Annotated in this window: 42 protein-coding genes; 22 read left to right on the top strand and 20 right to left on the bottom strand. The window is 44.9% G+C overall.

Going from position 1 to position 40,629, the window contains the following annotated elements:
• Window positions 1-449: 449 nt before the first annotated feature.
• From AB4209_RS18140 to AB4209_RS18210, 15 genes are all read right to left on the bottom strand, one after another.
• On the bottom strand, window positions 450-1,583 hold the full coding sequence (locus tag AB4209_RS18140; protein WP_372056788.1) for a flagellin: 1,134 nt from the start codon (window positions 1,581-1,583) through the stop codon (window positions 450-452).
• 648 nt (window positions 1,584-2,231) lie between these two features.
• Entirely contained in the window at window positions 2,232-3,368 is a 1,137-nt protein-coding gene (locus tag AB4209_RS18145) for a flagellin (protein WP_048611339.1), read from the bottom strand.
• Between the two features lie 417 nt (window positions 3,369-3,785).
• Window positions 3,786-4,979 carry a flagellar hook-associated protein FlgL gene (gene flgL / locus AB4209_RS18150; protein ID WP_372056790.1) on the bottom strand — a complete coding sequence of 398 codons (1,194 nt, stop codon included), beginning with the start codon at window positions 4,977-4,979 and terminating at the stop codon, window positions 3,786-3,788.
• Between the two features lie 10 nt (window positions 4,980-4,989).
• On the bottom strand, window positions 4,990-6,870 hold the full coding sequence (gene flgK, locus AB4209_RS18155) for a flagellar hook-associated protein FlgK (RefSeq protein WP_372056792.1): 1,881 nt from the start codon (window positions 6,868-6,870) through the stop codon (window positions 4,990-4,992).
• 220 nt (window positions 6,871-7,090) lie between these two features.
• Window positions 7,091-8,008 (bottom strand): flagellar assembly peptidoglycan hydrolase FlgJ, encoded by a 918-nt coding sequence (flgJ, locus tag AB4209_RS18160; RefSeq protein ID WP_017064131.1) that lies wholly within the window; start codon window positions 8,006-8,008, stop codon window positions 7,091-7,093.
• 10 nt (window positions 8,009-8,018) lie between these two features.
• Window positions 8,019-9,110, bottom strand: a complete 1,092-nt coding sequence (locus AB4209_RS18165) for a flagellar basal body P-ring protein FlgI (RefSeq protein ID WP_372056794.1) — start codon at window positions 9,108-9,110, stop codon at window positions 8,019-8,021.
• 94 nt (window positions 9,111-9,204) lie between these two features.
• Complete coding sequence (gene flgH / locus AB4209_RS18170; protein WP_017071817.1) at window positions 9,205-9,981, bottom strand: flagellar basal body L-ring protein FlgH; 777 nt, start codon at window positions 9,979-9,981, stop codon at window positions 9,205-9,207.
• 88 nt (window positions 9,982-10,069) lie between these two features.
• Window positions 10,070-10,858 carry a flagellar basal-body rod protein FlgG gene (flgG, locus tag AB4209_RS18175; protein ID WP_017062259.1) on the bottom strand — a complete coding sequence of 263 codons (789 nt, stop codon included), beginning with the start codon at window positions 10,856-10,858 and terminating at the stop codon, window positions 10,070-10,072.
• 21 nt (window positions 10,859-10,879) lie between these two features.
• The gene (gene flgF, locus AB4209_RS18180) at window positions 10,880-11,629 is read right to left on the bottom strand and encodes a flagellar basal-body rod protein FlgF (RefSeq protein WP_017056855.1); all 750 of its coding nucleotides are present in this window, start codon (window positions 11,627-11,629) and stop codon (window positions 10,880-10,882) included.
• Between the two features lie 252 nt (window positions 11,630-11,881).
• Entirely contained in the window at window positions 11,882-13,186 is a 1,305-nt protein-coding gene (gene flgE, locus AB4209_RS18185; protein ID WP_372056797.1) for a flagellar hook protein FlgE, read from the bottom strand.
• Between the two features lie 49 nt (window positions 13,187-13,235).
• Window positions 13,236-13,949 carry a flagellar hook assembly protein FlgD gene (gene flgD, locus AB4209_RS18190; protein ID WP_372056799.1) on the bottom strand — a complete coding sequence of 238 codons (714 nt, stop codon included), beginning with the start codon at window positions 13,947-13,949 and terminating at the stop codon, window positions 13,236-13,238.
• A 17-nt stretch (window positions 13,950-13,966) separates the two neighbouring features.
• A complete protein-coding gene (gene flgC / locus AB4209_RS18195) occupies window positions 13,967-14,380 on the bottom strand; it encodes a flagellar basal body rod protein FlgC (protein WP_017631739.1) in 414 nt (137 codons plus the stop codon).
• A gap of 4 nt (window positions 14,381-14,384) precedes the next feature.
• Window positions 14,385-14,780 (bottom strand): flagellar basal body rod protein FlgB, encoded by a 396-nt coding sequence (gene flgB / locus AB4209_RS18200; protein ID WP_004736175.1) that lies wholly within the window; start codon window positions 14,778-14,780, stop codon window positions 14,385-14,387.
• Window positions 14,781-15,035: 255 nt separating this feature from the next.
• Window positions 15,036-15,863, bottom strand: a complete 828-nt coding sequence (locus AB4209_RS18205) for a protein-glutamate O-methyltransferase (RefSeq protein WP_004736174.1) — start codon at window positions 15,861-15,863, stop codon at window positions 15,036-15,038.
• A gap of 11 nt (window positions 15,864-15,874) precedes the next feature.
• Entirely contained in the window at window positions 15,875-16,801 is a 927-nt protein-coding gene (locus AB4209_RS18210) for a chemotaxis protein CheV (protein ID WP_017066180.1), read from the bottom strand.
• Window positions 16,802-16,878: 77 nt separating this feature from the next.
• On the opposite strand from AB4209_RS18210, the gene flgA reads away from it, so the two are divergent.
• The 3 genes from flgA to AB4209_RS18225 all read left to right on the top strand — a co-directional run bounded on the left by flgA (window position 16,879) and on the right by AB4209_RS18225 (window position 18,613).
• Entirely contained in the window at window positions 16,879-17,625 is a 747-nt protein-coding gene (flgA, locus tag AB4209_RS18215; RefSeq protein ID WP_372056801.1) for a flagellar basal body P-ring formation chaperone FlgA, read from the top strand.
• Between the two features lie 178 nt (window positions 17,626-17,803).
• A complete protein-coding gene (flgM, locus tag AB4209_RS18220) occupies window positions 17,804-18,121 on the top strand; it encodes a flagellar biosynthesis anti-sigma factor FlgM (RefSeq protein WP_017062263.1) in 318 nt (105 codons plus the stop codon).
• 66 nt (window positions 18,122-18,187) lie between these two features.
• Complete coding sequence (locus AB4209_RS18225; protein ID WP_017064136.1) at window positions 18,188-18,613, top strand: flagella synthesis protein FlgN; 426 nt, start codon at window positions 18,188-18,190, stop codon at window positions 18,611-18,613.
• A 257-nt stretch (window positions 18,614-18,870) separates the two neighbouring features.
• Here the strand turns inward: AB4209_RS18225 and flgP are convergent, their stop codons facing one another.
• Together flgP and AB4209_RS18235 are read right to left on the bottom strand one after the other, a co-directional pair.
• Window positions 18,871-19,302 carry a flagellar assembly lipoprotein FlgP gene (flgP, locus tag AB4209_RS18230; RefSeq protein ID WP_017062265.1) on the bottom strand — a complete coding sequence of 144 codons (432 nt, stop codon included), beginning with the start codon at window positions 19,300-19,302 and terminating at the stop codon, window positions 18,871-18,873.
• Between the two features lie 9 nt (window positions 19,303-19,311).
• Complete coding sequence (locus tag AB4209_RS18235) at window positions 19,312-19,947, bottom strand: FlgO family outer membrane protein (protein ID WP_017064137.1); 636 nt, start codon at window positions 19,945-19,947, stop codon at window positions 19,312-19,314.
• Window positions 19,948-20,139: 192 nt separating this feature from the next.
• Between AB4209_RS18235 and AB4209_RS18240 the strand changes: the two genes are divergently transcribed.
• Together AB4209_RS18240 and AB4209_RS18245 are read left to right on the top strand one after the other, a co-directional pair.
• Complete coding sequence (locus AB4209_RS18240) at window positions 20,140-21,273, top strand: flagellar assembly protein FlgT (RefSeq protein WP_017064138.1); 1,134 nt, start codon at window positions 20,140-20,142, stop codon at window positions 21,271-21,273.
• 140 nt (window positions 21,274-21,413) lie between these two features.
• The gene (locus AB4209_RS18245) at window positions 21,414-21,920 is read left to right on the top strand and encodes a hypothetical protein (protein ID WP_017062268.1); all 507 of its coding nucleotides are present in this window, start codon (window positions 21,414-21,416) and stop codon (window positions 21,918-21,920) included.
• A gap of 128 nt (window positions 21,921-22,048) precedes the next feature.
• On the opposite strand, the gene AB4209_RS18250 is transcribed toward AB4209_RS18245, so the two are convergent.
• From AB4209_RS18250 to AB4209_RS18260, 3 genes are read right to left on the bottom strand one after another with little or no spacing between them, the layout of a single operon-like run.
• On the bottom strand, window positions 22,049-23,290 hold the full coding sequence (locus AB4209_RS18250; protein WP_372056803.1) for an NAD(P)/FAD-dependent oxidoreductase: 1,242 nt from the start codon (window positions 23,288-23,290) through the stop codon (window positions 22,049-22,051).
• Window positions 23,291-23,313: 23 nt separating this feature from the next.
• Window positions 23,314-24,387: a methyltransferase gene (locus tag AB4209_RS18255; RefSeq protein WP_065584069.1), complete on the bottom strand. Its 1,074-nt coding sequence runs from the start codon at window positions 24,385-24,387 to the stop codon at window positions 23,314-23,316.
• Between the two features lie 28 nt (window positions 24,388-24,415).
• Window positions 24,416-24,805: a hypothetical protein gene (locus AB4209_RS18260; RefSeq protein WP_017062271.1), complete on the bottom strand. Its 390-nt coding sequence runs from the start codon at window positions 24,803-24,805 to the stop codon at window positions 24,416-24,418.
• Window positions 24,806-24,877: 72 nt separating this feature from the next.
• Between AB4209_RS18260 and AB4209_RS18265 the strand changes: the two genes are divergently transcribed.
• From AB4209_RS18265 to AB4209_RS18345, 17 genes are all read left to right on the top strand, one after another.
• Window positions 24,878-25,627 carry a beta-ketoacyl synthase chain length factor gene (locus tag AB4209_RS18265; RefSeq protein WP_170962821.1) on the top strand — a complete coding sequence of 250 codons (750 nt, stop codon included), beginning with the start codon at window positions 24,878-24,880 and terminating at the stop codon, window positions 25,625-25,627.
• Entirely contained in the window at window positions 25,624-26,394 is a 771-nt protein-coding gene (locus AB4209_RS18270; protein WP_372056805.1) for a lysophospholipid acyltransferase family protein, read from the top strand. The genes AB4209_RS18265 and AB4209_RS18270 overlap by 4 nt, the downstream gene beginning before the upstream one ends.
• Window positions 26,395-26,499: 105 nt before the next feature.
• Window positions 26,500-26,760, top strand: coding sequence for a phosphopantetheine-binding protein (locus AB4209_RS18275; protein WP_004736154.1), 261 nt, complete (start codon window positions 26,500-26,502; stop codon window positions 26,758-26,760).
• 10 nt (window positions 26,761-26,770) lie between these two features.
• On the top strand, window positions 26,771-27,028 hold the full coding sequence (locus tag AB4209_RS18280) for an acyl carrier protein (protein WP_004739745.1): 258 nt from the start codon (window positions 26,771-26,773) through the stop codon (window positions 27,026-27,028).
• Window positions 27,028-27,585, top strand: coding sequence for a septation protein IspZ (locus AB4209_RS18285; protein ID WP_017062274.1), 558 nt, complete (start codon window positions 27,028-27,030; stop codon window positions 27,583-27,585). Before AB4209_RS18280 ends, AB4209_RS18285 begins: the two co-directional genes overlap by 1 nt.
• Before the next feature lie 6 nt (window positions 27,586-27,591).
• Entirely contained in the window at window positions 27,592-28,980 is a 1,389-nt protein-coding gene (locus AB4209_RS18290) for an AMP-binding protein (protein ID WP_372056807.1), read from the top strand.
• 89 nt (window positions 28,981-29,069) lie between these two features.
• Entirely contained in the window at window positions 29,070-29,432 is a 363-nt protein-coding gene (locus tag AB4209_RS18295; RefSeq protein ID WP_372056809.1) for a 3-hydroxyacyl-ACP dehydratase, read from the top strand.
• Window positions 29,425-31,224, top strand: a complete 1,800-nt coding sequence (locus tag AB4209_RS18300; RefSeq protein WP_372056811.1) for a glycosyltransferase — start codon at window positions 29,425-29,427, stop codon at window positions 31,222-31,224. The genes AB4209_RS18295 and AB4209_RS18300 overlap by 8 nt, the downstream gene beginning before the upstream one ends.
• Complete coding sequence (gene hutH / locus AB4209_RS18305; RefSeq protein ID WP_017062278.1) at window positions 31,202-32,749, top strand: histidine ammonia-lyase; 1,548 nt, start codon at window positions 31,202-31,204, stop codon at window positions 32,747-32,749. Before AB4209_RS18300 ends, hutH begins: the two co-directional genes overlap by 23 nt.
• Window positions 32,750-32,788: 39 nt before the next feature.
• A complete protein-coding gene (locus tag AB4209_RS18310; protein WP_017062279.1) occupies window positions 32,789-33,292 on the top strand; it encodes a thioesterase family protein in 504 nt (167 codons plus the stop codon).
• On the top strand, window positions 33,279-33,959 hold the full coding sequence (locus tag AB4209_RS18315) for an outer membrane lipoprotein carrier protein LolA (protein WP_372056813.1): 681 nt from the start codon (window positions 33,279-33,281) through the stop codon (window positions 33,957-33,959). The genes AB4209_RS18310 and AB4209_RS18315 overlap by 14 nt, the downstream gene beginning before the upstream one ends.
• Entirely contained in the window at window positions 33,931-36,303 is a 2,373-nt protein-coding gene (locus AB4209_RS18320; protein ID WP_048659798.1) for an MMPL family transporter, read from the top strand. The genes AB4209_RS18315 and AB4209_RS18320 overlap by 29 nt, the downstream gene beginning before the upstream one ends.
• The gene (locus AB4209_RS18325) at window positions 36,300-36,923 is read left to right on the top strand and encodes a DUF3261 domain-containing protein (protein ID WP_029235193.1); all 624 of its coding nucleotides are present in this window, start codon (window positions 36,300-36,302) and stop codon (window positions 36,921-36,923) included. Before AB4209_RS18320 ends, AB4209_RS18325 begins: the two co-directional genes overlap by 4 nt.
• A gap of 5 nt (window positions 36,924-36,928) precedes the next feature.
• Window positions 36,929-38,128 carry a beta-ketoacyl-[acyl-carrier-protein] synthase family protein gene (locus AB4209_RS18330; RefSeq protein WP_017062283.1) on the top strand — a complete coding sequence of 400 codons (1,200 nt, stop codon included), beginning with the start codon at window positions 36,929-36,931 and terminating at the stop codon, window positions 38,126-38,128.
• Entirely contained in the window at window positions 38,121-38,585 is a 465-nt protein-coding gene (locus AB4209_RS18335; protein WP_017062284.1) for a hotdog family protein, read from the top strand. Before AB4209_RS18330 ends, AB4209_RS18335 begins: the two co-directional genes overlap by 8 nt.
• Window positions 38,582-39,307: a 3-ketoacyl-ACP reductase FabG2 gene (locus AB4209_RS18340; protein WP_017062285.1), complete on the top strand. Its 726-nt coding sequence runs from the start codon at window positions 38,582-38,584 to the stop codon at window positions 39,305-39,307. The genes AB4209_RS18335 and AB4209_RS18340 overlap by 4 nt, the downstream gene beginning before the upstream one ends.
• A complete protein-coding gene (locus AB4209_RS18345) occupies window positions 39,304-40,527 on the top strand; it encodes a beta-ketoacyl-ACP synthase (RefSeq protein ID WP_017062286.1) in 1,224 nt (407 codons plus the stop codon). Before AB4209_RS18340 ends, AB4209_RS18345 begins: the two co-directional genes overlap by 4 nt.
• Window positions 40,528-40,629: the final 102 nt, after the last annotated feature.

Below are 40,629 nucleotides of genomic sequence, written 5' to 3' on the forward strand. Positions count from 1 at the left end.
TATTGATTATTGATTATTGAGCATTGTGTTGAATATGAAATCAAAAGAGATCCCTGATATCTCGTTCTACTCTATTCTGGGATGACGGTTAATTCCCTCACCGGCTTATGGTTCACTCTTAATTCCTTACAGTGGTAGATAAGAACGAAACAAACTCCTTCCTCAAAAAACTAGATTCCTGATACCTCGTTCTACTCAGTTCTGGAATGACGAATTACTGTTTTAGTTATTTTCACACCGTCATTCCCTACAGTGAGGAACGAACGCGATAGGGAATCTCGCTTTTGGTCCTGCTTACCAACATTGCACTTTTTCAAATACACCTTGCGAAATCGCGGGTAATAAAAAACCCAGCCGAAGCTGGGTTTGTTTAGCGCTCATCTCTCACCACGAGCTAATTTGTGGAAGCCTAACGTTAACGCCTTTGGTCAACGTGGCCTTTCAATCGATTAACCTAGTAGGCTAAGTGCCGAGTTCGGAGCTTGCTTCGCTTGAGCAAGAATCGAGCTTGAAGCTTGAGAAAGGATCTGAGACTTAGTCATCTGAGTCGTTTCTTTCGCGAAATCGGTATCTTTAATACGACTCTTAGATGCGTTAACGTTCTCGTTAATGTTGTCTAAGTTGCTGATAGCATGGTCGAAACGGTTTTGGAAAGCACCTAGCTCAGCACGGTGGCTGTCTACGTATTTAAGTGCCGCATCGATAATAGCTACAGACTCTTGTGCGCCACCTACGGAAGTAACGTCGATAGTATCAACCGTCACTTCTTTACCAGTTTGCATGCCTAGTTCGCCAGCAAGTGCACCAGAGAATTCAACACTGCCTTCAACTTTGTTGTTACCTGCAAACATTTGTAGCTTGCCGTCTTCAGTTACAGATGCTTTAACAGAATCTTGTTGACCGTTGATGTACGTTGCTAGCTCTTCAATGTCGTCACCCGCTTTTGCGCTGATGTCGATTTCTTGTGCTTGACCGAAGTTATCAGTGAACGACATTTTTAGGTCGTTAGAGCCTGATTGAACGTTCCAGTCTTTATCTTTCGCGTTCTCAGTTTGGTAGCTCTTACCACCCATCTGAGCGTTATCAGAGCGCATGTCTTTCAGTTGAAGCATTACCGCTTCACCGTTGTCCGCACCGATTTGGAATGACTGAGTTCCGTAAGTGCCATTAATGAGTTTGTTACCACCGAAAGATGTGGTTTCTGCGATACGGTTAAGTTCATTGTTAAGCGCAGTTACTTCTTCTTGAATCGCTACACGCTCAGATTTTGAGTTTGAGCCGTTTGAAGACTGTAGAGACAAATCACGCATACGTTGCAGGATGTTCGTTGTCTCGTTCATTGCACCTTCAGCAGTTTGTGCAATAGAGATACCGTCGTTCGCGTTACGTACAGCAACATCAAGACCACGACTTTGAACGTTCAAACGGTTCGAGATTTGTAGACCCGCAGCGTCATCTTTTGCGCTGTTGATTTTTGAGCCAGAAGCTAGACGCTCCATTGATGTTTGTTGTGCGCTGTTTGCGTTGTTTAGGTAACGTTGCGCTGTCATCGCTGAAACGTTTGTATTTACATTCACTGCCATGGTGATTTCTCCAATTGATTTTCCGGTATAGCGGTTTCCGACGTCTCGGAAAACCAAGTAGTTCTCTCAAAGTTACTTTTAATAACGGCGCGAAAATCAGAAGCTTTAGAAAAACTTTTAAAAAACCACAAAAAAATTATTAATTTAATATTTATCAACAACTTAATTTTCATCATTTTCTAATGCAGCGATAGACTTCAATTGAGAAAAGATCTTAACCTGTCTGAAAAACGTACGAATCGCCATCTAAATTGCTCAAGGTGGAGAAATGATCAATTGCCAAAGATCTCTGACTTGGGCAGATCTTGTGTAATAGATGAAATTATTTATCGTGAAGAAGAACCGTCAAATAGAGATTTGAGAAAGGTAGCTCGAGAAAATTCACAGGAAAGTAAATAGAAAAAACAAGAAATACAGAAAGGAAAAAGCCCCTTTTCCTTTGAGAGAACCGGGGCTAGTTGGCGCGTCAGAGCCTGTGTGGAGATCATCGAGAAATGAACACATTTCCGACTTGCCGTTGCATTCTTACTGTAAAAATGGATAGCAGGTGAGAGATGAGAGAGCTAAACACTCAATAGTAAGTATGCTTGCCAGTTTCCCTTGCTGCATGGCTCACGTCTGAACACGAGCAGCAAGTTCAACCAATAACTATTGCAATAGTGACATCGCAGAGTTAGGCAACTGTTTTGCTTGAGCAAGTATTGAAGTACCTGCTTGTTGCAGAATTTGTGATTTGGTCATTTGCGTCGTCTCTTTCGCAAAGTCCGTATCTTTGATTCGGCTGTTTGAAGCGTCTACGTTCTCTTGTACGTTTGCCAAGTTATTAATACTGTGGCTTAGACGGTTCTGTTTTGCACCTAAATCAGCACGTTGTGAATCTACGTATTTCATTGCAGAATCAATCACGCTAATAGCATTCTGTGATCCTGCTACGCTCATCAAACTAATATCTTGAACCGATGTTGCACGACCTTCACTCTTGATTCCTAACTCAGAAGCTAAGCCACCAGAAATAGACATAGCCCCTTCTAGGTCAGGTTCAGCGACGAACAGTTGAATGCGGCCATCATCGGTAACCGATGCGTTCACAAGATCAGATTGACCATTAATGTAAGTCGCAAGCTCTTCAATATCATCACCCGCTTTGGTATTGATATCTAAAACGATGTCTTCACCCGCTTTAGTTTTGAATTCGAGCTTAAGATCGCTAGCTTGAGCAGGCACTTCCCAACTCTTATCTTTACCATTTTCAGAATCAAACGTTGTACCACCCATACGGAAATCATCAGCACGAACACTAGTAAGGCCCATAATCATCGCTTCACCAGAGCTAGAACCAATCTGGAATGATGCTTCACCAAATGATCCATTCAAAAGACGACGACCACCAAATGAGGTTGTCTCTGCGATACGGTTAAGCTCATCTTGAAGTGCCGAAGACTCTTCATTGAGCGCAGTACGTTCAGCTGCGGTGTTAGTTCCGTTTGATGATTGAATCGCCAGATCACGCATACGTTGCAGTACGTTGGTTGATTCATTCATCGCGCCTTCAGCGGTTTGTGCAATTGAAATACCATCATTGGCATTACGCATTGCAACGTCTAAACCACGTGATTGCGCCGTTAAACGGTTAGAGATTTGCAGACCGGCTGCATCGTCTTTCGCGCTGTTGATTTTATGCCCTGATGACAAACGTTCCATAGAGGTCGCTAAATCATTAGACGCTTTATTCAGGTAACGTTGTGCTGTCATAGCAGAAACGTTAGTGCTTACATTGATAGCCATTTTGCTCTCCTTATGAGTCCGCAAAGTTTCTGCGAAGCGGCCAGCTTTACTCTCATATGGATAAGCACTGACCGTGTATTACTCGATAAACCTATACAAGGTTTAAGATCTGTATTAATCATTTATAACCAACACAGTTACAAGTTATATGCCAAGTTTAATCTCCTATAAATAATTTTTTAATTATCTAAAAATCAAAAACTTACACACAACACCGTGCAATTATTACTTTCTTCTATTAGAAAATGAAAAATATTCACCTTCCTTATTGCCGTTTTTTGCCGCTATTTTAGAAACATCACGCTCCGTACAAAAAAGCGGCAAACTGTGGCGTCATTCGCTCGTATGGCATAGCACATACGGCAAGGAATCAACGCCATGGTGATCGACAAGTCACCATTAAATGTCGATTGAACATTAAATATAGTTAAACAAGGTCAGGTCTTTGGTTTTGCCAAACGCTTGTTGAGAAGCTTGTAATGCTCGAGAGTTTTCATTGAACTCAATGATCGCTTTCGAGTAATCCAAGTCTTCAAAGTTGCTTTTTGCTTTCGCTAAAGACAGCTTAAAATCTTCATGCTGCTGCTCTTGGATATCGAGCGTATTCAATCGCGCACCGACATCCGTTCTCGCTTTGGTCAAATGAATAAACGCAGCATGGAACTCTTCAGTTGCTTGTTGCAACTTTGCCGTCGCTGATGCGTCAGACACTGATGATTCTGCAAGTTCTGCTGCATCTTGGAAGGTGTCAAATATTGAAAATGAGCTTCTTGGCTCCAAAGTAATCGAATCACCTTTGGTTATTTGGCCTTTGATTTGAATACTCAAACCTTCATATTCAATACCTTTAGATGGTTCAAAATCTTCTACAGACACCGTGCTGCCATCTTTTTCGAGTTGATAAGCAAATTTGCCATTTTGCATATCTACAAAAGTAATTTTGTAGGTTGATTCGTCTTGAAAAGATTCATTTGTTGCTCTTTCAAGTAGCAATGCGGAGGCTGGCTGCAAATCATATTGAGGTTCATAATCACCGAATGGATTATCGATCTCCATAAACAACTTGCTACCCGGATCATTCATCGCCATTTCAAAACTGCTTGCCACACGAATCTTGCGTTGATAATCGTCTCCGGCATAACTGACATGGCCCTTGTTATCTCGGAAAAATGGCTGATTCTTAGGTTTTGTACCTGCAAATGTATAGTTACCTGACTCATCTTGGGAGTTAGACATATGCAAAAAATTACTAGCTAACTCTTGAATTTCACGTCTCTTTGCAAGGCGGTCTTCTGGAGATAATGAACCGTTAACCATTTCCATCACGGTACGTTTTGCTTCATCAGCAAAATCCTCTGAATTAGAAATCATAACTTCTTGATGTTCTAATCGATTACGAACCAAGACTATTGCGTCGCTATATTGCTTTAGTTGTTCTGACTGCTGACCAATGTTCTGCAAATAGTGCGTCGCCAATGGGTCATCACTTGGCGACTGTAACTTCTTACCGGAAGCAAGTTGCGCTTGGTTGTGATGCACCTTGTTCTCTTGACGGCGCAAGTCATTTTGTACTGACTGATAATTATGGAAGCTAGAGATACGATTCAACATTTATACCTTCCTATCTCAGAGCCAAAATAGTGTTAAACGTATCGTTGGCTGCTTGCATGATGCGTGAAGAAGCCATATACGCTTGTTGAAATTTCATCATATTTGCCGCTTCTTCATCGAGGTTTACTCCCGAGATAGAAGCAATACGCTCTTGAGCCGACTGTTTTTCTAACCTCGCGATATCACTCAAGCGATTGGCCGTTGAAGATTTCAAGCCCGTATTAGTATTCAAGTTGTGGTAAAGGTCTAAAATCGTAGACTCACCATCATTCAACAGCTTTCCTGTTTGAAGATCTTGTAGCTTACGCAGGTTACCGTTGTCACCTTCTGATGGGACAAGGTTTGCCGTAAACTTATCATTTGCCACCGCACCGGGTGTGAGCTCAAACGTTGTACCGTTGATGGTCACTGGGCCTTCAGGCGGATACGGTTGAGGCTGCATTAAAATGTTGCCCTTTGGATCGGTAACCGCAAACTGCTCACCCTTCGGTGATACAATCACTTCGAACTCACGCAATTGACCTGCCGCTAAGATTTTGAACCCAGCAGTACCCTTGGCAAACGTAGTCGATGCTTCATAGCTTTGTGCGGCAATGTCTTTCGGGTCTTTGGTTTCCATCTGTATTTGAGCAGCAAAATTGCGCGTTGGACGCAGTAACAGCTTCTCTCCTAGTTCAGGAGGATTACGTACTTCCACTCGCATGCCATCAAGATAAAAAGCACTACCGCTAGAGTCGGTCGCCATCTTAACGGTCTCACCGTTCGGCTTAGTCACGACATAATCACTGCCATCGTATTTCAGGCCATACTCACCGCCTTTTAAAGCAGAGGTATCATCAATGTATACCGCAACATCGGCTTTCGATTGCCCGCTAGCCGTGACACGAGATTTTGCCACCAGCTCTGCGTTCACGTCGGTAAACAGGTCCTTACCTACGTTGCCGTTAAGATCCAAACCTTGTTCTTGAAGACTATTGACCTCATATGAAAACGCGGTCGCCAAACGACCAAGCTCATCCATGATTGCCGGGATATGTTCGTCACGCATATCTAGCATGGCGCCGATTTTTCCGTCGATATCACTGCTGGTGATCGGTTTTAAAGATTTACCTTCAACAATCGCTAGGCGGCGCTGATGTGCATCGGGTAAACCATCAACCATTTTTAATTGGCTTGCTTCACTACCAGAGACCAAGGTGTGGCCATTACCAATATGGACATTAAACCCTTCGGCATTTGAGCGTGGTGTCACCGTTACTTTGGTGTAACCAGAAAGCTCATTAATCAACTTTTCGTGCTGATCTCGTAGGTCATTGTGAGGCCCAGGAGTTCGCATCATTAAACGCTGAACATCACGGATCTCGTATGCAAGTTGGTTAACTCGCTCGATACCCATATCTAATTTTTTATTCGTAGAATCAGACTGTTGACGAACCGTTTCATGGAATTCATTTAACGTCTTGCTGAGTAGTCCAGCCTTTTCTAGTACAACTTTTCGAGCACCGACATCATTCGGTGTATCGGCTAATGTTTTAACCGAATCAAACCATTCATTCAGGTTTTCTGGAATCTTCTTCGAAGCAACCGATGACAGCATACTCGACAGCATATCGAGGTTAGCTTCGGCGTCGCCTTTATTGGCGGCATTGGTTGTCGATAAGTTAAGTTCGTTGACGGCAAATTGGTCCCAAGAGCGGCGAACATTTTCCACATGCACACCCATACCGTAGCTTTGGCCACCGTACTGGCGCGGGTCATTCACACCTTGAATCACAGACTGGCGGCTATAGCCCTCTGTGTTGGCGTTAGAAATGTTATGACCTGTGGTGTTGAGCTGTCTCTGAGCCGTAAGAACACTTTGTGCCCCTACATTCAGAAGATCCGACGCCATAATGCCCCCAAAAAACTTAACAAAACCAGAATGAACTGATTAACTACAACCGTATATTACTAAGATAAAAGCAATATATGTGCCAACACAAACAATAGGAAATTAAAAGACGATAATTTATTGAAGTGTAAGGAGATAACTATGGATTACGCGTAAGAACTGAAGGGGCGGAGAAGAAAAGAGCCTGCCAGTAGCAAGCTCTCTATGTTGATTTATGACGCTAGTTCATCTCATCAATCTTGGCTTTAACTCGTAAAACCTTGTCTGCATAGTTAGGGTCAGTTGCGTAACCAGCCTGATGAATACCTTTGATGAAATTCTCTGAATTGCCTTGATGCTGTAGCGCCGTTTCGTATCTTGGATTTTCGTTCAAGAACTTCACGTAATCATTAAAGCTATCTTCGAAATTAGAGTAAGAACGGAAGGAAGCTGACTCTTTAACGGCGGTTTTGCCATGGAACTCAAGAGTTTGAGTCGCGACCTTATCGCCCTTCCAACTTCTATCTGCTTTGATGTTAAATAAGTTATTGCTGTTGCCCAAAGAGTTCTTAACCATTTTAGAACCCCAACCCGTTTCAAGGGCAGCTTGTGCCAATAGAAGAGACGAGTCCACACCAAGCGCACTTGCCGCTTTTTCCGCGTAAGGCTTCATTGAGGTCACAAACGATTCTGGAGAATCAAAGGATACTGGCTGTTTTGCTGCTTGCGCAGGTTGAACGTCTGACGCTCGCTCTTCCGAACGGCCTGAATATTGCGGTCTTTGCAATGAAGCATCAAAGCCTTCACTGCGAACCTTCTCTTCAGACGTATCGCTTGCTTGGCCAGCGCTTAGTTGAGCCACGATCATATCTGCAAGACCTAATGAACCTGAAGCGCTTAACTCACTCGCCATTTGGTCATCTTGCATCTGACGATAGAACTGCTCGTTCTGGCTGTTCAACATATCCGACTTAAAGCTCGAGTTAGCATCGCGCATTGACTTAAACAACATCGAGGTGAAAATCGATTCAAACTGTTTTGCCGCCGCGGTTAATGCTTCTTTCTCGCTACCTTCTTCACCGTTTACCGCTTGTTGACGAAGACGGTCTAAACTACCGATGTCGTGAATAAAGCCGATGTCATTGTTATTCTTAATCATGCTTTATTCCTTAGATAATGATCAATTGGCCTTCAATCGCACCCGCTTGTTTCAGTGCTTGAAGGATTGCCATTAAATCAGAAGGTGCAGCGCCCACTTCATTGACTGCGCGTACCAAATCGTCCAGCGTTAGGCCAGGTTCAAATTTGAACATCTTACCATCGCCTTCCGTGATTTCGATATCAGAATCAGGGACCACTACCGTTTGGCCACCAGAGAATGCATTCGGTTGGCTTACGTTTAGATTTTCTTTAATTGCAACCGTCATACCACCGTGGGTGACCGCCGCCGCTTTTAGGCGAACGTGCTTACCAACCACAATCGTACCTGTACGAGAGTTGACGATGATTTTTGCAGAGCCTTCAGCAGGGTCGAACTCGATGTTTTCGATAGCCGACAAGAATGCTACACGCTGGCTGATTTCACGCGGTGCACGAACTTTTACTGAAGTTGCGTCTACCGCTGAAGCCATTTGTGGGCCTAGGAAATTATTAACCGCATCAGCCATACGCTGAGCCGTTGTGAAATCTGATTGGATTAGGTTGAAGGTGATGTAGTCACCACGACCGAATGGCGTTGGGATCTCTTGTTCAACCGTCGCACCGCTAGAGATGATACCAACGTTAGGGTTGTTACCGACAATCTTAGAACCGTCGTTACCTTGTGCACTAAAGCCACTTACCACCAAGTTACCCTGCGCGACCGCATACACTTGACCGTCTAGACCTTTCAAGAAGGTCTGTAGCAAGGTACCACCACGAAGGCTTTTTGCTGAACCGATAGAAGAAACGGTTACGTCAACTTCTTGGCCTTGCTTAGAGAATGCTGGCAGTTCAGCAGTCACAATAACAGCCGCGACGTTTTTGGTTTTTGACTTAGTGCCGGGCGGCAATTGGATGCCAAAATTTTGCAGCATTGCGTTAAATGTTTGATCGGTAAAGGGAGTTGTCTCACCAGTACCCGGCAAGCCCGTGACCAAACCATAACCGACAAGTTGGTTACTACGAACACCCGCCACTTTTGCCACGTCTTTGATTCGCGCAGCATGGGCACTGGTGGCAAGAAATAGCATGCCGAATAGTACGAGTGTCAGTTTTTTCATTGAGTAACCTGTCTGTATTGCTTTAATTTATAATAGCTTAGCTAAATGTGGCTGAGTGATAGAGGCTGTCAGTATGTCGTCGTCCTATCAAGCTCTACAGAGATACATTAAAGAATCGTGCCAAGAATCCAGGCTCTTGCATATCTTTCTGTACGCCAGTCCCTGAGTACTGAATTCGTGCGTTAGAAACACGGTTTGAAGCAATGGTATTTTCGAAGTCAATATCATCTGGACGGATGGTACCGCTTAGGCGGATGTACTCATCGCCGGTGTTCAGTGTCATCCACTTCTCACCACGAACCACTAGGTTGCCATTAGCTAATACTTCGATCACTTCAACGGTAATGTAGCCGCTGATGCTGTTACTTTGGTTGGCTGACGCATCACCAGCGAAGGTATTGGTGTTGCTCAGATCGTAAGAGAAGTTGTACTTATCGATCGTCAGATCTTGACCACCAACAGCCAGCGGCTCCATCGATGCATCATTCGACTTAGACATGTCTGCGTTGGCTTTTTTGGTCGCTCGAGTATTCTCATCTAGCGCTACAGTGATGATGTCACCAATACCACGAGGCTTTGAGTCGTCATACATGCTGCCAATGTGGTTCACATTAAACAGTGAGCCCGTTGCCGCTGCATAATGCTCTGGCTTCTGCTTGGGGTTGATTGGCGCCCATGCAGGGTCACCAGCAATTGGATCGGTTCGCCCACGAAGCGTGTCGATAATTCCTGAACTTTCTTCTGCCGACTTATCGCCTTCAACCGCATCAACCACTGTGGTCGCGTTCTCTTGTGCTGGCGTCTCAATTGGATCCAGTACTGTACAACCAGTCATCGAAGCTAACAGGGCTAAACAAAAAATACGTTTCATGGCGATATACTCTCAGCAGGCAGTGGTAAATGGGTCAATTAGCAAAAACAGATAGATTAATTAAAAAAGTAAACGGCGAATAAACCAATTACAGCTGTTGGTTAACAAAGCTCATCATCTTGTCTACTGACGAGATAACTTTCGAATTCATTTCGTATACACGCTGAGCTTCAATCATGTTTACCAGCTCTTCGGTTACGTTTACGTTCGATGTTTCTAGCATCGATTGGCGGATGTTACCCAGGCCATCAAAACCCGGTACACCCTCTTGTGGGTCGCCACTAGCGCCAGTTGGCAAGTAAAGGTTTTGACCTACTGGCTCTAGACCACCTGGGTTTACAAAGTCAGTAATGGTAATTTGACCAACCACGACGTTGTTTTGCTCGCCACGTAGACGAACCGATACTTCACCGTCGTTACCAACCGTTACCGAGATCGCGTCTTCAGGAATCACAATTTCTGGTTGTAGAGGATAACCTTGGCCCGACGTTACGATCGCGCCTTCACCGTTCAGTGTGAACTGACCATTGCGGCTGTAACCTGTTTCACCGTCTGGCATTTCAACTTGGAAGAAACCGTCGCCTTCAATCATCATGTCTAGGCTGTTAGATGTCGTTTGTGCGTTACCGTGAGTGTGCACTTTTTGAGTCGCGACGACCTTAGAACCGGCACCCAGCATCAAACCACTTGGCAGCTCAGTATTCTGAGACGATTGACCACCCGGTTGATTAATATTCTGGTAGAACAGATCTTCAAATACCGCGCGGCTCTTTTTAAAACCAATGGTCGAGGCGTTGGCAAGGTTGTTCGAAATCGTTGAGATATTGGTTTGTTGGGCGTCTAAACCCGTTTTACTTACCCATAATGCTGGATGCATAGCAATGTCCTTTAAATTCTATTAGCTCATACGAAGCAGTGAATCAGACGACTTGTCCATTTCCTCTGCTGTGCTCATCATTTTGACCTGCATTTCAAACTGACGTTGTAAGTCAATTAGGCTGGTCATTTCACCTACGGCATTTACGTTACTGCCTTCGATAGCACCTTTTAGCAACGTTACCGCTGCATCTGCTTCGTATGCCTGATCTGGGTTTTTCGAACGGAATAGACCATTCGTGTCTTTAAACAAACTTTGGTTGTCTGGACGTACAAGCTTAATACGATCAACCACGGCCAATTCTTCAGCTGGAGCGCCTTGAGGAATCACCGAAATCGTACCGTCTGTACCAATTTCTACTTTGCTGATTGGGATTGGCAGCGTGATTGGTGCATCGTTTTCACCAAGCACTAAGTGACCGCTTGCGTTGGTTAGTAAACCGTTTTGGTCAACCCTTAGGTTACCGTTACGTGTTAAACCTTCACGGCCAGTATTGTCCATCACTGAAATCCAACCATCACCTTGAATGGTAACGTCTAGATCTCGGCCAGTAGTAACCACACTACCCTGAGCGAAATTATGACCCGGACGCTCTGTCATGCTGAAAACACGAGTAGGCATGCCTTCGCCATACGCTTGCATTGAACGTGCCTGTGCTAAATCAGCACGGAAACCCGTTGTACTTACGTTGGCAAGGTTGTTTGCACGTAGCTGCAAAGCTTGCATATTTTGCTTAGCGCCACTCATGGCAAGAAACAGTGCGCGATCCATAATTTTGCTCCAAAAATCATCTTCTAGAGCTTATAAAGCAAACACTGTGCCAATATTTTTAACTGTTATTTATCAATAATTTAAATAGAAAACAAACAAAGATGGGTGATCATTAAAGGATCATTGAGGAAGAATTGTTGCCAGTGGCATTACCGTGCGGCAATAGGGGCGGCAAATAAGAAGACAAACAACAATACCCAATTCAATAACATTGAATTGGGTATTCGCAGATGATTCAAACGCTCGAAACGATTAACGAATCTGAAGAATATTCTGTTGTAGCTGGTTGTGTACTTCTAGAGAACGTGAGTTCGCTTGGAAGTTACGTTGAGCAGAAATCAAATCAACCAGCTCTTGAGTCATATCGATGTTCGACTGCTCTAACGAGCCGTTGTTGATGCTACCAAATGAACCTTTGTTCGATTCACCCCAGATCTTATCGCCAGAGTAACTAGTAGAATCCCATTGAGTACCGCCTTTCTTATCCAGACCTTGCTCATTTGGTACACGAACCAAGCCTACACGGCCAAGCATCACATTTTCACCATTTGAGTAAGTACCCAGAACACTACCGGCTTCATCAAAATCAACCTTAGTAAGGAAACCCGTTGTTGCACCATCTTCATCAAACTTAGTCAATTCAAATGGAGCAGCAAACTGAGTTGAGGAGTCTAGACCAAAATTAAGTGTTTGAGTTACATCGGCACCATTTAAGTCAATCGGAGTCGTACCTGCACCTAGCTGCTCAGAAATAATCGGCTGGCCATTATTTAGATTCGCTAAAGTACCGTCATTGTTAAAGCGCATAGTGTGACCGATATGACCTGTTGCGTTGGTAGCGTCACCACCGGTAATGTTGACTGGCTTTTCACCTTCACCATCAGTCATCGTGTAGTAAGTTTGCCAAGTATTAGGTTGGGTTTGATCTTTGAGGTAATAAGTCGTTAACTTGTAAGACTGCCCCATAGAATCGTATACCGTCGAAGATGTTGAACGATTATAAGTATCAGAATCATTGAAATTAAATGCAGCCGGATCTTTAAGATCACCATTCGCCGGAAGGTTAACCCCGACTTCAATATTACCTGTTTGCTTGGGCTTACCAAACTCTGCAGGAATGCTTAATGGCTTTGGGGCATATGAAGATACTTCACCACTTGCAGGATCAACAGCATAACCAAGAAGAAACTCATCATTTGAGGTTACCATGTAGTTATCTTTATTAAGGTGAAATGCTCCATTACGAGTTAATTCATTAATCTCTGGCACCATGCGATCTTTAGCTACAGCAAAAAAACCTGTACCACTAACTCTCAAATCCATTGGGTTATTCGTATAAATACTTGAACCTTCGTGAAATTGTTGCGCCACTTTGCTAGCTTGCGCACCGCCACCAGGGGTGGTTTTTCCGTTAGTGAACAACGAGCTTGAATAAACATCACCAAACTCGGCACGAGACTCTTTAAAGCCAAATGTGTTTGCGTTCGCAATGTTGTTACTGGTTGTATTCAGGTCTAATTGTGCAGCGGATAAGCCGCTTAAAGCTACATATGACATTCCATTATTCTCCTAATCTATCTAGCTAGCATAGTCACTCAATAAAGAGCTACGCTTTACCAACTTCTAGTACTTCAGCAAGTCGTACTGGCGATGTGAAACCAGCCAGATTGAGTAGTACGTTGCCATCGCCCTTACCAAGAAGCACACTGTTCACGTTCGCATAACTGGAAACTTGGAACTCGGTGTTCTCGCCATCCAGCAAACCCGACGCTTTCACGTTGTATTTACCGGCCGGCAATGGATTACCGTCTTCGTCTTTTCCGTCCCATTCAACACGTGTATCACCAGATGGTTTAGAGCCGATATCAAATGTGCGAACCAATTGGCCAACTTCGTTCTCAACACGGACCATTACATTGTCCATTGCCTGAGGAAGCTTAACCATGGACGCCATACCGCCATCACCGGGTTTTACACCTGCCGCACCAGGAACCAATACATCACGCCCAACTAATGAAGAGGCCTGAAGTGCTTGGTTAGAGGTCATTGATGAATTCAAGCTTTCAAACTGTGTATTCATTTTGCCAATACCATCTACGGTCGCAAATGAAGCCATTTGCGCAATCATCTGGTCATTACTAACCGGCTTGAAAGGGTCTTGTTGTGCTAGTTGCTTAGTCAACAAAGATAAGAAGTCTTCTTGTTTAAGATCCTGCTTACCTGTTGTTTCGTCGGGCTTTTTAGCGCCATCTTGAAGACTCTTCAGCTGGTCAACATAGGACAAGCCGCTTTGACCAACATTGTTGTTGATTCCAGCCATGTGCTACCTCCTTATCCTTATTGACCCATCTGCAGCGTACGCAGCAGCATTTGTTTACTCGAGTCAGCAACCTGTACGTTCGTTTGGTACGCACGTGATGCCGAAATCATGTTTGCCATCTCTTCCATAACGTTCACGTTAGGCTTGTAGATGTAGCCTTCGTTGTTCGCTAATGGGTGATCCGGGTTGTACTCCGCGCTCAGCGGCTTATCGCTTTCTACAATCCCTAATACTTTCACAGGTACAGTGTGGTCACTGTTACGTGCTCGATTTAACTCAGCGCCGAACACAGCGTGGCGAGCCTTGTAAGTTTCTTCAGCAGAGCTACTTACACTGTCCGCGTTCGCAAGGTTGCTCGAGGTCGTATTTAGACGAACAGATTCAGCACTCATCGCAGAACCAGTCACATTGAATACATTGAATAAACTCATCTAATTATTCCCCTTTAATCGCTTTAGTTAAATTCTTGAACTTACTTCCTAAGAAGTCGAGAGAGGCTTGATGCCTAATTTGGTTTTGCATGAAAAGGTTTCTTTCCAAATCCAAATCAACCGTGTTGCCATCTCCTGTATCAGGTTGTGTAGGAATTCGATACTTCGTTTCCCCGTTCACCGTTGTTGAGGCAGAAATGTGCCGACCATCTGTACGGCTAAGACCAATGCTTGCCCCAGAACTTGCCGCTTGCAGTGATTTCTTAAAGTCTAATCCCTTTGCTTTATACCCAGGCGTGTTTGCTTGCGCGATATTGGTGGAAAGCACCTCAGCGTTACGCTCACGTACACCAACTGTGTGCTGGTGAATGCCCAAAGCATTGTCAAAAGAAATAGCCATGTAAACCTCAACTCAAGAACTGACTGTTATGAAATAACCAAAGCAATATATATACCAACTTTTAAAACAAGGCGGTCTATCAATGCTTTTACAGGTTACTCGTGGGTAAACTTGCAATATACAAGCCAAAAAATAGAGTAAATTGGAATGTCACTCTGACTTAAAGATATAGCTTAAGCAGGAAAAAGAAAACCCAGCACTTGGCTGGGTTTTAAATTTAGACGGTAACGTTACACCTAATATGGGTGCCGTTCGTTACTTTAATTTATAGATGATGCCTGGATTACAGCGAACCATTTCAAAACGATCGGTTAAGCCTGTCAATGATTCAGACGCACCCAATAGTAAGTAACCACCAGGGTTGAGGCTATTTGCCATCTGGTTAAGTACCTTTGACTTCATATCAGGCGAGAAGTAAATCAGCACGTTACGACAGAAAATGATGTCGAACTTGCCTAACAATGCATAGCTGTCCATCAGGTTCTGAGGGCGGAAGTTCACCATGCGCTTGACGTTATCTTTCACTTTCATACGGCCATCGCCCGCATCTTCAAAGAAAGTACGACGGCGCTCTGGAGAAAGTCCACGTCCCAATGCAAGGTTGTCGTAAGCGCCAGTGCGGCACATATCCAACATACTTGCTGAGATGTCAGTTGCGGTAATCGATACATTTGGCAGCATACCTGGCTTACGAGCTTGAGTTTCAAGAATCGTCATTGCCATTGAGTATGCTTCTTGGCCTGAAGAGCTTGCCGCAGACCAAATCTTAATAGGACGTTTATTTGCCGCTATTTCCGGTAGAAGCTTATCCGCAAGCACAGCAAACGGGTAAGTATCACGGAACCAAAGTGTCTCGTTCGTCGTCATGGCATCGACAGCAGCCACACGCAGCTCACGGTTTCGACCTGTTACTACATCTCTCAACAAATCAGACAAAGAAGCTAACTTAAACTTCGTTACTAATGGGCTTAGACGACTGCGCACTAAATACTGCTTGCTGTCACCTAATACAATGCCACATTGAGATTCTAAGAAACGGCTGAAATCGCGATACTCTTGATCACTTATTGTTATAGCAGTCATTAATGTCTCTTTTAGTTAGTTAACGCAGCTTTTACAGCTGCACCAAGCTCATCTGGGTTGAATTTAGCGATGAAGGAGTTAGCTCCAACACGCTCAACCATGGCTTGGTTAAATACACCACTCAACGATGAGTGTAAAATTACGTATAAATCTTTAAGTTCGGCGTGACGACGAATCTCAGCAGTCAGCGTGTATCCATCCATTTCTGGCATTTCGATATCAGAAATCACCAATGAAATCTGATCGTAAATACTGCCTTCTGATGACATCTGTATCAGCTTCTCGTAGGCTTCTTTACCATCCTTCACCGAGATAACTTCAAAACCAATCGACTCAATAGCACGTTGAACCTGCTTACGAGCAACGGTCGAGTCATCAGCAATCAAGATGCGGCGAACCAGTTCTTTCTCTTGTTCTACTTTCGCAATATCTTCAGCAATCTTGCTGTCCATTGTTTCATCAACAGGAGAAATTTCTGCAAGGATCTTCTCAACATCAAGAATTTCTACCAATTCATTATCAATGTTGGTTACCGCTGTCAGGTAGTTAGCTCTACCTGCGCCATCTGGCGGCGGAAGAATCGATTCCCAGTGCATGTTAATAATGCGCTCAACTGAACTTACCAAGAAACCTTGAATGGTTCGGTTAAACTCAGAGATAACCACAAAACACTTTTCAATATCCGTTGTAGGACGGCCACCAATCGCTAAGCTCAAGTCGATCACAGAGATCGTTTGGCCACGAATGTGTGCTACACCTTTAACCAGTGGGTTCAAGTTTGGCATCTTTGTCAGCTTAGGGCATTGCAGCACTTCTTTTACTTTAAAGACATTAATGCCGTAACGCTGACGCCCCATTAGGCGAAAGGTTAGTAATTCTAATCGGTTTTGACCGACGAGTTGCGTACGCTGATTCACCGAATCAAGAATACCCGTCATGAGCTCATCTCCATATCAAACTTTTTTGTATAAAAAGTGTTAGTCTACTGCAGGCTACGAACCACCAGAGAAACGGAATGACGTATTATAAAACAAATTTGCCACCTCTTTCCATAGCAATGTGTAGAGCTACTTTTAAAACTGTCGCTAAGTTTATCGGCATTTTATCAATATTGTTTAGTTTTTTTGTACAAGCTGCGACCCCAGAACAAATTGAGATGATTCAGTCTGCAGCGGAGCAACATATCCTTGATACAGTTGAGCAGCCACAAGGTGGCGAACTCTTTGTTAATTCAGCAAATGTTGACTCAAGAATCAAAGCGACAGACTGCCCAGTGCCTTTAGAGACCAGCGCTTCAACGACCACCAATACCCGCAGCAGTATTACGGTTTTAGTGCAATGTGTTCCTGATGAGTGGCGAGTTTATGTACCGGTGCGCCTTTCGATGTCGGTGCCTCTTGTCACCACCACTCGCTCACTCGCGAGAGGCGAAATCGTCGGTCAATACGATGTCACCACCGCTATGATTTCTCTTAACAAGTTTCGTCGCCAAAGTTTCACAGCTCCACATCAGGTCATCGGCGCTAAGGTAAAAAAGAACCTAAGACCGGGCGATGTTGTAGAAAGAGGTGATATCTGTGTCGTGTGCCGAAACGAGAAGGTTATCATACAGGCAGTAAAAGGTGGCATGACCATTACCACCAAAGGAACTGCGCTTACCGATGGCTCTATGGGTGATCAAGTAAGAGTGAAAAATGATAAATCACAGCGTATAATTGAAGGGATTGTTACCAGCATGTCTGAAGTCACGGTTTACTTTTAACTCTTTACTTCTAAATTGACGGTATCGTTAGCGATTTCACCCTCAACTCTAACGCCAAATATAACGGCGGCGGTGTTTTGTCCCTTTTCGACTATTGAGCTAAAAATTGCTAAAGTATTCGAACCCTTGGTCGATATTGACTGTACAGGTTCCCATTTTTGAAGAAAAAGGCTTAACTATGGCAGGCATTGATAATATTCGTTCAGGGCAAACCCTAACGACCACTAACCGATCAGCAGTACGCTCTGATTCTAGTTCTGAGGCATCACGCTCTGATGTATCAACTAAATCACCAGCAAGCAAAGATGCGGTTTCACTGAGCCAACAAGGCAAAGCGATTGGTCAGCTCCACCAAGATATGGCAGCACAGCCAAGCTTTGATTCTGTGAAAGTAGCAGCGATCAAAGAAGCAATTGCGAATGGTTCATACACTGTCGATCCAGAGAAACTGGCTGACAACATGATCAAGTTCGAAGATGAATTAAAAGGCCTTTAAGAAAACACTAACTTTTCATTGAAGTTATTGTCTTAAAGTACACGAGGTTATGAATAGGTTTACGTTATGGCGGCACTAGCAGATTTAGTTAATTTTCAACTTCAAAATGCCAAAGCCTTATCTGAATTACTAAGTTCAGAGAAAACCGCTATTACGAGCCGACAATCAAACGATATTGAGCGAATCGCCAAAGAAAAAGTGGTCCTAGTTGAACAACTAAGATCAACCGATCAGCGAATCGCAGCCCATACCAATATCTCAGAACTGACCGAGAACCCTGAACTTGCTCAGTTAGTCACTAAGATCCAGTCCATAGTGCACGATTGCCAGCAAGCGAACCTTGTGAATGGCGAAGCCTTAAATCGAGCGCACCTTAGCTTCAAAAAACTCAGCAATATGATGCAGCAAAGTCACGGAAAAATTGGCATGACCTACAATGCCGGTGGTCAAACGCATACTATCTCTACGCTGGGAACCAACGTAAAAGCCTAGTTAAGTTAACTCTTCCTCTTCAGTAATACCCCTTGTTAACCGTTTATCTGTATCTCAGACTATTCCTGTCGTTATCTTTTATTAAAACACCTAATCAGCCTTTGAACGCCCTGACAAAATCGATAAACAAAAAAGCGGCAAGTATTTTCATACTTGCCGCTTTTACATTCATATTAGTTATTGGTTGCCGATACGCCATCTGGAAAACGAAAGCAGCCAATATAACTGGATAGTCCTATCGCTAGACGCCCCTTGGGCTAGAACAGCGTTTGTTGTCTCTTTTCAGGTACAGGTTGAACTTCACCGTAATTACGTAGCTGTTCCATCTTACGGATATCAAGCTGAAGCTCAGTAACATAGCTATCGCCCACAGGGTAGCTGCGTACCACTTCTGCACCGCGGATTACGCCATCAACCGCACCAGAAGTACGTTCCGTACCAAGGCGTTGATCTTCCAACTCTGCCCGACCACTCACTCGCATACCGTAAACTTGTTCTGCAAGTTCACGATAGGCGTCGATCTTAGAAGCTCTCATCGCACGGATACGTCTTTCTTCATCGTTACGTCCTTTCTGCTCACTGATACTCGCGTAGCCAACGGCAACTAAGTAGTCGTCTGGCCTCATGTTTTGCAGTGGCTGACAGCCAACAAGCAGTAAAGCGGCAACAACAAATATTAACTTCTTCATCTCGAACTCCTAAGGGCGAAGAATAACAGTATAAGGCTGACTGATCGTTGGATCGGAACGAATGATCACGCCATCTTGAGTTCGAATACTGTTGAGAGTATCTAGGTCACGGCCAATACGGTCTGCAGGCAAGAAGCCTTGTGCCGTCGCCACGACAATTCGAGTTTGCATGCCAACAACGCGAGCATTTACTAGTACACCGCCTTCTTGGCGAAGCATGGTGCCTGTCAGCACATACTGTACGTCTTGCTCTTGAGCTAAGTCTTTCCAATCGCGGCTTAACGCAAAGTCACCTTGATGAGTCACTTGAATAGAACCTGTTGTTTTGAAATCAACAACCTTGAAGCCACGACGCTGAAACTGATGAATGAAACCTTCTGATACCGAGTTTCCTAGCCAGTTCGTTGTGTCCATGTGTTGCAGGTCAACAAACGACGTAATCGCTATCGGAGTTCTTGCTGAGATACTCGTATTCGAAATGATCAGATCTTCGGTCATACTTTCCACGAAGAAATCCATGGTATGACGAGGGCTATCCATCAACATAAACTGACTGCCTGAATATTCAGACTTGCCGTTATAGATTGGCGAATAAGCGCATGAGGTCAACAACATGACACTCATTACTACGAGCCATTTTTTCATTCTCTTATCTCCAGATAGGTTTAGTGCTCCCTGTTCCAATATGTTCTCACCATTATTCTTTTCAATGGATTACAATGTTGGAACAGTCTTTGCTTTTCATTAATGGTTCAGATTAAGAAAAACGCACTTAAGTCAGCTTCAAGCTTATAGTTATTTGTTAAGCAATATTTATACCCAACTGGTAACGAATAGATGAAAAAAATAATTTCTTACTTATTTTCAATAAGTTCACTGATAACCATAAGCTTCAGTGCTCATGCCTCTTGGTATGAAGTTACCGGTACCGCAGCCATCGTATCCTCAGAGGAAACGGCAAGGGTTCATGCTCTGGAAGACGCGGTATATAAAGCGATCCAGTTCTCAGGTGCTGATATTGGTAGTATCTCCAACCTCACGCCGTACCTCGACGCAAACAAGAAAGAGTTTCAATTTACCAATCATGAAGTGCGCTACATCTTGGTAGAGAAAGAGAAAAAACGCAGTGGCAATATAATGATCACCGCAAGGATCGATATCTATCCTTCGGCAAATGCTTGCCATGAGAGCCAATACAAGAAGACATTTTTAGTCGGCAACATTGATGTGACCTCCCCTCAGCAAGCTGTAATGGGCAGAATCTATAACATTGGTGATGATTTTGGCCATGTCGTGGACCGACAGCTGGCGCAAGAGTCTCGCAGCTTTGTTTCCGTTGGCACGACCAATTACGATATCGACAAGCGTCGACCAGAGGTGATCAAGATGATCGCCCAAGACACTGGCGCGCAGTACATCATTGGTGGCGACATTACCGATTTAACCGCGACCATCGAATCCAAGCTTTTGAAAGACGACATCATCAATCGTCAGTTTGCGTTAGAGATGCAAGTCTTCGATGGTAAAACAGGACATCAGGTTTACAACCGTAGCTATCGTGAAGTGGCAAAGTGGCCATTTGCTAAGACCAGTGAAGTCGACACCCGCAGTGCCCGTTTCTGGGCATCAACCTACGGCAGCATGATGCTGCGTGTTAGCCGTAATATTATGTTGGACTTAGAATCGGAAGTGTCATGTAAGATCACCCTTCCAGAGGTTGCAGCGGTATTTGGTAACACTGTGACCATTGATTTAGGTCGAATGCATGGCGTACAACAAGGTGACAAGTTGCAACTGTGGCACACAGGTTCGTTTATCGACCAACGCGGTTTGCCACGCAACAAGGTTTCTCAAAGCGACATCACACTGACCGTTTCTCGCGTTTATGAAAACGAAGCAGAACTGACGATCGACCAACCAAGCCTTGCTGGAAGCATTCAAATTGGTGATGTGATGCAGAAAATCATGTAGTTAGCGACACGCCCGCCTCACAGTTTCTAATAAAGCCTTAGCACTTTTGTTAAGGCTTTATTTTTTTTCATGGGTATTAGTTTCGGTTTTGCAGTATTTGGCGTAATCTTATTAATAACATAATCATCACTTAGCAAACTATGAGTCAGAATAATCTAATTGGTGCTACCGGTTACCGCTTTATCTCGAAAGGTAAAACCGCTTTTAAGATCCACATTCATACTCCCGAAGATACGGTGTTGCATCGGTCGGTCGGTTTTGTTCGTATGGGTGAAGACAAAGCACTGAAGAAAACCATTAAATTAAGAGATGAACTGGGCAGACAGCTATGGGGCAAATTTTGGCCCAAAGTCCTCAAAGAGCCCTACCTGATGACGCGCCTGCCTCATAGTCTAGAACCCAAAATTGTATTCAAACCAAATCCAACTCAGAGTGATCCCGAACACCGCGACGAATGCTACATCGCTAAGTGGCGTGTATTCTCAGAAAACGGCGACTACAAATACAAAACTAAGGTGTGCTCCATTAGAAAGCACGGCAGACTTGCCGCTTACAGCCAAACCAAACGTGCGCTGCTTGATGCTCACAAAGACGTAATTGATCTACTTATATTTATGGGACGATTGAACAGCATCGACTTAAAATAGGCTTAAATCCGATTAAGCTGACCGCCCATATTTTTCAGATACAAAAACAGCCGCACATTGCGGCTGTTTTTAATTTATGACGATCCATCGTGGCAATTTAGAGTATTGCTACATACAAAATCGATTACCTAGTTTCGGCATATCTCAGCCAGTGTCGCCAATCGGCGCTTAGACTCTTTCACATAAGGGTTGGCTTGATCCCATGCGTAACCCGCCAGAATTGAGCACACCATCTGCTTAATCTTTGGATTTGGATCTTGATAGAAAATCACATCCTGCAAAGTACCTGAGTACCACCCCTCGACATACGTTCTAAAGGTGTTTACACCAACCATCAAAGGAGCGGCATAATCGCGTTCCCAATCTACATTCTCACCGTTAAGTTGCTTTTCGACACACTCAACCGCAAACTGTGCCGACTTCATCGCAATCGTCACGCCTGACGAGAACACCGGGTCAAGGAACTCGCCGGCATTGCCAAGCAACGCGTACTTATCCGTCGCCAAATGTTTTACATTGGCAGAATAGCCACCAATTTCACCCCCAGGGTTTGGATACTCGGCGCTTGCCAGTATCTCAGCCAAGCCCGGCTCTTCCGCTGCCAGCTGTTTAATTGCAGCAATCTTGTCTTCTGGATAGGACTCAAAGAACTTAGGCTCTCCTACCACACCAAACGAAGAGACACCGTTACTAAACGGGATCAACCAATACCAAACATCAGGGTTGGTTGGATGCACAGAGATAAGAATTTTATTTCCGTCATATTCAAGATCGGTATCCACCTCTGCAATATGATCGTTAATGTGCGTAAAAATAGCTTTGCGTGGAGGGAGCGATGACGGCTCTGCCAAGTTAAGCATTTTTGGTAGCACTCGACCAAAACCACTGCCATCCAGAACGTATTGCGCTTCTATCTGATAACGCTCTCCACCCAGCACTTGTACATCTAAAATGGTGCTGTCGTCGGTGAAATTAATGCCCATTAACTCATGTTGGTAATCAATGCAGACACCCTGCGCCTCAGCCGTATCTGCCAAAACCTTATCAAAGGCACCTCGCTGAACCTGAAACGTAGTTCCAGGGCCAGAAGAGAACTTGTCTTCAAAATTAAACGCCGTATAAACGCCATTTTTGCGAAAGGCAGCGCCATCTTTGTATTGGAAGTTAGCGTTGATCACTGCGTCAGTCATCCCAGCCTGTTCAATCACTTCCATACAAGCTGGTAATAGGCTTTCACCAATAGAAAAGCGAGGGAATACGCTCTTTTCAATCACTCGAACATCGATGCCTTTTTTATGAAGTAAAGACGCAGCAATAGACCCTGATGGCCCAGCTCCGATGATCACCACTTGAGTTGATAGTTTTTTCATTATTTAAGCCATGTTTGTTATTTTTATTGCGCGCCAGCTTTCAATTCAAGAAGCGTGTGACCAAGACCGATATCGTCGGTGCGAGTTACCACTTCAAAGCCCGCTTCTTCAACGATCTCTAAGAAATCTTCACTGCGGTAAAAACGGCTGTTGCCATTTGCCAAGCAGGTAAAGTAGAGAGACGTCGCGTTTAAGCTATAAGAAGCCGCATCGTATTTCTGTGCATCCCAAAACAGTTCAAGGATATAGACAGTCGCGTCTTCTGACATATGAGAGCGAACGCGCTTTAATATGCTCAGAATCTCCATTGGCGAGAAACAATCAAGGAACTGACTCATCCACCAAACATCCGCGCCCGTTGGCAGAGTTTGCTGTTTATCGAGCATATTCGCTGGGAATGGCGTGACTCGCTCTTGATGACCATGCTTTGCCGCGTTTGCCATTGCCATTTCTAGCTGCTGTGGCAAATCAACAATCGTCACCTCAACGTCCGCATCATGGTTGCAGCATTGCATCGCCCACTTACCCGTGTTGCCGCCGATATCCACCAGCGACTTAGGTTTCTTGCTGAAGACTTTTTCAAGTAACACAGGGAACGAGCGATCCGAATAGAAGTGATCAAACTTGAACCAACTCTCTTTTGCTTTTTCTGGCAATTGAGACAAGCCTTGGTAAATGGTTTCCCAATCACCCAACTCTTTCAAGCCTGCAGGTGTGCCTTCTTCAATCGCTTCTGTTAGATGCATCATCGCGGCATAACAAACATCGGCTGTGAAATCCATGTTTGCGTTAGTCATACCATCATGCAGAAGGTAGAAACCAAGGTTAGCCATTTTGTAGTTAGGCTTTTCCCAAGTCACAATATGAGCACTTAACGCCATATCGAGCAGGACTTTCACGCCGTACTCAGAGACACCGGTCGATTCAGAGATAGACTCTGCTGGTAAACCCTCGTTGCCCGCGTCATCTAACGCTTTCAAAATGCCTAAATCACGAAGTGTACGAGCAGTATGAAAAACAATCGGAGCGAAAGACAATTTCTGCGCTTCTGTTTTTGCTTCTAATGCGTTGAATGGATCTAATTTATATTCCGACACGAAAAACCTAACTTTAAATAATAGAGAGTTACTCAGCTGCCATTTGCGCAAGCTTACGTTTAATATCAACGTTTAAGTTATTAACCCAACGGTTGTAATTACGGTGTATTTCACCATCGTCGTACTTCAAATTCTCTGATTCAACGTAAAGAATAGAGTAAAACTTATCACTATAAGGAATTTCAACCACAGCGTGGTGCGAACGAACATACAATTCAGCGCGGATCAAACCAGGCTTTATTTCTGAAACCAACCAGCCTCGATTTTCAGCAGATTCAGAAATAGCTGATTTAACCTGTTTACTTTGAAGATTCAGTGCAACTGGAGTATCCTCAACATTCATTACAGGTTGGACGCGTCCACATCCTGCAAGAACGAATATGAATAACATTGAAACTGCTATTTTTAGTAATTTCATTTAAATTCCTTATCTGTGTTTATTTATAAGCGCGCATAGTATTTAGTTAGACTCAAAGCAAATCAATACTCTATGTCAAATCAATCCCAATTAATGTCGTTTAATATTGAGAAATGGTCTGCAAATTCGGCTGGTCTCAATTCTGTTGCCCAATGGCAAGCGTGGAGCACTAATTTAGATTGGCCACAAGATGGCTCAACTGAATTTAAAGCGATCCCACCGATGATGCGCCGCCGAATGAGCCTACAAAGTAAATTGGCCGTTCAAACTGCATTGACACTCTTAAAAGACAACTCGATTGATTATCTGGTTTTTGCCAGTCGACATGGTGAACTGCACCGAACCGCAACCTTGATCCAGTCGATATTGGAAGGTGATGATGCCTCGCCAATGGCGTTTTCACAGTCCGTGCATAATACAGCTGCAGGGTTAACTACCATCGCAGCGAAAGCACCAATCCCTCTGACCTCTATTGCGGCCGGCCAAGATACTTTCCACAACGCTCTGATCGAAGCTTATCTTTACCTACATCAGTACCCGTCACATCGTGTACTCGTCATTGACTTCGACCAGCCTTTGCCTGAGCTTTACCAAGAATACGAAACACAAGACTATACGGATTATGCTCTGGGCTTAGTGCTCAGCGTTGGCAGTGAATATTCTATTACTAGAACAGTAGAAGCCAACCAAGCACCTTCCGTGTTACCACAAGGGCTACAAACGCTCCAACATATCTTATTGGGCGCAAATAAGTGGGCTATTGCTGGCAAGCACCAAACTTGGTCTTGGGTAAATAACACCGAGACAGGTCCACAATCATGAGCAAAATCGACCAATATTGGCGAGTATTCGCGACAGGGCTGTGCTTTACCATCTTTGGTCTAGGTGGCTTAGTATTAAGCTTCTTAATCTTACCCACTATCGCGCTAACGACTTCCAACACCATTAAAAGAGAGCTTAAAGCACAGCGATTGATTCGTTTCTCATTCAACGCCTTTTGCCAAATCATGAAGTTCACCGGAGCAATCGATTACCGAATTGATGGTGCAGAACTACTGCGTAACGACCGTAACTGCATTATCGTCGCCAACCACCCAAGTTTGATTGACTATGTGCTGATCGCCTCTCAACTTCCTCAATGTGATTGCCTCGTCAAAGCGGCTATTTGGGAAAACCCTTTTATGAAAAGGATTGTCAAAGCGGCGGGTTATATACCGAACCAAGCCCCTGACGATCTTTTAGAGCGCTGTGAAGAACGTTTCTCTCGTGGCAATGTGCTGCTGGTTTTTCCAGAAGGCACTCGCACAACGCCGGGAATTGAACCATCCTTACAACGTGGTGCGGCACAAATTGCCACTCGAACACAAACCGATTTACGCGTGATTCATATTACGGTTTCTCCGACATTCTTAACGAAAGAGAAAAAATGGTATCAAGTTCCTGCTACGAAACCCTTTTTTCATATCGCGGTGAAAGGTAAAATAGAAGTCGCACCATTTATTGAGAATTCAAATAACTTAACTTCGGCAGCAAGGCGCCTTAATCATCACCTTGCACACTCTATTTTCCCTTCCGAAGAAAGCATTTAGCTCATCAATAAAGCAACTGGCGATATCAGCATTTCGAAAATACATCGCATAATGTAGAATCGCCCCCTTAAAGCAGCATTCAGATAAAGCATTAAGTAGGCCAAAGTGGAAACATTACACAACGAACTGAAACAACTGATCATCGACGCATTGAACCTTGAAGACATGAGTATTGATGAGATTGAAACGGAAGCTCCACTATTTGGTGATGGACTTGGACTAGACTCTATCGATGCCCTTGAGCTTGGCCTTGCTATCAAGAAAAAGTACAACATTGTTATCGATGCAGATGATTCAAACACTCGACAGCACTTTGCGTCAGTTGAAAATCTAGCGAACTACATCTCTTCTCAAACGAATAACTAGACAGATCTTTATGACACAAGCTAACCAACAAGAAGTATACAACCAGGTTAAAGATGCGCTTATTGAGCTGTTCGAGCTTGACGCTGAAGATATCACCCCTGAAGCTCATCTCTATCTTGATCTAGACCTAGACAGCATTGATGCCGTTGATTTGGTCGTTCACCTACAGAACGTCACAGGTAAGAAGATAAAGCCTGAAGAGTTCAAAGCAGTGCGCACCGTTAATGACGTTGTCGAATCTGTGGTTGAACTATTGAAGGACGCCTAATGCGTCCTCTGCTGACTTTACTGTCGGCAATTATACTTTTCACTTATCCAATAGCGGTTTACTTTGGACTCAACAAGTTTGGCTTACAAACCGTTGGTATTGCCTTAGCCGCTATCTTTGCTGTACGCATTTTCACCGGCGGTCAGGCTAAAATCAAAGAGCTAAAACACCTAGCTTGGATCAGTGGAAGTGCCGGTATTGTTCTGCTGGCTTTAGGCTTAGCCTTTAAGCAACACGGCTGGCTAACCTATTATCCCGTTATCGTTAATGTTTGTATGCTGGTTGTATTCGCTTCGAGCCTATGGCAACCACAAACGATTATCGAACGTCTTGCTCGCCTTCAAGAGCCTGAACTTCCGCAAAGTGGCGTTGATTACACACGAAAAGTCACCAAAGTGTGGTGCTTGTTCTTTGTTATCAATGGCTCTATTGCCCTTTACACCTGCTTCCAACCGCTAGAAGTATGGACCCTATACAATGGCTTACTCAGCTATCTGTTTGCAGGGTTACTCTTTGCAGGAGAGTGGGTAGTAAGACAGCGCATTCGTCAGAGTTAAATTGTTATGACCCAAACCGTATCTTACACCTCGTTGTCTGAGCTTCTTAGCCAGGACAGAGCCCCTGAATCTATTGTCTGCTTTGACGACAATAGCGAGATTACGTGGCAAACATTTAACGACGACTTATCTCAACTCGTACAATTTTTGTCTTTATCCCCTTTTCAACGAATCGCGATTTGTACCCAAGACAGCTACCTATTTGCGGTGGCCTTTTTGGCATGTACAGCAGCCAACAAACACATCATCTTACCGGGCAACTACCAGCCATGTGCGCTTGCTGAGTTAAGTAAGCAGTTTGATTGCCTGCTAGTTGATAACTCGATTGGCGAAGTTGAGGTGAATGACGTTCGTAATATCCAAACCTTATTGGATTCAAACACTGAAGCACAAAAACCTCTAACCGAGAATCTTACGACCATTGATTTGGCAACAGTCCCATTAACTCTGTTCACTTCAGGTTCAAGTGGCACGCCAAAAACGATAGATAAAACGTTAGAGCACCTCGATATTGAGACCGCTCAGTTACACAAGAACTGGGGTGAGTTACTCAAGGGAAACCAAATCCAAAGCACAGTTTCTCATCAACATATCTATGGTTTGCTGTTTAGAATCTTATGGCCACTATGCTCTGGTGTTCCATTTGCTCGACACAACCTTGAATACCCAGAACAGATCTTATCTCACGCAAATCAAAACTGTGTACTGATCAGCAGCCCAGCGCTACTTAAACGATTAAAGCATGAGACCAACAAGGTACAACTTGCAGGAATCTTCTCTTCGGGTGGTCCATTGCCTACCGAGTCGGCTCACCAGTCACGAGATCTGCTTGGTCATTTACCGATTGAAGTCTTTGGTAGCACAGAAACCGGTGGCATCGCATTTCGTCAGCAAGAGAGCGCTCAAACGCCTTGGCAGCTTTTTGCCTGTATTGAGGCTAGTCTCAACAGTGAGAATTGCATTAAGTTATTGTCGCCGTACATCGATAAGAATAACTGGTATCAAACCTCTGATGAGTGCGAGATGGTCTCGGAGAATCAATTCATATTGAAGGGCCGAACGGACCGAGTGATCAAGATAGAAGAAAAGCGAGTATCACTGGTTGAAGTGGAAAAGCGACTGGAGCAACTGCCTTGGATAAGTGAGTGCGTGGTTATTCCATTTGAGGAGCCTGAGCGATTAATATTAGCCTCTGTTTTGGTATTATCAGATGAAGGCCAAGCCGCTCTATCGACCATGAGCAAAGGTAAATTCTGGTTGATGCTGCGTACAGAACTCAGAAAGTGGTTAGAGCCAATCGCAATCCCGAGAAAATACCGTGTTGTCGATGAGATCCCCCTCAACAGCCAAGGCAAGCGATTAACCTCTCATATCGAACAGCTAATAAAATCATAGAAACCGCTGATCGTATTTTACACTGAGATTATCTTTTTATATTTTTGTCAGAACACCCATTTTCAGCCCAAGGATTCTAAGCACACGCTATGGATAAGAGAAAGCCAAACATCATTGCTGTTGACACTGCAGAGAATGAATCGACCCTGACGCTCCATGTTATTGGAGACATCACCGATTTTAAGGGGCACTTCAAGAGTTTCCCTATTCTTCCTGGCGTCACGCAGATTGATTGGGCGCTTTACTATGCAGTCCAAGAGCTTAATGTCCCTGGTTGCTTTAAAGGCATGGAGGTTATCAAATTCCAAGAGCCTATCCTGCCCGACTCGACCATTCAGCTATCACTCAAGTGGGACGCCGACAAAGATAAGTTAAGCTTCAGCTATACCTCGAACAACGGTGAACAAACTCACTCTTCAGGAAAAATGAAGCTGGGAGAGAAAAGTGAATAGCACTCCCGTCGAGGCTAATTCTCAACACCACACAAAAGAAAGCAGCTACAAGGCTTGCTTCCTTATCCCGTGCTTTAACCATGGCGCAACCATGCCGGCTGTGGTGTCGTCACTTCATCATTTTGAGTTACCGATCATCATCGTTGACGATGGCAGTGAACTCACAACAAAACAGTTTCTGTCTCCCCTAGCAGAGAATTCAAACGTAACCTTGGTGACGCTTGAACAGAACCAAGGTAAAGGCGGCGCAGTAAAAGCCGGAATCAAAAAAGCGCAGCAACTAGGCTTTAGCCACGCTATTCAGATAGATGCTGATGGGCAACACGACCTGGAAGCCTTGCCAACATTGATTGAGGCCTCACAAGCTAAGCCACAACGTCTGATATCAGGCCAGCCTATCTACGACGACAGCGTACCCAAAGCAAGGCTCTATGGGCGCTACGCGACACATATCTGGGTATGGATAGAAACCCTTTCTTTATCAATTAAAGACAGCATGTGTGGCTTTAGAGCGTATCCTATCAACCAAACTCAAACTGTGTTGAATAAGTACGATGTTGGTTCGAGAATGGACTTCGATATCGAGATTTTGGTTCGCCTGTATTGGGAAGGTTGCGACATAGACTTCGTTGAAACGCGCGTTATCTATCCTGAGAACGGCATCTCTCATTTCGATGCGTTGTGGGATAACGTCAAAATCAGTTGGATGCATACACGTCTATTCTTCAGCATGCTGCCAAGAGCACCAAAACTGATTGCTCGCCATTTCAAATCCGATTCAGCTGATAATAACCCAAATTTATCGACTGATTCAGAGCCGCAAGCTTCTGAACAACCACACTGGTCCCGCACTCAAGAACGCGGCACAGTATTAGGCATTAAGCTGTTATTAGCCATTTATACCTTGTTAGGTCGCGGTGTGTTCAACCTCATTCTGCGTGGTGTGATGCGTTACTACCACTTGACGGGCCAGCGTGCGCGAAACGCTTCCGAACAATATCTATTCCAATTAAAAGCCTATGCGGAACAGCAAAATATTGAGCTCCCCGGAGAACTAACCAGTTACAACCATCTGCTTTCATTTGGCCATACGATGCTCGACAAGCTCGCGGCATGGAAAGGTGATTTCTCGGCAGATAACCTGACTATTCATGGCCAAGACCAGTTCGAGAGCATGGTGGCAAATAAGCAAGGTGTGCTAATCCTTGGATCTCACCTTGGCAATATTGAGCTGTGCCGAGCTTTAGGTCGCAGACACTCGAACATCAAAATCAACGCCCTGGTTTTTACAGAACACGCCGAACGTTTTAATTCCGTGATGAAAGCGGTTAACCCGCAGTCTGATTTAAATCTGATTCAGGTGACATCGATGGGGCCTGATACCGCTATCTTGTTACAACAGAAACTAGAGCAAGGCGAATGGATCGTGATTGTTGGCGATCGAACTTCCACCAGCAAAGAGAGCCGCTCAGTATGGGCTGAGTTCTTAGGTAAGGAAGCTCCATTCCCTCAAGGTCCATTTATGTTAGCCTCGGTTCTCAAAGCACCCGTATTTTTGCTGTTTGGGTTACGTGACGACTCACAATCTAAGCCGCATTTTAATGTCTATTTCGAGCATTTTAGCAACAAGATCGAGCTACCAAGAAAGACTCGCGAACAATCTTTACAGCAAGTCGTGCAAAAATACGCAAATCGACTTCAGCACTACACACTGCAAGCACCGCTTCAGTGGTACAACTTTTTTAATTTTTGGACATTGAGCAAGCACCATGACGAAAAAGAATCCAAATAGCATCACCTTTGGTGCCGAGCGCCTCACGATTGAGGATGTTGTCGCTATCTCACAAGGCGCAAAAGCCTCGATGAACACAAGTGAAGCATTCACATCTAAGATCGACCGTGGTGTCGCTTTCTTAGAACGCCTATTGAAAGAAGAAGGTGTGATTTACGGTGTAACGACGGGTTACGGTGACTCATGTACGGTTGCGATTCCGCCAAACCTAGTTGACGAGCTACCACTGCATTTAACACGTTTTCACGGCTGTGGTTTAGGTGAAATATTGTCTCACGAACAAGCTCGTGCAGTCCTTGCAACTCGTCTTTGTTCGTTATCACAAGGTGTCTCTGGTGTGACTCACGATCTACTCAACCAGATCGTTACCCTAATCAACCAAGACATCTCACCACGCATTCCTCAAGAAGGATCGGTGGGTGCCAGTGGCGACTTAACACCTCTGTCTTACTTAGCCGCAGCACTGATTGGTGAGCGTGATGTAATCTACAAAGGTGAAGTGCGCCCAACCAGTGACGTCTACAAAGAGTTAGGAATTAGCCCTATCAAACTTAAGCCAAAAGAAGGCTTGGCGTTGATGAATGGTACGTCTGTAATGACGGCATTAGCTTGTATTGCTTACAAGCGTGCGGAATATCTAGCTCAGCTATCAACTAAGATCACCGCTATGGTATCAGTCGGTATGCACGGCAATGACTTCCATTTCGATGAAGCGCTGTTTGCAGTCAAACCTCATCCTGGTCAACAACAAGTTGCTGCATGGCTGCGTGATGATCTGCAAGCGGATCGCCCGCCACGTAACAGTGATCGCCTCCAAGATCGTTACTCTCTGCGCTGTGCTCCACATGTTATCGGCGTGGTTCAAGACTCTCTGCCTTGGCTACGCCAAATGATCGAGAACGAGCTAAACAGTGCCAACGACAACCCAATTATCGATGGTGATAATGAGCGCGTACTGCACGGTGGACACTTCTACGGTGGACACATTGCAATGGCGATGGATACGTTAAAAACTGCAGTTGCGAACCTTGCTGATCTGCTTGACCGTCAAATGGCTCAGCTGATGGACTACAAGTTCAACAACGGTTTGCCATTCAACCTAACGGGTGCTGAAGGCGAACGTAAGCCAATCAACCACGGCTTTAAAGCAGTACAGATTGGCGTTTCAGCTTGGACAGCAGAAGCATTGAAACACACCATGCCAGCAAGCGTATTCTCTCGCTCAACTGAGTGTCACAACCAAGATAAAGTGAGTATGGGCACCATCGCAGCTCGTGACTGTTTACGCGTTCTAGAGCTAACCGAACAAGTGGCAGCAGCGTCACTACTGGCGGGGACACAAGCACTCGAACTTCGTAAGCGCCACAATGAGCTTGATGAGCACCACATGAGTGAGAACCTCAAGCACATTCGCGACGAAGTGCTTAAGGAGTTTGAATTTATCGTAGAAGATCGACCACTTGAAGGCGATCTACGCCACTTCATTGCTCGTATTCAAAGTCAGCACTGGTCACTTTACTCATAAAGTAGCCAACCCTTTACGCAATATTGTTGAGAGCGATTTATGTCTGAAATCCTTCACCCATTACAATCTGAGGTGACGCTTATCACCTCATTCCAAGATGCCGACCCAATGGGCGTGATCTATCACGGCAACTACTTCCGATTCTTTGAAGAAGTTAGGCGCATCATGATGGATAAGATTGAGTACAACTACCATGAGATGAAGGATTCTGGCTACATGTGGCCTATCATCGATACCCGCGTGAAATACATTAAGGCGATACCGTTTAATCACAAGATTAAGGTAACGGCGAAACTCACCGAGTGGGAAAATCGCCTGCGCGTCGATTATGAAATTCATGATGCTCTAACCGGTGCTCGAATGACACGTGCTCACACCATGCAGGTTGCCGTCACCATCGAAGAACAAGAGATGTGCTTTGCCTCACCCAAAGTGTTTACTGACAAAGTCGAACACTGGCACCAATTTGGTTGCTTACCTCTAGCAACTGAACATCAAACACAAACCTCTAACCCACAGCAGGTGAACCATGAATCTGTTTAAACGCAGTCGCAAATACATCAATATCGCGCTAATTGGACTTACTGCGATGATGGCAAGCGGCCTTGTAAGCGCCAAAGAAAACTCTGCTGCTGTCAATTCTATTTCAGAGCTGCAGACGGTGCTCAGCGAAAATAGTATTGTGCGTGGTGAGTTCGCTCAAACACGCAATATGGAGATGTTCGCCCAGCCTTTAACGTCACAAGGTACATTTCTGTTAGACAAATCAAGTGGCTTACTCTGGACACAAACCACTCCGTTTCCCGTGAACTTAGTGCTCACCGATAACAAACTGAGCCAAAGGTTTGCCGATCAACCCGCAAAAATCATCACCGACAAAGAAAATCCAATGGCGTTTTATTTCAGCCATATCTTCTTGTCAGTGTTTCATGGGGACACGCAAAAACTTCAGGAGCAGTTCGCACTCAATTTTGAGCCCGCAACTAACACCAGCTCTGATGAAAATGTACAAGCATGGACACTGACTCTAAAGCCCAAAAATGCACCGATGAATGCGGTGTTTGAGGCTATCACGCTGCAAGGCAACAGCGATATTGAACGTATTGAGTTGAAAGAGATTCGTGGAGATAGCACAATGATCGAATTCAGTCAGTTAAGCCATCTACCGGAAGTATTATCAGATGCTGAAGCGAAACAATTCCAACTCTAGTCTTGCCCTTGTTTGGCTTGTTGTTGTAATGCTGTTTAGCGGGTTGTTGACCAAACAATTCGCTTTTTCTTCGTCGGTACCGATTGAAAGCAACATTCTAAAGTTACTGCCCGAAAACCAGCAAGACCCAATGGTAGAGCAAGCCTTTCAGCAGATATCCAGCTCGATGAGCGAGCAAGTGGTATTTATCATAAGCGCTCCCGATATCGAACAAACCATGGTTGCGACCGACGCTTTTGAAAAAGCTCTCAACCAAAGAACTTTTTCAAGTCAGCCAACTCTGTTTAAGCAAGTTCAAGGTAAAATCAACGCCAGCACTCAAAGCCAGTGGAGCGATTTCTATTTTCGTCACCGATCTCAACTGCTGACCCAACAACAAAAAGAGACGCTGACACACTCGCCTGATTCGCGAGCTCAATATGTCATTCAGTCTCTGTACAATCCATTCTCAGGCGTCACTGCAGCAGAGTTATCTCTCGACCCATTCTTGTTATTTCGCGACTACATCAGTGCTATTGGCGTCCAATCAAGTAACTTTGTTCTGAAAGAGGGCTATCTCACGGCCCAGTCGAATGAGCAAACTCATATTTTAGTCACGGCTACTCTGGCGGACTCACCTTATAGCTTGGCGATTCAAGAACAACTTCCAGATCTTGATTCAATTGAGCGCGAGGTCGAAAAACAATTTGGCGTCAAGGTGCAGCATACTGGTGTGGTGTTCTACGCCAATTACGGTACCGAAAGCGCGAAATCAGAAATCAGTACCATTGGTTTGGGCTCATTGGCAGGCGTTATTTTATTGGTGTGGCTGACATTTCGTAGTGCGCTACCACTTGCCTTATCTTTACTCTCAATCAGTACAGGATTATTGGTTGCACTGGCAAGCACTGTCGCTATCTTTGGTAAGGTGCATCTATTCAGCTTGGTGTTTGGCGCTAGCTTGATTGGCGTATCCATCGATTACTCTTTTCACTATCTCACTGACCGTTTGGCCGCAGGAAGCCACTGGCAGAGCGATAAAGGCCTAAAGCATATTTTCATTGCCATCACTCTAGGTTTAATCACCAGCTTAATCGGATACTTAGGGCTACTGGTTGCGCCATTCCCAGGCTTGCAGCAACTGGCTCTGTTTTCGTCGATTGGACTGATCGCAGCTTACGCCAGTGTGGTGTGCTGGTACCCCGTTTTAGCGGTAAAACCAGGCCAAGAGCGCCCTCTTCCCCTGTCGAAACTTTGGCATACTTGGTTAAGCCTTTGGAGCAACCAAAAATTTAGAATTGGCTTACCGTTAACAGTGACTGTCGTTAGCTTGATGTCACTCAGTCAAATTCGTTACGACGACGATATTCGCCAGCTTCAGGCTATGCCCGAACAACTCAAACAGCAAGAGCAAGCCATTACTGAGATATCAGGGTTAGGCAGTGGTCAAAATATGCTTTTAGTCACAGCTCAGAGCGACCAAAAGCTACTCAAAAAATTGACAGAAATCACCACAAGCTTAGATTCGCTGGTCAATAGCCAAGGTATCTCCGGGTATCGCAGCATCAATCAACACTTGTTAAGTAAACAAGAACAGCATGATAACTATCAGTTGGTTGAACAACTCTATAGTCAACAAAGCCATATATTACAAAGCTCTCTCGGTTGGTCTACGTTTCCAGAACTACCAAAATTCGAACCAATCACGGTATCTGGATTTTTGGAGTCTCCAGTCTCAGAGCCTGTTCGACCACTTTGGTTAAAACCTATCGACGGGCAAGCAGCGTCGGTCATTTTGATAAAAGACGTCACTGATGCTGAGCTGTTCTCACAGTGGTTGGAGTCAGATTTTGCTCAGAAGCAAGGTGTGAAACACCTCAATAAAGCGGATGAAATCTCCTCTCTTTTTGCTGAGTACCGCGTCAAGATTACCGAGCTGTTATTGATAGCATTGGCAGCTATTGGCATGCTGTTAGGCTGGCGCTATGGTGTGAAGCAAAGCCTGTTAATGCTGTTGCCTTCATTGATTGCAGGCGTAGCAGGTTTGGCGGTCACGGGCATTTTAGGCTCGACACTGAACCTATTTAACCTGCTTGGTTTGATTCTGATTTTAGGGATTGGCATAGACTACACCCTATTCTTTGCTGAGCAAAAGAAATCGCTGAGCACCTTATTAGCGATCACCTTGTCAGGTCTCACAACACTACTTTCATTCGGCTTACTGTCGCTGAGCCAGACTCATGCTATTCATAGCTTCGGGGTGACGGTTCTGACAGGGATCTTTGTCGCTTGGCTGCTTTCTCCACTCGCGATCAACAGTAGTAAAAACGTAGAAGGACCAATTACTCGAGAGGCTTTTAGATGATCCAGACATTAAAGGTAACCTTCGCCATACTAGTGGGCATTCTAATGAGTGCCTGCTCGATGGTTTCTCAGCAGCCAAGTGGTGCGAGCGTGTCTATCGATCAAGACACCGATCTAGCACTACCACTGCCAGCTGAACTGGGATACTCATTAACAGCCAGTCAGTTGATTAGCGCTACGTGGGAAAATGATACACAGCAGCTTCCGGTTCAAGTCGAAGTCACACCAGGTAAAGTGGTTTTGGCGGGGTTCTCCTCTTGGGGTACTCGCATTCTATCGCTGCAATACCAGAATCAAGTAATTGATACGCAGGTTTTGTCTGGGCTTGGCGCAACTTTGCCACAACCTGAACAGGTGCTATTTAATTTAATGCTTACCTTATGGCCGGCTGAAGCATGGGCTCAGCCTTTACAAAGCATAGGTTGGCACCTAGTCGATACCGACAAAACAAGAACCGTATTTGATGAAAACCAACAGGCAATCATTCAAATTGATTACCAAACAGATCCTGGTACACACAAAACGGCAGGCGACATTGTTTTCAAACATTTGACCCTGGGCTACAACATCACCATACAAACGTTGAACTCAACGATTGTCGACAATCCAAGTAAGAGTTGAACACTATGCCTATTTACATCCAAGACTGTGGTTTCCACTCAGCGCTAGGCTCAGAGATTGCCGATATTCATGGCTGTCTAAAAGACGAGCGTGAATCAAATATGGTCGAAGTGCACGATATGCTGAACGATGGTAAACACACTGTCGTTGGTCAGATCGCGGGTGAACTACCACCGATTCCTTCAGATCTTACGCAATACGCCACTCGCAACAATCAACTGGCGCTGTCGGCTCTTCACCAAATTGAAGATTCTATCGAGCAAGCCAAATCTCAGTTTGGCGCAGATAGAATTGCTGTTGTTATTGGCACCAGCACATCTGGGATCTCCGATGGTGAAGCAGTCTTCAAACAAAAATTGGCAAACGGCGAGTTTCCAGCAGATTACCATTACTCAAAACAAGAGCTTGGTGATACCTCAGAGTTCGTTAGCCAGTATTGCGCATTAACGGGGCCAAACTACGTCATATCTACGGCTTGCTCATCCAGTGGCCGCGTATTTCTGACCGCCCAGCGCTTATTAGATTCAGGTATGGCTGATGCCGTGTTAGTGGGTGGTGTGGATACATTGTGTAAGCTGACACTCAATGGTTTCCACGGTCTTGAAGCACTCTCAACAACACATTGTAAGCCATTTAGTGCAACCCGAGAAGGTATCAACATAGGAGAAGCAGCGGCATTTATGTTGCTCAGCAAAACAAAGTTAGCCGGTGTTAATGCAGCACAAGACACGTCAAACATTGCCTTATTGGGCTGTGGGGACAGCTCTGATGCACACCACATTTCAGCGCCTCACCCTGAAGGCAATGGTGCTGAACAAGCAATGAAAAAAGCGTTACATTCTGCACAGTTAAACGCAGAAGACATTGGTTATATCAATGCACATGGTACAGCAACGCCACTCAATGACTCGATGGAAAGTAAAGCCATTCATCGTATTTTTGCAAACAAGGTTCCCGTCAGTTCTACCAAACCGCTGACCGGGCATACTCTAGGCGCAGCAAGTGCGATTGAGGCTGCAATTGCGTGGCATATTTTGAAATATGACTTACCGCTTCCCTTACAAAAATGTCAGGATAAAGCTGAAGATATTGAGATTGATTTGGTAAACTGTTCACAGAAACTTAAAGCAAAGAACATCTTAAGCAACTCGTTTGCTTTTGGTGGCAACAACATTAGCCTGATTTTTGGTGTAGTAAATGACTGATATCCCTTCTGTAGACCAACTTCTCCCTCACGATGATCCGATGATATTAATCGATCGTGCTATCAGCGTAGAGGCGTTGTCGATCCACTGTCAGGTCGATATTGGTGACCATAATCTGTTCTTTGACGCCGAATCTCAAACGGTACCAGCATATGTTGGAATCGAGTTTATGGCGCAGTCTGTAGCGGCATGGTCTGGATATCACGCACTTAAAAACGGCACCACGCCCCCAATCGGATTCTTACTCGGCTCTCGTCGCTATAAATCACTGTGTGATGAGTTTACTCAAGGTCAGACCCTTGATATCTACGCCGAACAGATGATGGAAGACAGCGGTATGGCTGTGTTTACCGCAAGAGTCGAAGACCGAGGTGAGTTAGTGGCTCAATGCCAACTCAACGTCTACGTGCCGACCGAACAAAAATTACAAGAAATGAAAACTAGGAGCCCATCATGAGCCGTCAGGTTTTAGTCACTGGTGCCAGTAAAGGTATTGGTAAAGCGATCGCTATTCAACTCGCGAAAGACGGGTTTGAAATCGCCGTTCATTACATGGGTGACAAGCAAGGTGCTGAAGAGACGCTAAAGTCGATCACCGAATTGGGTGGCGCTGGACGTCTTATTCAATTTGATATCAGCAAACGAAGCGAGTGTCGCGAAAAGCTTGAGTCTGATATCGCTGAACATGGTGCTTACTATGGTGTAGTGAACAACGCGGGCATTACTCGTGACACTGCATTCCCCGCGATGACGGAAGAAGAGTGGGATGGTGTGATCCATACCAACCTAGATAGCTTCTACAACGTACTTCACCCTTGTGTAATGCCTATGGTTCAAAAGCGTAAAGGTGGCCGTATCGTCACTCTAGCGTCGGTATCCGGCATTATGGGTAACCGTGGTCAAACTAACTATGCTGCAGCAAAAGCGGGGGTGATTGGCGCAACTAAGTCTCTTGCTCTAGAACTCGCAAAACGCAAGATCACGGTAAACTGTGTCGCTCCTGGCTTAATTGACACAGGTATGGTTGACGAGCACGTGAAAGATCATGCACTTCCTCAAGTACCACTGCGCCGTATGGGTGAGCCGGAAGAAGTAGCCGGCCTAGTCAGCTACCTAATGTCTGATATTGCAGGCTACGTAACTCGCCAAGTGATTTCAGTAAATGGAGGCTTAGTATGACCCGCCGCGTTGTTGTAACTGGAATGTCTGGTGTTACTGCTTTTGGTAACGACTGGCAACAGATAGAGCCTAAGCTAAAGGCCTGTGAAAATGCGACTCAATATATGCCAAGCTTCGAGCAATATGATGGTCTCAACACAAAACTTGCCGCGCCTATTGATGACTTCCAACTGCCTAAACACTACAAGCGTAAGCAAGTGCGTGGCATGGGCCGTGTATCACGCCTAGCTACCGTTGCGACTGAGAATGCATTGGAGCAAGCCGGCTTAATTGGTCACGATGTATTGACCAATGGCGAAACTGGTATCGCTTACGGCTCTTCAACTGGCAGTACCGATGCGGTTGGTGCTTTCGGAGTAATGCTGAACGAGAAGTCGACACGAGCAATCACAGCAACCACTTACGTTCAAATGATGCCACACACAGCCGCGGTAAACGTAGGTCTGTTCTTTGGTCTGCGTGGCCGCGTGATTCCCACCAGCAGCGCCTGTACTTCAGGAAGCCAAGCCATTGGTTACGCCTATGAAGCGATCAAGCATGGTTACCAAACCGTAATGGTTGCCGGTGGTGGTGAAGAGTTATGCCCAACTGAGTCTGCCGTTTTCGATACCCTTTTCGCTACCAGTTTAAAAAACGACACACCCAAGAAATCCCCTAGCCCATACGACAGCGAGCGTGATGGCTTGGTTATCGGCGAAGGCGCTGGAACCCTGATCCTTGAAGAGTACGAACATGCTGTTGCTCGTGGCGCAAAGATCTACGCAGAAATCATAGGTTTTGCGAGCAACTGTGATGCGGCTCATGTGACTCAACCTCAGATGGAAACCATGCAAATCTGTATGGAGAAAGCATTGAGAGACGCACAACTTCCAGCTGAGAAGATTGGCTATGTTTCTGCGCACGGTACTGCGACTGAAAAAGGTGATATTGCAGAGAGTAACGCGACAGCGAATATCTTTGGTGAAGTACCAATCAGCTCTCTTAAGAGTTACTTTGGCCATACGCTTGGTGCATGTGGTGCAATTGAAGCGTGGCTCAGCCTAGAGATGATGCATAGCGGTTGGTTCAGCCCAACCCTAAACCTTAAGAATGTCGATGAACAGTGCGGCAAGCTCGATTACATCACGGGCTCAGGTCGCGAATTGGATGTTGAATACTTGATGAGCAACAACTTTGCTTTTGGTGGAATCAACACCTCTATCATCTTCAAGAAAGTCTAAGCTTAGCTACATAAAACGCTAAGTAAATAAAAAGGTTCATCGCGGATTAGCGGGAACTAAAAACAAAAACGGTAGTAAGTGATATGGTTTAGTCGCCAAACA

The organism is Vibrio sp. 10N.286.48.C11 (assembly GCF_041469805.1).
GTDB classification, from domain to species: domain Bacteria; phylum Pseudomonadota; class Gammaproteobacteria; order Enterobacterales; family Vibrionaceae; genus Vibrio; species Vibrio crassostreae_C.

What these genes read in the sequence shown, in the direction of transcription:
- AB4209_RS18140 (WP_372056788.1), bottom strand. Translation starts at nt 1,583, where the DNA reads ATGGCAGTGAATGTAAATACAAACGTTTCAGCGATGACAGCGCAACGT.
- AB4209_RS18145 (WP_048611339.1), bottom strand. Translation starts at nt 3,368, where the DNA reads ATGGCTATCAATGTAAGCACTAACGTTTCTGCTATGACAGCACAACGT.
- flgL (WP_372056790.1), bottom strand. Translation starts at nt 4,979, where the DNA reads ATGTTGAATCGTATCTCTAGCTTCCATAATTATCAGTCAGTACAAAAT.
- flgK (WP_372056792.1), bottom strand. Translation starts at nt 6,870, where the DNA reads ATGGCGTCGGATCTTCTGAATGTAGGGGCACAAAGTGTTCTTACGGCT.
- flgJ (WP_017064131.1), bottom strand. Translation starts at nt 8,008, where the DNA reads ATGATTAAGAATAACAATGACATCGGCTTTATTCACGACATCGGTAGT.
- AB4209_RS18165 (WP_372056794.1), bottom strand. Translation starts at nt 9,110, where the DNA reads ATGAAAAAACTGACACTCGTACTATTCGGCATGCTATTTCTTGCCACC.
- flgH (WP_017071817.1), bottom strand. Translation starts at nt 9,981, where the DNA reads ATGAAACGTATTTTTTGTTTAGCCCTGTTAGCTTCGATGACTGGTTGT.
- flgG (WP_017062259.1), bottom strand. Translation starts at nt 10,858, where the DNA reads ATGCATCCAGCATTATGGGTAAGTAAAACGGGTTTAGACGCCCAACAA.
- flgF (WP_017056855.1), bottom strand. Translation starts at nt 11,629, where the DNA reads ATGGATCGCGCACTGTTTCTTGCCATGAGTGGCGCTAAGCAAAATATG.
- flgE (WP_372056797.1), bottom strand. Translation starts at nt 13,186, where the DNA reads ATGTCATATGTAGCTTTAAGCGGCTTATCCGCTGCACAATTAGACCTG.
- flgD (WP_372056799.1), bottom strand. Translation starts at nt 13,949, where the DNA reads ATGGCTGGAATCAACAACAATGTTGGTCAAAGCGGCTTGTCCTATGTT.
- flgC (WP_017631739.1), bottom strand. Translation starts at nt 14,380, where the DNA reads ATGAGTTTATTCAATGTATTCAATGTGACTGGTTCTGCGATGAGTGCT.
- flgB (WP_004736175.1), bottom strand. Translation starts at nt 14,780, where the DNA reads ATGGCTATTTCTTTTGACAATGCTTTGGGCATTCACCAGCACACAGTT.
- AB4209_RS18205 (WP_004736174.1), bottom strand. Translation starts at nt 15,863, where the DNA reads ATGACTGCTATAACAATAAGTGATCAAGAGTATCGCGATTTCAGCCGT.
- AB4209_RS18210 (WP_017066180.1), bottom strand. Translation starts at nt 16,801, where the DNA reads ATGACGGGTATTCTTGATTCGGTGAATCAGCGTACGCAACTCGTCGGT.
- flgA (WP_372056801.1), top strand. Translation starts at nt 16,879, where the DNA reads ATGACGTATTATAAAACAAATTTGCCACCTCTTTCCATAGCAATGTGT.
- flgM (WP_017062263.1), top strand. Translation starts at nt 17,804, where the DNA reads ATGGCAGGCATTGATAATATTCGTTCAGGGCAAACCCTAACGACCACT.
- AB4209_RS18225 (WP_017064136.1), top strand. Translation starts at nt 18,188, where the DNA reads ATGGCGGCACTAGCAGATTTAGTTAATTTTCAACTTCAAAATGCCAAA.
- flgP (WP_017062265.1), bottom strand. Translation starts at nt 19,302, where the DNA reads ATGAAGAAGTTAATATTTGTTGTTGCCGCTTTACTGCTTGTTGGCTGT.
- AB4209_RS18235 (WP_017064137.1), bottom strand. Translation starts at nt 19,947, where the DNA reads ATGAAAAAATGGCTCGTAGTAATGAGTGTCATGTTGTTGACCTCATGC.
- AB4209_RS18240 (WP_017064138.1), top strand. Translation starts at nt 20,140, where the DNA reads ATGAAAAAAATAATTTCTTACTTATTTTCAATAAGTTCACTGATAACC.
- AB4209_RS18245 (WP_017062268.1), top strand. Translation starts at nt 21,414, where the DNA reads ATGAGTCAGAATAATCTAATTGGTGCTACCGGTTACCGCTTTATCTCG.
- AB4209_RS18250 (WP_372056803.1), bottom strand. Translation starts at nt 23,290, where the DNA reads ATGAAAAAACTATCAACTCAAGTGGTGATCATCGGAGCTGGGCCATCA.
- AB4209_RS18260 (WP_017062271.1), bottom strand. Translation starts at nt 24,805, where the DNA reads ATGAAATTACTAAAAATAGCAGTTTCAATGTTATTCATATTCGTTCTT.
- AB4209_RS18265 (WP_170962821.1), top strand. Translation starts at nt 24,878, where the DNA reads ATGTCAAATCAATCCCAATTAATGTCGTTTAATATTGAGAAATGGTCT.
- AB4209_RS18270 (WP_372056805.1), top strand. Translation starts at nt 25,624, where the DNA reads ATGAGCAAAATCGACCAATATTGGCGAGTATTCGCGACAGGGCTGTGC.
- AB4209_RS18280 (WP_004739745.1), top strand. Translation starts at nt 26,771, where the DNA reads ATGACACAAGCTAACCAACAAGAAGTATACAACCAGGTTAAAGATGCG.
- AB4209_RS18285 (WP_017062274.1), top strand. Translation starts at nt 27,028, where the DNA reads ATGCGTCCTCTGCTGACTTTACTGTCGGCAATTATACTTTTCACTTAT.
- AB4209_RS18290 (WP_372056807.1), top strand. Translation starts at nt 27,592, where the DNA reads ATGACCCAAACCGTATCTTACACCTCGTTGTCTGAGCTTCTTAGCCAG.
- AB4209_RS18295 (WP_372056809.1), top strand. Translation starts at nt 29,070, where the DNA reads ATGGATAAGAGAAAGCCAAACATCATTGCTGTTGACACTGCAGAGAAT.
- hutH (WP_017062278.1), top strand. Translation starts at nt 31,202, where the DNA reads ATGACGAAAAAGAATCCAAATAGCATCACCTTTGGTGCCGAGCGCCTC.
- AB4209_RS18310 (WP_017062279.1), top strand. Translation starts at nt 32,789, where the DNA reads ATGTCTGAAATCCTTCACCCATTACAATCTGAGGTGACGCTTATCACC.
- AB4209_RS18315 (WP_372056813.1), top strand. Translation starts at nt 33,279, where the DNA reads ATGAATCTGTTTAAACGCAGTCGCAAATACATCAATATCGCGCTAATT.
- AB4209_RS18320 (WP_048659798.1), top strand. Translation starts at nt 33,931, where the DNA reads ATGCTGAAGCGAAACAATTCCAACTCTAGTCTTGCCCTTGTTTGGCTT.
- AB4209_RS18325 (WP_029235193.1), top strand. Translation starts at nt 36,300, where the DNA reads ATGATCCAGACATTAAAGGTAACCTTCGCCATACTAGTGGGCATTCTA.
- AB4209_RS18330 (WP_017062283.1), top strand. Translation starts at nt 36,929, where the DNA reads ATGCCTATTTACATCCAAGACTGTGGTTTCCACTCAGCGCTAGGCTCA.
- AB4209_RS18335 (WP_017062284.1), top strand. Translation starts at nt 38,121, where the DNA reads ATGACTGATATCCCTTCTGTAGACCAACTTCTCCCTCACGATGATCCG.
- AB4209_RS18340 (WP_017062285.1), top strand. Translation starts at nt 38,582, where the DNA reads ATGAGCCGTCAGGTTTTAGTCACTGGTGCCAGTAAAGGTATTGGTAAA.
- AB4209_RS18345 (WP_017062286.1), top strand. Translation starts at nt 39,304, where the DNA reads ATGACCCGCCGCGTTGTTGTAACTGGAATGTCTGGTGTTACTGCTTTT.